Here is a 47348-nt window from a genome sequence, read left to right as displayed (position 1 = left end):
CTGAGGGTGTCTTCTCCATGGGAGGAATTGAAGGCCCAGTCCATCCTTGGCAGCAAGGAGTTCATTGAAAAATTAAAGCCTGTGTTAGAAGATAAGTCAAAGGTCACCGAGATAACCAAGGAGCAGCGCTTGGCTTTCAGGCCCTCATTGGAGGAACTTTTGCCACCGGGGAAACAGGCAAACAAGCAAAAGAGGAACCAAGCCATTCAGAAAGCCTATCTCGACTATGGTTATACTCTGACAGAAATAGCCAGGCACTTGGGCCTTCATTATGCAACGATCAGCAGAATAATCAAGGCTGCAGTGTAATGACGCCACATCGATGTCATGTAATAATACAAGACCTGACCCCATGATTTCCCCATGACCCCATGATTTCCCCATGATTTGATCATGCTAGGGCCTCTTTTCTTTTGAATCCAGCTTCTCCATATGCCGAGCAAACACAACCGGCTGCCATTTCTTCATGTTGCGTCTGATCTCAAGGACATCGGTTTTTCCGGTAAGTCTCATCACGTGGGCATTGTCCGACAAGACCATGGCATGATAGAAGAGCCTGGGAATCAATGACATGTCCCCAGACTGGGTTTGGCTCTCAAGCAACTCCAGGTAGCGAGCAAGCCAGCGGTCAAGGTCTGCCTGATCTCTCAAGACACGGCGTTCAAAAAACCCCTCGAGCTGCCCCGCCACCGGAAGCCATGCAACGGGGTCCCTCTCAAATGCTTCATCCTCCGAGATGGTCTCCAGAAACAGTCTTAGTTCTCCATCCTGGAGCCGCTTGAGATCAACCTGAGCTGGCTCTATGGTAAAGGCCTCCCGGTAGCAGAGCCTAGCCCTATCCACGTCACCGAGCAGGAGGTATGCATCGCCGAGATACCCACAGGCAGCCGCACTCCGGTGCTTCTCCTGGATCAGCGCCTCAAGCGATTTCGCGGCTTCCCTGATACGGCCGGCCAGCAGATAGATGAGCCCCACCGGGGTCCCCCCCGGCAGCTCAATTCCTCCTCCACAACCACCGGATACCAAACCATTTACAAGGACGGAGAAGTAATTGGTCTGAAGCCTCTCCTGAAAGGAGCCAGCCTGCCATGGATAGCCGAACGCCGTCTCAAACTCCTGCCACACCTGGTAGCGTCCCTCCACCTCCTCTGGGCCCATGGCTCCCCGGCTCTCCTTTGCCAATCTCACACTCAAGAAGGAGGCTATCTCGATTATGGGGCCGACATCACGCCCCCACGGAAAGCGCTTCTGGTACAGGACAAGGCTCTCCAGGCACCCGGAAAAATCCATATCCAGGATCTGCTGTGTGGCAGTATTGAAAAGCGTATTTTCTTCGGTAAACAGGCCGAGTTGCTCCGGCATCTTCGCCTCACCGTTCCATATCCACGAGAGCCCCTTTGTGGGATCGGGCCGCCTTCGGCGCTTCTGATCAGCCTAGACCTGCGCCTCGGCTAGCGGGAAATCTTCAGGTAGCGGAACACCTCTGCATAGGCCATTCCCTTTTCAGCCCCCAGCCGGCTGTGCCGTTCCCTGATCCGCGCCTCGAGATTCTCAAAGTCTCCCATCTGGCTCTTGTGGCATCGAAGGGCCTCGAGCTTGGCCTCCATGGTGTCGGTGATGTCTATCCAGGTGTTGGGCCGGTCGGTCCCGAAAAAATAGATCCTGTCAACCGGATGGGGAGCGAGCCCCTGCTCGAGCTGCTCTGGGAAGAAATTCCGGTTCCTCGCAGCAGGGTAGACCGCGTCGAATACGGCAAGCGCAGTTGCCCTGTGGTCTGAATGGCTCACGTAAGGATTATCAAAACTCGTGTTTGCAGGGTCCATGGTCAGCAGTATGTCCGGCCGGTACGTCCGGATCACCCTCACCAGGATCTCCCTGAAGGCCTGGTTGTTCTCGAGCCCGCCGTCCTCGAGACGGAGGAACGAAACCCGCCTGACACCCACCACCTCGGCCGCCCTGAGCTGCTCCTCCTCCCTCACAGCGGCGAGCCTCTCGGGGTCCATTTGAGAGTCATCCGTGCCCCTCTCGCCGCTCGTACAGATAACGTAGCCGACCTCCATCCCCATCCGGCTCCATCTGGCAATGGTCCCGCTGCATCCGAAGTCCACGTCGTCGGGATGAGGACTGATCACCAGAACGCTTTCTGAACCATCGAGTTCGTAGTCGCTCATTCCCCTCTCCCCGCTGCACTTTCTCCCATGGGATATGCGGCCGACACTCGAAACCGCGCCCTCCCTTTGACCCGTCAAATAAACGAAAAGCCCGCGGGTTTGTCAAGGGATGTCAGCCTGAGAGCACCCCGGCCCTCAAGGCTCATACCCAAATCGGCCTTGATTCTTACAGGGCCGGACTCGCCTCGGTCATTCTACATGAGAATGGCTTTAAGATACCTTCTTGCTTTCTCCGAGGCCACGCAGTGCTCTCACAGACACGGTCAGGAGAGACCGGCGCATCTCTCCACCCACCGGCCGAAAAGGACATCATCGAAAACATAGCCTTCCGGTTCTTTTCTCAAGATACCTTTTGAGCAAAGCCCCTTGAGGCTTCTTGCCACGTTGGAGGCGGACTCGAGGCCGAAACGAAGTATCGTCTCTTTGGCAGTAACGAGGCGACCCTTGAGAGCGGAGACGGCCTGGAGAGTCTTTCGCTGATGCGAAGTAAGACCTTCCCAAAGGGCGAGAAAGGCGGGCTCCTGGCTCCGGAGCGTGATGGTCAGTGCTTCCTCTACATGCTTCTTTTCCAGGCGGGAGGTGTTCTGATAATGGTCCCAGAGGTTGAAGGAGAGAAGCTGAACGTAGTGGGGAACGTTCTGGGCGACTTCAAACATGTAGACCAGCGCCTCGGATGAAATTTCTTTGCCGCTCTTTGAGAATTTTGCCCGGACGAACGCCCGGAATTCCTCTTCCGGGATCTTGTCTATGGTCATCACCGTCCCGATCTGGTAGAAGGGCCGCCTCTGGTCCGAGACCATGTCGCCGAGCATGTGGGTCTTGCTTCCCGCAAAGAGGTAGCTCACCTTTGTGTGGTTCTGGATCGCAGCTCTCATCTGCCTTTCCAAGGCTTCGCCGTCCAGCCTGAGGATCTCCTGGAATTCGTCGAGGACTACCACGAAGTGCCTTTTCTCCGCTCGGGCGATTTTTTCGGGGAGATCGAAAAGCTCTTCCACTGCCTGCTCGAGAAGGTGTTCGGAGATATCCACGGATATCTCCGGGTCCCCATCCGAGTCAAAGCCGAGCTTGGGCCTGAGCCGGGGCAGAAAGTCCTTCATGAAACGCGCCGCTTTTCTTGCTATGGATCTGGATCCCCGCATGACCCTCGAGCCCCAGAGCTCCAGGAATTCCCTGGAGGAGTTGGCCCAGTAGAGGTCCAGGTATGCCGTGGCCATGCCTTCTTTCCGGAGATCTTCGAGAACTTTCTTGATCAACGATGTCTTGCCATACCTTCTTGGGGCGACGAGAAAGATCCTCACGGTCTCCTTGAGCCTTCGCGTAAGTTTACCGAACCTGAATGGATTGGGCATGGGACGCTCCGCGCGGGGTATTATACTACTTGGTAATATACCTTTTTGTATTATACATATCTTTCAACGGATGTCAATGGTGAAGAATAATCCCTGACCCTCTGTCTATTCTCACTTGGTCAGACCCAAACTATCGGGCCATTGTTCATTCCTTGGCTTTGCTCGAGAGCCTGCCGTGAACCGAGTGAAGGGACAAGTCTTGAGCCACCTCGGAGTGTGAAGAATCTCTGCTACTGGGCTGAGCGACCGAAACAAAGCGAGATTCTTCGTCGCTCCGCTCCTCGGAATGACAGGCTGGTTGAGCAATAAGAGTCGATTCATCACGTAGCATTAAACCACATCACCACCTTAAGGGTGAATTCATAAATTGAGCCTTCCTTCTATTTTCGGCAGTTCTCAATTCAGCCGGCGGATTTTGGATAATCCGGGCGAACCGATAGGGGTGTATCCCAAAAGTCAGGGAATCCGGTCCCCTTTCTATTGACCCTCCCCGCAAAATATGGTTCTTAAAGGGAACACGGGAGCGCGATCGGATGACAGGGGAAGAACGAAGGATCATCGGAGTCGTGACAGCCGCCCACGGGTTGAACCACGGGTTCATCCTGATCTTTTCCGCCGTCCTCCCCATGCTTCAGAGGGATTTTGCCACGGACTACTTCCACCTCGGACTGATCGGGAATGTCTGCTTTTTCGCCTTCGGCCTCGGATCCCTGCCGGCCGGCATTCTGGCTGACCGCTTCGGTTCGAAGCGGCTGATCAGCGTGTACCTCTTCGGGGCGGCTCTCTCCTCCTTCCTCGTGGCCCTCTCAGGCTCCCTGGTGGCGTTGGGTGCACTCATCGGCATGCTGGGACTCTTTTGCAGCACCTATCATCCTGCCAGCAACGCTCTGATTTCGAAGGGGATCAACAAGGCGGGCAAGGGCTTTGGAATCCACGGGATATCCGGAAGCCTCGGCGTGGCTCTCACCCCCGTTGTCGCCGGGTTTCTTGCGTCTGCTCTCGGCTGGAAGGCCACTTACGCCATCTTCGGTGTCGCCGGGCTCGCCGTGGGAGTGGCTTCCCTCACGCTTCGTGAGAGACCGCAGAACGATCCTGGGAATGAGACAGAGGGCGAGCGCCCGCAGGAGGAAGGGGAGGTTCTGTTTCTCCCCCTCATCGTCTTCTTTGCCTCATCCGTGATGGTAGGTCTGTGCTACAGGGGGGTCATGACATTCCTTCCTACTTATATGGCTCAGAAGGTGCAAATAGAGTCCCTCCCCATCGGAAGCGTGGCCCTGGGAGGCATGATGTCGACGATCGCCCTGCTCTTTGGGACGATCGGCCAGTATATGGGGGGCAACCTCTCTGATCGGTATCTCCCGGAGACAGTCTACTTCGCCGCCTTTCTCTTCGGAGCCCCCTTTCTTTTTCTCATGGGTTTCCTGACCAATCTCTTCCTCGTCCTCTCTGCCTTGGCCTATGCTTTCTTCTACTTTTCCACACAGCCCACGGGGGTCCACATCCTGGCGCGATACACGAGCGTGCGGTTCCGCGGAACAGGGTACGGAATCCAGTTCTTCTCGGTTTTTGGAGTCGGCTCCTTTGCATCGACCCTGTCAGGGTACATCGCAGATCGATTGGGTCTGGAATGGGTCTTCTATGCCATGGGCATCCTGTCCGTCGCAGCGGGGGTGTTGGCCCTTGTGCTGATTCTTCTCTCTCGCCAATCAAAGCCTCGCAAAGCAAGAGCAAATGCTATCAGCGGGCTCTGAGCCCGATCAAGAAAGATGCGAGCAGGACCTCCCCCAGAGAGATCGTAGAGCAGACCGAGTGTCCGAAGGATCAAAGACTTTTGTAACCCCCCTACCTCGCTTCACGGTGATACGGTATGGCCAGGGCAGCCGGCAGATAGGCTCCCCTGGCAAAGGCAACGAGTGCTATCATCACCGCTACGAAGGGGATCATGTTGACAACGTCCTGGGCCACTTCGACTCCTATCAGTTGCAACGATGTAGTGAGTGAGACCGACATCCCGAACAGGAGCGAGCCTATGAGCACCCATACGGCCCTTCCTCTGGCCAACATCGCCACCACGATCGCGATGAAGCCGGCGCCTTTCGTCATGAAGGGCACAAAGATACCCGCACCCACGATAGCCATGTACCCGCCACCAAGGCCGGCCAGTCCACCGGTAACCAGAACGGCTACGGCGCGTATGGCCACCACGCTGATACCGGCTGCATCCACCGCCTCAGGCTTCTCTCCGGCGGCTCGCAGATTGAGACCTATGTAGGTCGATTTCAGAAGCCAGTGCAGCACCCCGATCATGGCAAACCCGATGTACACGACCAGAGGCTGGGTGAAGAGGCTGGATCCCAGTACCGGGATGGATGAGAGCAGAGGTATCTTGACAATCGCCACCTGTTCCAGCCGCGGATAGGTGGTTCCGAACTGGGCTCGCTGCAGAACGCTGGTAACCCCTTCTGCAAGAATAAGGACAGCGATCCCCACCACGATCTGATCCATCCTGAGGCCGACACAGCACCAGGCCACAATCACCCCAATGAGGGCACCTGCGCCCACACTTGCAGCCAAGCCCAGCCAGTGCTGTTCGGAGTACAGCGCCGCCACGAATCCTGCGTAACCACCGGCCAGCATCATCCCTTCGAGCCCTATGTTCAGCACGCCGGCTCGTTCGGAGATCGTCTCTCCAAGGCTTGCGAACAGCACGGGCATTCCCGCGAGAATGCCGCCCGAAACCAGTGCGGACAGAAAGGAGACACTCAAGAGATCATTCATCGGTCCTTAACTCCCGCAGACTGCGAAGGACACGCAACAGGAGGCCAGACGACCCGGACCGCCGCTCCTTGAGATACTCGCTGAGCGCCATGAAGAGCAGCACCAATCCTATGATTATCAGCATGAAGTCGTCCGGAAGTCCGGCCGCCCTGGCCGCGGAATGCCCCCCGATCGAAAAGGCCGCATAGAATCCAACCAGTGGTATGGTCGCCAACGCGTTCAACCGGGCCAAGAAGACCAGCGCAAACAGCGCAAGCCCGAAATTCGGATTCCAATCCGCCCTCATATAACCCCATACACCGAGAATTTCCACGCTCCCTGCAAGCCCCATGAACGCGCCGCTTACCATGAACGCACCCACTATGAGCCGCGAGTTGTTGAGCCCGGCATGCCGGGCGGCCCTCGGATTCGCGCCGAGAAGCCGCAGCTTGAGCCCCAGGGAGGTTCTTTTCATCACATCGTAGACAAGGAAGATCAATATGAGCGCCACAACGATCCCCACGTGGATGCGAGTTCCCGGAATCGGCGGCAGCAATTTCGCAAAAGGGACGACGTCGGTCTGGGGCACAAGCGTCTTGGTGCTGCGAAACGGCCCCTTGATGAGCAGGTTCGCCAGGTTGATGCCTATGAAGCTCATCATCAAAGAGCTGATGATCTCGTTGACCCCGTACCTCGCCTTGAGCACGGCAGGTATGATCGTCAAGAGGCCTCCGGCGATAGTGCCTATGACGCACAAGAGGAAAAGGCTCGACCATACGGGCATTGCCGCCATGAATGCGGGACCGAACCCAGCCGCCAGAGCCGCCCCCATTAAGAACTGGCCGTCTCCGCCGATATTCCAGATGCCTCCCTGGAAGGCGACTATCAGGCCCCCGGCCATCAAGAGCAAGGGAGCCATCCTGATCACCGTATCCTGCAGCCCGCTCTTGTTGACCAGCCCCGCCCGGACGATATGGCCGTAAAAGGAGATGGGATCCCTCCCCAACACAAGAAGCAACAAACCGCCCGCAATCAGGGCGAGTACCACAGGTCCAATGCCCTCAACCGCGCCCTTCCACACCCTGCCGAGGACTCCGCCGCCGGGACCACGAGCCCCCTTCGGATCGTCCCCCAATGCCCCTTCGTTGACCTCTATCGTGCCAGCCACCTACAGACTCCCGCCCACCATGAGTTCACCCACGACCTTCTCGATTCCTTCCCGATTCTCCACGATCCCGGATATGCGGCCCCGATACATGACAGCGATCCGGTCCGCCAGATCGAGAACCTCGTCCAGGTCCGTGGAGATGAGAAGCGCGGCAACGCCCTCCTCGTCGGCCAGCCTCCTGATCCTTTCCCGTACCATACCGGTTGTCTTGAGATCCAACCCGTGGGTGGGTTTGCTGAATACGACCACCTTGGGGTCGAACAGCAGTTCTCTGGCCAGCAAAACCTTCTGAATATTCCCGCCGGACAGCGCACCGCACCTGCTTTCCACACCCGGGGTGTGAATGTCGTATTCCTTGATCAGCCTCTCCGCAGTCTCCCTGATCGCCCCTTCGTCGGCCCTTCCGCAATTCCAGAACGGCTTTTGACCTATCCTCTTGAGAAACAGGTTCCTGCCCACGCTGAGGGGGGCACATATCCCTTCCCCCATCCGGTCGTCGGTCACATAGCGCAGTCCCATCCTCTGCCGCTCCGCCACACTACACCCTGAAAGGGAGATTCCATTCAACAGAATATCTCCGGCGGTTATTCTCCGCTGCCCGGCTATCGCCTCGGCCAGTTCCCGCTGTCCGTTCCCGTCGACACCGGCGACCCCCAGAATCTCACCGGCACGCAGGGAGAAAGAGATCCCCTCCACCTCGACCTCACCGTGTTCAGCCTCTACAGAGACGTCCACGAGTTCAAGAACCGCTCTCCCGGACAGATGCCTGGTCAATGACCTGCCGGTTGCCCGGGCCTTGACCTCGGCCACATCCGTGACACCGCTCGTCTCCTTGCCGAACATCATCTCGATCACCATGGACCGGATCTCTGACCTTTCCGTGCTATGCAGGAGAGAGGGCTCCAGCGACCCGACTAACCTGCCTCCCCTGAGAACCGATATCCTGTCGCCCGTATCCAGGGCCTCATGGAGCTTGTGGGTGATGAATATCACGGCAAGCCCGGACTGTTTGAGTTGGGCTACGACTTCCTTCAATTCTTCGATGCCCTTGGGCGTGAGCATGGAGGTGGGCTCGTCAAGGATCAGCACAGAGGATCCCTTCCAGAGGGCTCTTATGATCTCCACCTGCTGTTGCTGGCCGAGGGCAAGGCTGCCCACCAGGGACCCGGGATCGATGTCGATTCCAAGCAGGTCCGCGTATTCCCTGAACCGCTTCAACGCACCACTACGGTCCAGGGTGAGACGTCCCCGGCCGCCGAGAAGAAGATTCTCAAGAACCGTGAACACCGGAATAAGGGTCGGGTGCTGGTACACCATTCCCACCCCGAGCTCAAGGGCCTTGCGGGGAGAATCGATGCGGACCTCTCGGCCGAACACCCGAATCGTTCCCGAGTCGGGCTCGTACATGCCGGAGAGGATCTGCATGAGCGTCGATTTCCCTGCACCGTTCTCTCCAAGCAGGCAGTGCACCTCTCCGGGCCATATGGTTAGAGATATGTTGTTGTTGGCTATCACACCGGGGAAGGCCTTGGTGATGCCGATGAGTTCGGCAGCGGGCCCTTCCGCCGCCGAACCCGAACCACAGGCCGAAGCATCCTGCATCCTGGCGTTCTCTCTATTCATGAATCGTTGCGGCCCCCTGTTTGCTGACCAACATCCCGCCGACTTTCAATCGAAACTACTTGATCAGACTCTGGACTTCCTTCTTCCTCCGCAACACCGGCACCTCGATCTTCCCGGCGACGATGTCGGCCCTCATGGCCTGCACCTCCGACCAAACCTCGTCTGGAATATGCTTGGTCTTGAGCAGCTTGATGCAGCCGTTGCGCACGTCGATCCAGAGGATCTTCCGGCCGTAGGTACCGTTCTTCAGATTCTGGGCTGCCTTCTTGAACATGGGCAGATAGTCCCATACCACGGATGTCAGGTAGATGCCCTTCTTGTCCAGTGACGTCTTGTCGCCGATGACATCGATGAACCAGACCTTTTCCGCTCCTTTGGGAGGCGTGGCCGTCTCAACGGCCTGGATCATACCGAAGGTGGAACCATCCCCCATACCGAAGATGATGTCCGCTCCTCCGGAGATGAGGTTCTTCGTGACCCGGCTGCCGCCTGCCGCGTCCGCGTAGCCCGCCTGTCCTATCTGCGCCATCAGAATCTTGATTCCCGGATCGGCACGTTTGGCACCGGCGGCAAAGCCCCCGGCCATCTTGACCCAGTTCTCGTCGTCAGCAGAAATGCAGATACCGAGGGTACCCGAATGCGTCATCTTGGCTGCCAGGACGCCTGCCAGAAACGAGCCCTGCTCGGCCCTGGTCTCGATGTCCGTACTGAGGCCGGGGATCAAGCCCTGCTCAAAGGCACCTATTACCAGGACCGGAACACCCGTCTGCTGGGCGATTTGAGGGGCAACCGTGTTGTACCCGCTCGCCCATGCTATGATCCACTGAGCTCCACCCTCTGCGAGGTCGCGGAGGATCGGGCCTATGTCGCCGTAACCGGCTCCGTCCGCCACTTCGATCTCCGCACCCAGCCACTTGGCAACGTCCTTGGCAGACTCGACACCTTCCTGGTTCCAGCCGTAGTCGTTACCCTCTTCAGGGGCGACGACGGCTATCTTGGTGATGGCCTTTTCCGCTTGAGCTTCAAAAACCAGTCCCTGACCGAGCCCTATGACAAACAGAACCAACAAACCTATCAGAATGCTCGCCCGTCTTCGATTTTTCTTCAAACTCATGATTCTTATCCTCCTTTCATCATAAAATGCCGAAAACCACCACTAGAACGTTAGAAACCATTCAGGACTTACCACCCGCTTCGGCCCAGTCCTATCCTCCTTTCACGCCATTCACCCCGTTTTCTCACCTCCTTTCCCGGCATTTGAAGAACAAATCCTCGCTGATCTCACGAGACAATCTCCCCCGGTCGGGCCGGTATCCGGGAGAAACCCCTCTCAGAGCTCTATCCCGAGCTCTGCGAGTTTCTCGGGGGTGGGCATTCCACTGGAATCCCACCCCCGCTCCTGATAGTACTCCGGCAGCATCTCTCCCAGCCGGTTGTGCTGGCCTCTGGTCGGCCCCCTTGGAATTGCCCCTTCTGGGGTCATCTGCCTCAGAGGCAGAACATCATCCGCCGGGTTCATGCCGGCCCGAATATTGAAAAGCCTCTCCAGGTTCCAGATCCGTTCCCCCACCTTCAAGAGATCATCCCAACCGAAGGATTCTCCCGTCGTCCTCGAAAACATCTCGGCCATCTCCTCGCCCCCGAATGCCTGGAGGACAAAGTTACAAAAACCGAGAGCGTCAGTGAAGGCGCTGGTGTCCTGGAATATCTTGAGCCAGTGGGCCTTTTCCGCTGTGGCTGAGGGCTCGAGTTTGACAGGTGCTCCGAAAACCTCCACACCGATCATGAAGGCCCTCACGTGGCAGGCGCCCCTGTTTGAAGTGGCATAGGCGAGCCCCATACCCTGTGACGCACGTGGATCATACCCGGCAGGTTCCTGCCTCTTCACCCCCTGGAAGTATTCCGGCCTCCCGTATTTCACGGCGAGCAGGTACGAGCCCTCGGCAAGCACATCGCCGAACCCCTCGCGATAGCCGATCATCTCCGTCAGCTTCACCATGGCATCAGCGTCTCCGAACCCTAGCTTGAAGCCGATGTCAGCCTCTGGGATAACCCCGTCCTCGGCCATCTCCATGGCGCACGCTATGGTACCGCCCACGCTCATGGTGTCCAGGCCGAGGTCGTTACAAAGGCAGTTGGCCTTGGCCACGGCGTGGAGGTTGTCCACCCCGCAGAGCGCCCCCAGTGCCCAAACCGTCTCGTACTCAGGCCCTTCCCCCTTGCAGGCGTACTTGGGGTCATCCACCTCGCTCCAGCGGGTACACGCAATGGTGCAGCCGTAGCATGCCTTTTTTCTCTTGACGATCGTCCCCTTCATGGTCTCGGCACTGATCTTCTCAGCCGCATCGAAGGTGGCCTCCCGGAAATTAAGGGTCGGAAACATGCCTAGGTTGTTCATCGGGTTGACCAGGACCGCCGTGCCGAGCTCAGGGAAGAGCTCGGAGGTCGTTGGAGAGGTCCTGATCTTTTCCCGGGCAGCCTTCACGGCGGCTCGAAACCCTCCAGGGTCGCCGATCGGCACGTCCGACGTGCCTCGTGCAACCACAGCCTTGAGGTTCTTTGACCCCATCACCGCACCCACGCCTGACCGGCCCGCCGCCCGGTAGCGGTCGTTCATTACACCGGAGATGCGGCTCAACCTCTCGCCCCCCGGTCCGATGCATGCGACCCGCACCCTCGCCTCACCCAGTTCCTGAGCAAGGGCCTCTTCGGTCTGGGAGACGGTCTTGCCCCAGAGGTGGGTGGCATCTCTCAGTTCGGCCCGGCCCTCATGAACGTAGAGATAGACGGGCTCTGGAGACTTTCCCTTAAAGACAATCCCATCGAAACCGGCTCTTTTCAACTCGGCCGGGAAGAACCCTCCGGAATTGGAAGAGGCAACGAGTCCTGTGAGGGGTGACTTTGTCACGACCATATAACGGCATGCCGATGGGGCGCCCGAGGCAGTCAATGGGCCGGTCATCATGATCAGGACATTCTCAGGACCCAGGGGCTCAACCCTTGGATCTATCATGTCGAAAAGCATCTTGGTGGCCAGCCCCCGTCCGCCCACGAACCTCCGGGCGTCTTCCATATTGAGCGGACTCTCCTTGACAGTCCCACGGGAGAGGTCAACGACCAGGCACTTCCCTTGATATCCCTTCATCCACGGTTCTCCTTCCCACAGAAGCCTAACACACAACTTGCAAGGCAATTCACCATACTACCCTATCCCTGCCCGCAGAAAAGGCGGCCTGGTAGATACTGAGCACCTGGCTCGTCTCTGCCTTGCGTAGATTGAATTTTGACAGGGGTGAGTCTGCCACCTGCCCTGCCATCCCGGCCAGGGCCGATTCTTCCACCCCCAGCGTTTGAAGGCAGCAGGGGAAATCCAGGTCGTCCAGGAGTGAAACGATTTCCTGGAGGATGCATTCCGGATCCACGTCAGGCTCGTATCCCATGGCCCTCATCAATGGGAGGAGCCGTCTCCCAGCGACCGGGAGGTTGAATCTCACCACGTGAGGCAGAAGGAGACCGGCCGCCACCCCGTGGGGAATATCAAAACGGGCCGAAAGGGGCAGGGTCATGGCGTGGCCGAGAGAGAGCCGGGAGTTTCCGCAGGCCATATTCGCCATGGTGCTGGCAACCAGGCACCGGGCTTTCGGTTCCGATTCTGCTGTGAGGGCCGCATTCGGCAACTCCTTGAAAATCGTGGCGCACGCATGAACCGCCAGGGCCTCGGACAGGGGGTTGGGCGTGGTCGTCATGAGGGCTTCAAGGCCGTGAGCGAGGGCGTCCATACCCGAGATTGCCGCCTGACGGGCGGGTAGGTCGGCAAGTGCATCCGGATCGAGGATGGCCAGTTTGGGAAAACAGTGGGGGCTTCCAATCGTCACGATTGAACCGCTCTCCCGGTCAGAAAGCACGATCACCCCTGAAACCTCGCTGCCGCTGCCCGCGGTTGTCGGGACGGCGATCATGGGCAGGGGATCGTTCCCGACCTTGTCGACCCCCACCAGTTCTCTCGCGCTTCCCCCACTGGGCAGTGTCACCGCCGCCCCCCTGCCGGCACAGAGCACACTCCCTCCCCCGATTGCCACAACCGAATCGCAGCCCTTCTGTCTGACCAAGGCCACCAGGCTGTCCACATCCCTGAGGTCAGGATCCCTGGGAACCCTATCAAACACCTCGTATTCCAGGTTCGCACCGGTTATGGAGTCTCTCAACCTGGCAAAAAACCGAAGGGAACCTACGCCCTCGTCCGTGACCAGAATGGGCCTGTGGCATTCCAGGGACCTCAACTCTTCTCCGGTCCGGGCAACCGTTCCCGGACCGAAGACGATCCGCGTGGGCATGGCGTAGGAAAACGGCTGAAGCATGCTCACTCCTTTTGCCATCCATTGATGGCATAGTAGTCTTCCAGCATCTCTTCCAGTTCGACCGTCTGGCCCTGGGAAGGCCCTGAAGGCATGGGCTCTCTCAGGAATCTCTCGGGAAGGGTGTCGCGGGAAGGGCCGATTCCGAACCTCTGATTGATCTCCCGCTCCGTATTGAAGATCCGGTCCCCTGTCTTCTTGAGCTCCTCCTCTGAGAGGTCCGTGCCTATCGCGGCAGACAAGAGCCTCCCGGCCAGATACCACCCGAGGGCCCCTGTGTTGAATGTACAGAGAATAGCACTGTCATAGATCACCCTTGAGTTCCGGCACTCCTTTACCAGTTGGGCCTTACCCTCTGTGGCAAACCGGTCCACCGCGCTGGTCAGCACCTCCGGACCGACAATATATCCTCCGGCATGATGGCACCCTCCCCTCGTACTCGTGGCAAAAGAGAGTCCCTGGCCCTTGGCCCCTCTCGGATCATAACCGCCCATCTCCAGGCCCTTGACGTGCATGGCATACCCCTGTGAACCCCTGATCTTCTTGGAGGCCCGTGCCACCCCATCGGCGAGCACGGCTCCGAAGCCCCTTCGCTGGACTATCAGATCGGCCAGATCCTTGAGAACCCGATGGTTTCCCCAGGAAAGATCGAGGCCGCCGGTCTCCCGTTCCGAGATCAGTCCCCTCTCAAAACACTCCATGGCAAAGGAGATGGTCACGCCGAGGGACATGGTGTCAAGTCCCATCATGTCGCAATACATATCCATAAAAATAATGGATTCCAGGTTGGCATTGCCGCAGTTTGAACCGAGGGCGAACAGTGTTTCGTATTCCAGGCCCCGGGTGCTGGCACCGGCATACTCGCCCCTGTCCACCCTCACCTCGCTCTCGCAGGTGACCGGGCACCTGTAGCACGAGGCTGTCCTCCGTACCCTGAACTCGTCCTTGAGCCTCTGCCCCGAAATCCTCTTGGCATGCTCAAACACACCTTCCTGGAAATTGCGGGTGGGGAGGATACCGGCTTCGTTCACCACATCGACGGTAAACGACGAGCCCAGGGTCTTCATGATCTTTCCGACCGGATGCTCTACCAGGGCACGGTAGGCCTCTTTCGCCACCCTGTCGAATTCACCAGACCGGGCCACCTGATAGTCACCCTTAGGGATACGGCTGAGGGCAATCGCCTTCAGCTTTTTTGACCCCATTACGGCTCCCACACCGCACCGGGCTGCGGCACGCCGGCCGGAAATCACGGCAGAAAATCGGACCAGGTTTTCTCCTGCCGGCCCGATACAGGAAATCTGGGCCTTGGGGTCCTGGAGTTCCTGCTTCAGGATATCCTGCGTCTCAAAGGTGTCTCTGCCCCAGAGGCGAGAGGCGTCCCTGAAGGTGACCCTGTCGTCCTGGATAGACACGGCAACGGGTTCTCCGGATGTTCCCGAGATGACGATTGCATGCAGGCCGCACCATCGCATTGCAGGACCGAATTCCGAACCTGACACCGACATGCCGTACCCGCCTGTCAGGGGAGACCTGGCTCCGGCAACGAACCGCCCTGCCACAGGGGCCTTTGTCCCTGTCAGGGGACCGATGGCGAAGACTATGGGATTTTCAGGAGCATAGTAGCCTGTTTCGGGTTTGAGCCGGTCAGAGAGGATCCTCGCCACGAACCCCCGTCCGCCCAGCCAGCGGAGCACCTCCTCTTCATCAAGAGCCGTGAAGTGGAACTCCCTCCTGCTCAGATCTATCCACAACACCCTGCCCAATGGCCAAACCAATGTCATGGCCCTTCCCCTCAACCCTCTGCAGAAGCGCGCCTAGTAGGCTGCCTCCAGGACGCCTACCAGTTTCTCGGGGTCTGCCTCACAGGGATTAGTCGATGTGCACACGTCCTTCATGGCCATTTCGGCCAGCAAGCGAAACTTGCTCCTTTCCACACCGAGGTCCGCCAGTCCTCTCGGAATCCCGATGTCGCGGGAAAGCCTCACCACAGCGTCGACGGCGGCCTCTGCTGCATCATCTTCGCTCAGGCGTGAGACGTCTTCTCCCATGAACAGGGCAACCCACCGCAACTTGGCCTTTGCAGTGGGGCTCGCCATGTTGAACCGCATGGCATGGGGGATCATCACCGCGTTGCCCACCCCGTGGGGGGTGTCGTAGATCGCCGAGATCTGATGGGAGAGGGAGTGGGCTATGCCTAGGAGGTTGAAGTCCGGGGCCAGTCCTCCCAGGTACGAGCCGTAGGCCATCTTCGTGCGGGCTTCCAGGTTCGAGCCGTCGGAGACCGCCTGGCGAAGGCTCTCTCCGACGTACCTGATTCCCCAGGCTGCCGTCGCCTCACCCAGGGGGTCATTCCCCTTTGCCACAAAGGCCTCGATGTTGTGAACCAGGGCATCCATGCCCGTGGCTGCGGTGAGTGCCGGGGGACAGGTCAGCGTCATTTCAGGATCGATGATTGCGAGGTTCGGATAGAGATAGAAGCTGAACAGGGCCAGTTTCGTCTTCTTGTGGACGTTGGTGATGAGGCTTGCAGGGGAGACCTCGCTTCCCGTCCCGGAGGTGGTGGGAATCGCCGCAATGTAGGGCATGTCCGGAGTGATCCTTTCGATACCCCCATAGGCGGCGTAGTAGTCTTCGAGCCTGCCGGGATGCGAGGCCATCACCCGGACCGCCTTGGCCACATCGATGGAGCTGCCGCCTCCTAGCCCTACCAGACAATCGCATTTGTTGTCACGATAGGCGGCCAATGCGCCCTGGACGTTTTCCTCTGTAGGGTTACTCCGAACGTCCGAATAGACGGCGTATTCGATTCCCGCCCCATCGAGCGCGCCTCTTACCTTACCGGCCAGACCCGCTTCGATCACCCCTGGATCGGTGACCAGAAGTGCCCGCCTTACCCCCGCATCTTTGAGAATCTCCCCGACTTTCGATACGGTCCCGTTGCCCAGTTCGATACGCCCTGGGAAATGATGTGAGAACTGCGCTCTGAGGTCCATCACTCCCTCCCGTAGAATCGATTGTACCCGGCCTTTCTCCTGCTGATTCCTGTTTTGGCTAAGCTCCCGCGGCCCTCGACCCCCCTCTTTTTTCCCTGAGTCTCTTCAACAGGTCGTCACGATCGACCGGCAGCCTTCGGACCCGAACCCCACAGGCGTCATAGATCGCATTGACGATGGCCGCCGCCGTGGGAACCAGCCCGGGCTCCCCGATACCCTTGGCCCCAAAGGGACCATGGGGATCGTTTGTCTCGATCAGAATCGTCTTGATTTCAGGGATGTCTCCGATGGTGGGGATCTTGTAGTCGAGGAACCCGTCGTTCACCACCTTTCCCTCTTCTAAAACCAGCCTCTCCATGAGGGCATAACCGATGCCCTGCACCACAGACCCCTCGATCTGCCCTTCGGCCATGGTGGTATTGATGGTCGTGCCGGTTTCGTGGGCCGCCACAACCCTCAGGACCTTCACCTCGCCTGTCTCCGGGTCGATCTCCACCTCTGCCACCTGGGTACCAAAGGAGAAAGCGGGGATGTTCTTGGCAAAGGCCTCGGCGATCGTATAGCCAGGAGGCAGCCTGTCGACAAAGCGGCCTCTCCCAGAAATCGGGGTTCCCCTCTTGTTGACGGCATAATCGGCAAGTTCCCGAAAGCTGTACCTCTCCCCTGACCCTTTGACAGAGACCTTCCCATCCTCGAGAACGATCTCCTCGGGATCTGCCTCCATCATCTCGGCGGCGACCTGGACGATCTCCTGCCTGGCCTGTCTGGCAGCGTCCAGGGCGGCATTGCCGTTCATGAAGGTCGCCCGGCTCCCCCAAGCCCCAAGGTCATAAGGGGTCAGATCCGTGTCATTGGAGACGACATTGACATCCCCGAGATTCACCCCCAGCTCCTCGGCCACAATCTGGGCCATGGCCGTGTGGGCTCCCTGCCCCATGTCGAGGGCCGAGGTGATGAGGGTCACCGTGCCGTCGTCAGAGAGCTTGACAAAGGCGTCTGCTGCATTGTAGCCGTAGAAACGTCCACCCGCTCCTGTGTGAACCATGTTTGCCAAGCCGATCCCGCGAAGCCCTTTCTGGTTGCGCTTCTCCTTCCACCGGGCCGTTCGGGCCGCGGCCTCCATGCACTCGGTCATCCCGCAACTGGTGATCTCTGCGCCGCAGGAGGTCACCTGCCCGGGTTGGTTGGCGTTTTTCAGCCGGAGTTCCAGAGGATCCATGCCCATCTTCTCGGCAAGCAGGTCAAGCTGCGTCTCACAGGCAAAGGTGATCTGAGGGTTTCCGAACCCCCGGAAAGCGGTGCCCATCTGTTTGTTTGTATAGACAAGGGTCCCCTCGTACCGGATATTGGGGATGTTGTACATGGTACCGAACATCATGCTCGAGAAATTGAGCGTAGCAGGGCCCTTGTCGTTGTAAGCCCCGTTGTCACCGACCACCTTCATCTCCCTGGCCCAGAGCCTTCCGTCCCTTTTCGCCCCGGTCTTGACATAGATAGTGTAACCGTAGCGGGTCTTGGCGGTGCTGAATTCCTCCTGCCTCGAGTTCTCGATCTTTACCGGCCTTCCTGTCCTCCTGGAAAGAAGGGAAGCGATGGGGAGTTTCATATCCATGACCAGCTTGGATCCGAAACCACCTCCCATGGCGGAGCTTATGATCCGGACGTTACGTGCCGGAATCCCCAGAATCCGGGCTACCTCCTGCCTCTGGGTATGGGGAGCCTGGGTGTTGACCCAGATAGTCAGCCTGCCTGCCGGATCCCACCTGGCCACGCAGTTCGATACCTCCATACAGCAGTGGGCCACCTGCTCCGTCACGTAGCGATCCTCACAGACAAAGTCGCACTCTTCAAAGGCCCTGTCCGGGTCGCCGAAGAGACGCTCCACATGGAAGGCAATGTTTTTGTCTTTCTCATGGATCAGAGGAGCCCCGGGTTTGACTGCCTCCTCTGCATCGAATACCGCGGGAAGGGTCTCGTACTCGACATCGATGAGATCGAGCGCACTCGTCGCGGTCTCTTCGTCCACGGCCGCCACGGCCGCCACTTCATCACCCACGTACCGGACCCTGTCGGTGCAGAGAATCGTCTTGTCGGCCTGCCATTGAAAGAAGCTGAATCTGTTTTGGGGGACGTCCTTTGCAGTGATGACCGCATGGACACCCTCGAGTCGCTCCGCCCGGGACGGATCAATGGATTTGATCTTGCCGTGAGCAATAGGGCTCCTCAGGATCTTCCCGCAGAGCATCCCGGGCAGCTTGAGGTCCACCGTGTACCGGGCCTCCCCTGTGGCCTTGGCGATAGAATCGATCTTTGGAAGCCCCTTTCCAATCACCTTCCCTCTCATCGGCGCCCCCCCTCTTCCATCATGTCCTCGGCCGCCTCCACGGCCTCCGTGATCTTGATATACCCCGTGCACCGGCAGAGGTTACCCTTGAGCGCATTTCGGATCTCTCTCCTGCCCGCCTTCGGGTCCCTGTCGAGAAGAGCCTTTGTGCTGATGATCATACCGGGAGTGCAAAAGCCGCACTGAATGGCCCCGTGTTCAACAAAGGCCCTCTGGATGGGATGGAGGTCCCCGCCCCTGGATATGCCTTCGATCGTGGTGATCTCCCGGCCGTCGGCCTCGTGGGCGAGAACCAGGCATGAGTTTACCGGCCTGCCGTCGAGCAGAACCGTGCAGGCCCCGCATTCGCCGAGTTCACATCCCTTCTTGGTTCCCGTGAGGCCGATCTCCTCCCGGATCACCTCGAGAAGGGTGCGATGAGGTTCCACAAAAAGATGGTATAGATCGCCGTTGACCCTTATCCTGAGCTCTCGTTTCACCGGCGGCCTCCTTTCTCTGCCCAGTCGCGGGCTGCAAGAAGCACCCTCCGCGTCAACACGGTAACCAGGCTCTTCCGATAGCCGGCAGTCGATCGAACATCCGATATGGGACGAGCCTCCTCAGAGGCCATCCGGCTGATCTCCTCGATCAAGACGTCATCGAGCTCGCGACCCGCCGCCATCCGCTCCGAGCCCCTGGCCCGCATCGGCGTCGGAGCAACCGCGCCCAGCACCAGTCTCAGGTCCTGGCAGACCGTGGTTTCCCTCCGGAAGGTCACCCGTATCCCCACCCCCACGACCGCGATGTCCATGCTCGACCGGAAGGCCTTCAGATAGGTCCCGAAGCTCCACTCCGGCGCCCTGGGGATCCGGACCGCTTTCATCACCTCTCCGGTCTCGAGCACGGTCTGGCCTGGACCGGTAAAGAAATCTTCAAGGGGAATCGACCGGTCCCTCCGGCCGTCGCCGAGATCCACGGTAGCCTCGTAGGCTATCAGAATCGGCGCCATGTCCGCCGACGGTGCGGCATTGCACAGGTTACCCCCGAGGGTGGCCCGGCTCCTCACCTGGACCGAGCCCACCATGGAGGCCGCCTCTGCCACAGGGGGGAGATGCTCGAGCATCTCCTTTGAGGTCTCGATCGCCCCAAGGGATGTCATGGCGCCGATCGCAACACTCCCGTCAGGTTCAACGCGGATAAAGGAAAGCCCTGGGACGTCTCTCAGACTGACTACCAGGTCGGGATGGAGTCTCTTCTGCTTGACCTGAACCAGCAGATCCGTCCCCCCGGCCAGAACCCTCGACTCGCCCTCAGACCGGCCCAGCAGCCGGCAGGCCTCCTCAAGAGATGATGGACGAACGTATTCAAACCCTCTCATGACATGATCCCCTCCAAAAAAGCCGCGGCCCTCTCCAACCTTCAACCAGGCAGAGGGGTCCATACTCCAGGTTCACCCCTTTTCGGTGGGAGGATAGTCCGGCCAGGAAAAGGCAAATACCATCTCCACATCCTCGTCCCCGTCGTTCACAACGCTGTGAGGTGTTCCCGGGGAGATGTAGATGCCGTCCCCTTGCTCATAGGAGACCTCCCCGTCCCTGAGCCGGATCTTACCCTTCCCCTTGAGCACGTAAGCCAACTCCTCTTCCTGGTGGGTCAGCATGGAGGTCACCGTCCCAGGGGTGAATCTGGAAACCCCCAGCATGCATTTTCCGGCCCCGACCGTCTCCCCTGTCAAGAGTTTCTTGGACCAACTCTCCCGTGGAAGGGAGATGGCCTCTGTCTCCGAAATCCTGGCAATCTTGACTGTCATCTCTTCCCTCTCTTGTAGGTGAGCCTCCAAGAAGCCGCCTCGGCTAATCCCAGTCTCGCTCGAAACTCCTACCGGAACCAGCACGAACCACAACCACGAACACGAACACGGTCCACGAACACGAACCACGAACACGCCGGCGCCTCCCCGTCCAGCTTCCTCCGGCCCTCCCTAAATGATGATCTTGCCGTCCTCCATGATCCGCTTGCCGTCCACCTCGAGGGTGATGTCCCGGACGCTCCCGTCAAGATGGACCTTGCTCCAACTCTGCCCCCCGGGGTAGCAGTGGGCGTTGTCGCCGAGGCCGAAGTGGGCGGTCCCCAGCATCCCCTTTTCGGAGGGAGAGCCGAACTTCTCCTTGTCGCTCGTGCCGATGGCGAACTCGGCCACCACGTTTGCCTGGCTGTCGGCCCCCTCTATGGCCGCTCTCAGCTTCTCGGCCTCCTCACCACCTGTAATCTCGACAGCCCTGCCGTTTTTGATCGTGAGCCTGATGGGCGTCGGAAGGGTCCCGGACACGCCGACCCCCAGCATGATCCCATCAAAGACGATCTGCCCCTCGGTCTTGTCCTCCACCGCAGCATAGGCAACCTCTCCCCAGAGGGGGATCGGGCCCATCATGACGCCGGGTTCCTTGACCGGAACGACCTTCAGGGGAGGCCTCCCCTCGATACAGATCTTCACGTCCGTTCCCCCGGGGCCCGTGACCCTGGCCCATTTGGCCCCTTCCATGGCCTTGATGATCTTCTCCGCCCGCTCGGTGATCCTGTTGATATCCTCGATCTCGAGATCCCACTCCCCCAGTCCCTCTTCGATCGAGGCGATCTTCGCACCCTTCTCCACACTCCCCTTGACCGGGTCGACGTGGGCGAACCGGTTGGCCCATTCCAGATTGGTCGTGATGATAATCTCGTCCGAATGGAGCATGGCCTCGGCCAGATGCGCGGGAGGTTCCATCGGAACAGCCATGGAGGCTAGAGCAGAGGTAACGTGATGGGTCACGTTGGCGACAACCGGGTACGCCCCGAGGGAAAAAGCCACCCCTGCTACGGCCTCGGCTATCGGCATGTGGTCGTCATCGGCAATGACCAAGACATTGTCCTTGGCCTTGACGGTCATGCAGTGCTCCACTATCAGCCTGGCCCCTTTGATTAGTGTGATCGGTGTCTTCATGATCTCCTCCTTTGCCTTGTGCTTTCAATCTTGTGAAAACGGGCCTCATCCGTAGCCCAGATCCTTGAGCAGAAGCAGAAGCTTCTTGATCCGCTCGCCCATAAGCCCGCCTGCATCCACCCCTGAATAGTCGTAAAACCCCTTGCCTGTTTTCAGACCGAGCTCGTTGTTTCTGACCTTGCTCCCCACCACGGGAGGAGGCTCCTTGGAGCTGTCCAGGCTCTTGTACAGATACTGAGAGACCCGGTGATAGATGTCGAGACCAGCCATGTCGATGGTTTCCAGGGGGCCCATGACCGGGTATTTGAAACCGATTCCCGCCTTGATCATCGTATCGATATCTTCGGCACTCGCCACCCCCTGGTCGAGAAGGGCGATGGCCTCCCGCATCAGGGCGTATTGGAGCCGGTTACCGAGAAACCCTGGAACGTCCTTTTTCACGAGAACAGGAACCTTGTGAATCCTCCTCACCAGATGCTCCACCGCGTCAACAGCCGCCTGATCGGTGGTCTCACCCCGAATCACCTCGATGACCGGTATGATGATGGGGGGATTCCACCAGTGCATGCCCACCACCTTTCCCGGCCGCTTGGTCGCCCTGGCCAGGGCCGTGATGCTGAGCCCGGAGGTGTTGCTTGCCAGAATCGTGGCTTCGGCGCAGAGAGCATCGAGATCGGCAAAGACTTTTGTCTTGAGGTCGAGAACCTCCGGGACAGCCTCGATGACAAGGTCCACCCCCTCAACAGCGGCTTTGAGCTCGCTGGTCTCCTCGATCAGAGACAGGACGCGCTCGCCGGCGTCCCCCGGGATAAAGCCGGCCTCCCTCATGAGCTCCAGATTCCGATTCAGGGTCTCTCTCGCCTTCTTGAGCTGTGCCGGTTCGATGTCGTAGACCCGGACCCAGATCCCGTGTTGAGCAAGCACCTGAGCGATTCCAGGTCCCATGGTCCCCGTACCGATCACCGCGGCCCTTTGGATTTCTCCTTTTGTCTGGTTTGCTGCCATAACGAAGAGTCTCCTTCCTGAGAGCCCCTACTCGAGCCCGTATCTGGTCCAATCCCGCGAAACCCGGTCGAGATACTTCTGAGGGGGGAGGGCCACCTCGGGGTATTTCCACTTCCTGGTGGCGTCGATGCAGATCTTCGAAGACCTCCTCTCCCAGAGGGGCACCTCCGGAGGGGCGGCTGACGGATCGAGCAGGACCGAGGAGGTGTTGGGAATAAAGAATATGTCCCTGGCAGGCTCCACCCTGAAACTCAGGGCCCATTCCCTGGCAAAGGGATCCCGGATGTCGATATCCTCGTCTGTCACCACGATCCACTTGGCAAAGGCTGGATAATGAGTCCATGAGGCACAGAGAACCTGCTGGGCATGGCCCGGGTAGGAATTCTCCATGCTGATCCAGCAGATCGCATAGCTTCCGCCCGTCTCCGGAAGATGAACGTCCCTGATCCCGGGGATCTTGAGATACCCAGCCAGGTGCTGGTAGATGTTCGCCTCCTCAGGCAACTGCCTCATCAGGCTGCTCTCACTCGGAGGCATCTGGCTGAAAAGGGCGTGGTAGAGGGGATCCCTCCTGTGGGTGATGCACTTCACATGGAAGCGCGGCATCTGGTATGGTCCCCCCATGTATCCGGTGTATTCGCCGAAGGGCCCCTCACTCACCCTCTCGCCGGGCAGAACCTCCCCTTCAAGAACGATCTCGGCCGAGGCAGGCACTCGAAGATCGACGGTTTCGCAGCCCACCACCTCCACCGGCTTCCGCCGCAGCCCTCCGGCCACGGCCATCTCATCCATGTCCAGGGGAACCTTGGTGACCGATGCCATGATGATGGTGGGGTCCACACCGATGGCCACGGCCATGGGCATGGGCCGGTTCATCCTCTCGTACTTCGCATAATGGACCGCTCCATGCTGGCTGGGAAGATCCCACAGCACACCGGTCCGGTCTCTGCCCTTGATCTCCATGCGGTAGGTGCCGATATTCCCGATCCCGGTCTCCGGATCCCTCGTGATGAGACACGGCGCCGTGAAAAACGGACCCGGATCCTTTCCCGGCGTCCAGACAGGAACCGGAAACCGGTTGAGATCCACATCCTCGCCTTTCAGTATCACCTCCTTGCAGGGGCCGGTCTCCACGGTGACGGGTGGGATCGGATCGGACAGGGCCTCCTGCCAGGCCGCCTTGATCTTCTCGAAAGTCGGCTCGGTTTCAATGGCAGTGCTGTAGATTCTCCGGGATCCGCCGATGACCCCCAAAATCACCGGAATGTCATACCCTTTTACATGCCGGAACCCCAGGGCACACCGTTCACTCTCCGGAGTGCGGCGGAAGTAGGTCCTGGCCACGCTCGTGATCTCCCAGTCCTTGTCGACTTCGACGTCGATCCATCGAATCAACCCCCTGGATTCCAGTACTCCCACGTACTCCCTGAAACTCTCGTAGGGCATCTTGCTCCTCCTGCCGCGGATTGCCCGGACCCTATCCTTCGGCCGCCGGAACCATGCTGATGGCCTTTGTCGGGCAGAGCCAGTAGCAAACCCCGCAGTAGTAGCATTTCTCCGGTGCCACTACCTTGGCCTTCTTGTTCTCATAACCCATTACCTCGCAGTGACCGAGGTTGACGCAGATCCTGCAGCCGTTGCACAATTGCTCGTCGATCTTGGGAAGCATTACCCGATAGTCCACCTTTTGGGGCGTCACGATGTGCTTGAGAGCCAACCCCCTGAAATCGTCGAGCCTCTCGTACCCCTTCTCTTCCATGAAACGGAGAAGCCCTTTCTCGATCTTGGGAAGGGCCTTGTGCCCCTTGAGATAGAGAAGAGTGCAATAGGTGAGCGCGGTGGCACCGTACATGATCATCTCTACCGAGTGCCGCCACCCCATGAGTCCTCCCCCTCCTGCAATGGGAAGATCCGGGCACCGCATGGCGATCTGGGCAACGTGCCTGTAAGCGAGGGGACGGATCCAGGGCCCGCATATCCCGGCAAAGGACTGGTTCGTCGTACTCGGGTAGAGGGGCCGCCCGTCGTTGTAGATGTCCACGCCGGGCAGAGACATGGGGCAGTTGATGGCCGACACCGCCGCCGCACCGCCGCGATAACAGGCCTCTGCCACGAGGTCCGTCTGGGCCTCCGGCGTCATCTTGGCCATGACCGGGATTGCAAGGTTCTCGCTGATGGCCCTGCATACCTCCTGGGCAAGAGCCGGGTTCTTGCCCAGTACGGCCCCGAGCTCGTCGGTGACATCGACCCCAACCTGCTTGGCCATGAGTCCCACATTGGGACAGGACATGTTGAGCTCCACCATGTCCGCACCGGCCTCCTGGAGCATCTGGGCCAGCTTGACCCACCCTTCCAGATTCTCCCCAGGGCCCATCATGTTGGCGATCACCTTGAGCTCGGTCTCTTCCTTGGTCCTGCGGATCAGTTCCTGGGCCTCATCCACGTTGAGCCGGTGGCCCGACGGGGAATAGAAGCCCTGGCCGTTCTCGAATATATGGTAGGGCCGGGCAAAGAAGGGGACCTGCAAGAAGGCGAGCTTGGTGCTCACGGCGCTGGCCCCGTGGTCCTCCGCCCACTTGACCTTCTCAAAGGCATCGGTAAGCTCCGAGGAAGCCACGATCAGGGGATTTTTCAACTCAAGCCCCGCAAAATTCACAGCTAAGGTCGGCATGATCTCTCTCCTTTTTCCTCCTTGTCGCCAGACTTACGGCTCGATTCCCAGTTCCCTCAAACGTTCCGGTGTCGGGACACCCTTCTCATCCCAGCCCCGAAGGGCATAGTATTCGGGGAGCATCTTCGACACGTCTACGGTGTGGCCGTCAGGGTCGGATCCAGGTTCTCTGGCAAAGCGATCGGGAAGTCCGTCCTCGGTACCGCCGACTCCCTCCCTGATGTTGAACATCCTCTCCAGGTTGTTGACCCTCTCCCCGATGGTATAGACGTCCCTGGCACCTATGTCCATCCCTGTTGCCAGATTCACGGCCCTTGCGTAAAGATCGACGCTGATCCCCAGGTCCACGGTGAACATGCACATGATGATGGAATCGATTATGACCGTGGAATCCTGCATATCCTTCACCAGCTTCGGCTTTCCCTCGTAAGCGAATCGATCAAAGTCACCCAGAACGCCCAGAAACTCAGCAGCAATGGTAAACGCCTTGTTGTGATCCGCCCCCCTGGAGGTCGTGGCCAGATTCAAGGCCATGCCGAAGAAAGCGCGGGGGTCGTACCCCGGCATCTCCAGGCCCTTCACGTGCATGGCGTATCGTTCCGAACCCCTGCCAAGTTCCCTGGCCGCTGCCCTGACACCTCTGGCCAAGAGCCCTCCGATGCCTTCCTTCCTGGCGATCTTCTCGACCATCGGTTTGAGCACCTCGCCGTTTCCGAATCGCAGCTCCAGGCCGTCGCAATCTCCCCGTGTCAGGATTCCATTCTCGAAACACTCCATGGCAAAGGCGATGCTCACGCCCGTGGAGATCGTGTCCATACCAAACCGGTCACAGAGATCGTGGGCCTGGAAGACCCTGGCCAGGTCGCTGACGCCGCAATTCGTGGCAAAGGCGCCGACGCTCTGGTGCTCGATCCTTTCGGTTACGATCTCCGCGCCTTCCACCCTGAACCTTGTCACCGAGCCGCAAGCCACCGGGCAGCCCGAACACGACTCGAACCTGATGAACCAAGGCTTCATCCGGTCACTGGAAACCTCGGAAGCGGCCGGGAAGTAGGTCTGCTGAAAATTGCGGGTGGGCTGTCCCTTGATGTCGTTGACAGGTATGAGCATCCCCGTTGTGCCCACGTCGCGAAAGGCGGCCTTGACCGGGTTCTTCCGGATCGTGTCGTGGAGCTCGAAGCAGGCCTCGATCCCGGCCCTGCCGTCCACACCCATCCGGACGCCGCCCGTCCCCCGGACAGCCACGGCCTTGAGGTTCATCCATCCCATGACCGCCCCTTCGCCACCGCGGCCGACGAGGTGCTGCTCGCTCGCTATGGAAGCGTAGCTCACCCCTTTTTCCCCTGCCTGGCCGATGGAGGCGATCTCAAAATCTCCCTTGAGCTCCTTCTTCAGGGCCTCCTCGGTCTCGAAGGTATCCTTTCCCCAGAGGTGACCGGCCTCCCTAATCTCCACACGGCCGTCATCAATGACGAGATAGACGGGCTTCGGGCTCTTTCCCTTGAACAAGATGCCGTCGTACCCCGCATACTTGAGCACCGGCGCCAGGTGCCCCCCTGCATACCCCACCGAAAGCGTTCCGGTCAGGGGCGACTTGGCCCCCACGGCGAATCTGGCAGAGGTCGGAACGAGGGTACCCGCGGCAGGCCCGGTGATGAAGAGGAGCCGGTTGTCAGGCGAGTAGGGCTCCGCCCCTGCCTTGATCTCGTCGTAGAGGATCCTAGCCGCCAGCCCCCTTCCACCGATATACTTCTCCACCATGGCCTCATCGAGGCTTCGCCGGCCTATCTCTCCTCTGGAAAGATCGACGGTCAGTATCTGATCCTTGTAACCCTTGTACTTCATGGTTCGCTCCTTTCAACCTCTTCTCACGCGGAGATCACCTGTTCCGGGCACCACTCGATGCAAAGCGGCTTGCCCCCGCACAGGTCGCAGAGGATGATCCGGTCGCTATCCGTGTCATAGGCCACGGCCTTGTTTGGACAGACATCGACACAGACCTCGCACCGAGTGCACTTCTCATCGTCCCAGGCAATAACTCCCCCGTCGCTCACACCCAGGGCATCCTCCGGGCAGGCTGCCACGCACTTGGGGCCCTCCTCCAGATCCTTGCAGAGGTCACAGATCCTGGCAGAGGGAAGGCCCCACTTGCCCTCCCTTCCTATCCGGATGGCGGCCACACTCGGGCGCACCTGCTGGGTGAAACGGAATGAACAGACATTCTCGCAGAGCTTACAGTAGACGCATTTTTCTCGATTGAAACTCAGCATCTTCGCCTCCTTTGACCCGCTTCACATGGCCTCAAGGGCAGCCCCCACACCGGCCCCGGGTTTCACCGGGTACCCCAGGTCCATGAGGGATCTCTCCAGCATGGCCAAGGCGCCTGCCACGTAGACAGGCTGGGCCGTCTTGCCCATATGGCCAATCCGAAAGAGTTTTCCTATTAGATCGCCGAACCCCCCTGAGATGAGAACCCTGTAGTTGTCGTACATGTGGCGTCTCAGTTTGGCATCGTCCACCCCATCTGGCGTTTTGATGGCCGTCACGCAGGTGGCACAGATTTCTTCGGAATCGGCCCACAGTTCGAGACCCATCCCCTTTACCCCGGCGCGACACATCCTGGCAGCCCTCTTGTGTCTTTCGATCACTCGATCAAGCCCCTCCTCGAACAACTGGGCCAGTGCCTCGTTGAGGGCGACCACCTCTGAGGTAAAGATGGTAAGGGGGAATCTCCGCTTTTCTTTCTCTACCAGCCACTGCTCCTTCATATCGAGCATGCTCATGTAGGTGTAACGAACCGGATTCTTCTTTTTCCGCATCTTCTCCCATGCCGCTTCGCTCACCGAAACCAAAGCCAGTCCCGGGGATGATGCGAGGCACTTCTGCGGTCCCACCACGCAGATATCGAGGCCCCACCGGTCGACCTCGAGCTCCACCCCTCCCGTGGAGGAGACCGCATCCACGACGGTCAGGGCGCCGTGCCTCTTGGCGATCTGGCAGATCTCTTTTATCGGGTTGAGCGTCCCCGATGGCGTCTCGCAGTGGACCACGGACATGAACTTGATGTCGGGATGTTGCTTGAAGGCCCTCTCGACGTCCGAAGGGTCGATAGCCCGATTGAAGTCGGTCCGGACCTCCACGAGCTCTCCGCCAAAGGATTTGATGTACCAGGCATAGAGATGCCCGTAGACCCCCGAGACCAGGTTGAGGCACTTGTCCCCCTCATCTATGGTACAGAAGGCAGCCGCCTCGAGGCCGAGCAGTGCCTCACCCTGCATTATGATCACATCGTTTTCGGTCTTCATCAGCCTCTTCAGTTTCTCCGTGGTATCTTCGAAGATACCTGCAAACTCCGGATCATAGTGATACATGATCTGCCGCGAGAGGGCTCGGAGCGTTCTCGGGGTGGCCTCGACAGGCCCGGCAGACATGTTGAAAAGTGCGTGCTCTCCCATTTTCTCACCTCCCTGGCTGAAAGCGGTCAGACCTCTTCCCCTTTGCTACTCGATCCCCAGGAGCTTTGCGGCGTTATCGTAGAAGACCTTCCTGAGGTTCGCCTCGCTCAGTCCTGAGACCCTCACCCTCTGCATCTCGACGGAGTGATGGTGAAAGGGTGCATCCGATCCGTACATGACCCGGTCAGAGCCCACCTGCTCGAAGGCTTCCCTGATCTTGGTGTGCATCGGCATCCCCGATGTCTCCAGGTAGAGATTCGGGTACTTCTTGGCGGTCATGATCGTTCCGTGGATATAGCACCCGTGGCCGTGCCCCATGTGGCCCATGATGATCGGAACGTCGGGAAAGATCTCGGCCACTTCTCCGATCTGCCACGGCAGGGAAAACGGTGGATGCCCGGTGTGGAAAAGCACGGGGATCTTGAACTGCCGCGCTAGTTCCATGATGGGCAGCACCACCTCGTCACTGGGAATGAAGGCATGGAACAAGGGGTGGAGCTTTATTCCCTGGAATCCCCAGTCGTTGATCGCCCGTCTCACCTGGTCCAAGGCCTTTTCCCCCTCGTAGGGGTTGACCCATACGAACCCGATGAGTCGGTCCGGATACCGTTTGACGGCCTCCCTCACGATATCGTTGGGAATCATGAAGACCACGGTCTTTGAGATATTGAAGGCTTCCATGTCCTCAATCATCTGCTCGGCCGTCAGGCTCACATTGGCCCAGCCCCCGAACTCGCCAAGATGGGCATGAGCATCGATGACCTTCATCTCATTCATGTCCTTGCTCCTTTCTCTTCTGGATTGTCACGCGACCAGACCGTAGAGGTGACTAGAAACGAATGAAAATCCCCATGCCTCCAAACAGATTGACCAGAATACCCGCGCAGAGAATGCCGGTGTTGGCGATCAAGAAATACCAGTCCCCGTTCTTGAACCTTCTCTCCACCAGTGTGGTCCGCTCGGCCCTGGCCCCAAAAGCCCTTGCGTTCATCGAGTCGGCGATATTGCCGGCCCTGATATAGGCACAGTTGATGGCCGGGAGGAGGAGAGAGACGCTCGCCCTCAACCTCGACAGGGTCCCTCCTTTGTCCAGGCGATGTCCGCGGGCTTTCTGAGCCTCGGCGATGGTCGAAAGGTCGTTGAAGAGTACCGGAATATAGTTCACGGCAAGACCGCAGGTGAAAGCCAGCTTGTAGGGAACCCTCAAAAGCATCATGCCCTCGATCATCTCGGTTACCTCGATGAGGAGGATAAACAGGGAGGCAACCGCGCTGAAGGTGAGAAGCACCATTCCGCGGGTGACTCCCATATAGAGGCTCTCCCTGGTTATGACTACGGGGGAAGGGGAGAATCGATGGGGCGAGAGATAGTACCACGGGTACTTGAAAGGGAATTCTACAATAACCTTCTGTTCCAAACCCCGGACAATGGGCAGGAGGAAGATATTGAAAAAGACCACGATCACGAAAAGGGGGAGGACGATCTTTATCATGGTCATCTGTTTTTGGGTCACACCGGCCAGTCGGCCGAGAATCAATATATAGAGGAAAAGCAGAAACAGGGCGGCTACGTTGTCCAGAATGATAAAACCAGTGGCGAACATAAGGCCGAACCAGATGATCTTGACCCTCGGGTCCAACATGTGGAGCCAGGTCTCCCCCTTCTTGCCAAGTATCTCTCGGATGACCTTGTCACTCGGCAGCGGCACTGGACGCGCTCCTCGCGAGTCTGCTGATCTCCTGGACCAGCGTGTCTGTCCTGTAGTGGGTAGGCGCCACTCCTCTGTCGCCCAGGGACCGGGCGATCCGGGTGACCGGGAGGAGGTTGCCGTAGAGGTAGTCCATGGTCTCAGGACTACACAGGATATCCTCCGGAGCGCCATCGTCCACGACGGCTCCGTCCCTCATGATTACGACCCGATTCAGCTTGTCTGAATCCGCCCACATCCTGATGTCATGGGAGATGGATATGATAATCCTGGTCTCATCGAAGTATTTCTCGATTATCTCGATGATACTCCGGGTCTGATTTCTGTCCAGGTTCGCCGTGGCTTCATCGAACACCACGACCCTGGGTTCATAGATCAGGACCGAGGCCACTGTGACCCGCTTCTTTTCACTACCGCTCAGTTCCTGGGGTGCCCGATCGAGAAGCGGACCGAGGCCGAATCTTTCTGAAACCTCGCTCAGCTTCTCTCCCATTTCCTGCTCGGATACATCGAAGTTCTTCAGGGAGAAGAGGAGTTCCTCTCTCACGGTCGGCTTGTGAAGCTGGTGGTCTGGGTTCTGAAAAAGAAAACCCACTTCCCTGGCAAGATCGGAAGTGGGTTTACCCGAAATGTCCTCGCCACCGACAAGCACCGTCCCCTCGGTGGGCCTCAGCAGCCCGTTGACATGCTTTGCCAGGGTGGTCTTGCCTGAGCCGTTCCAGCCGGAAAGCAGAACGAAGTCGCCTTCATGGAGGTCCAGGTTGATATCCTTCAGGGCCTGGAAACCATTCGGATAGCTGAAGCTCACATGGTCGAACCGAATGAGGGGGGCCGATCCCTGCCTCCCTCCTACCGGCTTGTCCCCTTTCCTTTCCGAGGCACGCCCGCGGGGCGGCATGAGCGCCTTCAGCTTTTCAACGGTCTTCTCAAGGTCGGGGGAGACGAGTCCGTCCGCGAAACCGGCTTTGACAAGGGCGTGGGAGAATTCCACGTACTGGGGAGCTATGACGGGGCTCTTGCCGAAGTCGATCTCGTCACACATCGCCTCGGGTGATCCGGTGAAAGCGATTCTTCCGCTCTCCAAGAGCACCACGCGATCGGCGTATCCGAACATCTCGGACATGTTCTGGGATATCCAGAGGATGGTGGTCCCCTTTGCCTTCAGTTCCCTCACTATCTCGATGACCTTGTCAGAGGTGTTCTGGTTGAGATGTGAGAGGGGATCGTCCAGGATCAGTACCCTCGGCTCCATCACCAGGCAGGATGCAATGGCGATCATCTGCTGCTGCCCGGTGGAGAGGTTAAAGGTCGACTCCTTCCTGAGCTGGGTGATGGCCAGCCGATCCAGGACCGTATCCACCCTCTCGAAGATGGTCTCCCGCGGGATACCGAGATTGCTCAGGCCAAAGGCGATCTCTGTCTCCACCTGGGGTGTGGCAAGCTGATCTTCGGGGTTGGGGAAGACAAATCCCGCGTAGAGGGCAAGCTCGCTGACGTCCTTATCCAGGGTGCCTACTCCGCAGACCTCGACCCTCCCCTTGAAGACCCCCCCCGTGGAATACGGAACCAGACCGTTGATGCACTTTCCCAGGGTTGTCTTTCCGCTTCCATTGGCGCCCGTGATAATTACAAGTTCCCCCTCGTAAATCTTGAGGTTGATGTCGCGGAGGAGCGGCTCTATCACCCTGGGATAGCTGAAGCTCAGATTCTCAATGCTTACGATGGTCCTGCCGGACATTCCTGATCAGCGCCCTCTTCTCTCTTTTCCCCTGCGGGGAGCCACCCAGCCCGGCAGGCTCCCCTCGGGTTTGTCAAGGCTCCTTTATTCGGCTGCCTTTTCAGGCGCCTGCGCCGTCCTCTGGAAATAGATCGCCAGAGTCGATTTCACGGATTCCCTGTAATCGAAGATCCGGGGGAACCCCTTGCGCAGGGCCAGCCAGACGACCAGGGGAGCGCCGATAGTGTACGCAATCACCAGGACATCGGCCGAAAGCCACTGGAGCGTCGCCGGCCACCCCAAAAGCACCGCATAGGCAATCGCATACAGAATGAAGTTGGCGAACCATCCGAGGCAGATGCCCAGGACGGTCCGAGGCACCGACTTTCCGTCTGAAACGATGCCTGGCAGGAACCCTACGAAAAACTTTATCCAAACGGTCCAGGGCGCCCACATGCCGTACCCGAGGACCAGGTCGGCCAGAGTGGCACCGATTGAACCGCAGAGCCCGCCAACCAGCCCCCCGAACATCAAACCCGCAAGAATTATCATCGCATTGCCGAAGTGCCAGAAACCTCCGGCGGGCATGGGAATGGCAAACATGGTGAGAACGAATACCAGACCGCTAAACACGGCGATGAGCGCGATGTCCTTGGCACCGAGGGTCTTCAGCCGAGCCTTAGCCGTACTCCAACCTGCCATAACGAATCACCTCCTTTCTTGTGGAATTCTTCACCTGCCCTTCACATACCCCGGGGACAGAGAACCCCGAGGCCCGTGGCCCCTCCTCGTCCGCCGTTCTATCGTGTCAAACGGCGGAAAGGCGGAGGCGTGCATATCGAAAGAATCTTCGCCCGGCCCTGGCCGACGTTCTTCCAGAAGTGGGGCTTATCGGACTTGAAGTGGATGCAGTCACCCGGCCCGAGAAGGTACTCGTTACCATCGATGTAATAGGCGATCCTCCCCTCCAGACAGTACTTCACCTCCTCACCTGCGTGGATCAACGGATCTTTTCCACTTCTCCCTCCCTGCTCGATAGTCAGGAGCGTGGCCTCGAGCTTGGCGTCGAGAATATCGGATCCAAGGTCCTCCACTTTCAGTCTCGACGCTGGAACATAGGCCACATTCCGCCCATCCCGTGGGACCAGAACCACCTCCTTTGACTCGCCATCCTCGCCCAGGAAGAAACTCACGTTCTTTCTCAATCCCTGGGCGATTCTCATGAGAATCGCAATCGAAGGGACCATCCCGTTCGACTCGATCTTCTGAATAGTGGCCGGGGAAGTACCGGTCAGACGCGCCGCTTCCCGTATGGAGAGACCCATCTCCTTTCTCAGGTGTTTGATTCTCTGCCCGATCCGGACAATCTGTTCTTCAACCATGCGGGTCACTCCAAATCAGGGCTTCAAACCATCTGCCCCGGAAAGCCTGCATCGTCCTCGAAAATCTCCAGCCGGAACCCGGCCGACCGGTCTCAAGCCCACAGGGCGCTCTTCCTCTCGGATCAGGTCGATGTGACCGTGTCGGGAATGAATGTCTCTTCCTTGGACGGAACCGCCAGGGTGACGACCACAAAAATAATCAGAGCCACCAGGAGACTCCAGAACCCGGAATAGAGGCCCATGGGGTTTTTGTGAGTGAGCACATAGATGGCCGCCAGAGATCCCCCCACGATGCTTGCGATGGCCGCTGGTGTACTCGCCCTTCTCCAATACATACCCAGGATCGTTGCAGGGACTATTGCAACCAACCCGGGATAGGTGAAATCGATCAGTGAGGAAAAGAGCAGGCCAGGGGGGTAGAAGGCGAGGATCGCCATGAAAAGAATCAGGACGACACTTATCACTCTGCCCATCATGGCCTCTTTTTCGGGTGTCATGGAAGGATTGAACTGCTTGACATATAGATCCACGGTCAGGATGGAGCTGATCGCCAATACCACCGAATCCACGGTGGACATCGTGGCTGCCACCGCGCCGGTCAGCAGGGTGGCGGCGAGCCAGGGATGCATGTTCTTAAACATCAGCTTCATGACTATCTTTGCAGGGATGATCTTTTCTCCCTCGGCAAAGAGGGCCTTTATGATAGGTGCCGCCGCTACGGCCAGAAAGAAGGCTATAAAAAAGATCACAGTGGTCCAGCCGATGAAGTAGGTTACGATCTTGCTCAGGCCTTCCTCGCTCTTCACCGCATAAATCCTCACCCAGAGTTGGGGCATGAATACAAAGGCAAGGCCGATCACAAAGAGCTCGCTCAACCACATCTTCATGGAAAAGACCGGGACCGGGCCAGGAGCCCTGAACAGGGCAGGCCGAACCTGCTGGACCTTATTGAAGATATCACCCCATTCAAACCGCCAGCTCAGAATCAGGAAAGTCCCGACCACACAGACCCCGAGAATGATCACCTGGATCGCATCGGTCCACACGACGGCCCTGAACCCGCCGAGGGCGATGTACACGGCCAGGACCACCGAGATGAGGATCACCGCCCAGGTGTAACTCAGGAATCCACCCGTGATGGTCTGCATAATATAGGAAATCCCCACGATCTGGGCGGCCATGAAAAAGAGCATAAACCCGATGGTATTGACGGCCACGATGGCCCTTACGGCCCTGCTGTTGCCGTAGCGATGGGCCACCAGATCGGCCGGTGTGACGTACTCGTATTTGTGGGCCAGGTTCCAGAAGATATAGCCCACCGTGGGTACGAAGACGGCCACAAGAAGCATCTCGCTCAGAAGAAATACGTTGAACCCTATTCCCAGGACAAAATAGATCCCCACAGCTCCCAGAAAGACCAGGGCGCTGAACACCGTCGAGATATAGGTCATGGCCCCGAGGATCGGGCCTATGGTCCGCTGGCCGATGAAGTACTCGCTCGCGTCCCATGCGGTTCCTCGCTTCCGCTCCTCTCCGAAGACGAGGTATCCGACAAGCAGGCAGACAAACATATAGGCGCCGATAATGACAACCGGAATGATGGTCTCTCCCATCTTGCCCCTCCTTTCACGGATCGTCGAACCCCTTGGTCAGGCGTCTTCAAAGACTCTTCCCTTGGCCGGGTTATGACTTAAACCGCTGCTTGCAGAAGATCTTGCCCAGCACAAAAGCGACAACCATCAACCCGAAAGTGGTCACCAGCGAGCTGGGCAGCCATCCGCCCCATATCGAGGGATTCCTGGGGTAAGCCAGAATCACCAAAAGGTACATGATGGCCCAGATGATCAACCACGTAACCGACCACTTCCTGGTTTTCCTGATGTACCCTGCCACTCTTCTCACCTCCTCTCTGGTGTGAGTCCCGCCATAGCCGGAAGAGGGGAGAAAACTCCCCATCCCTCATGATCCACGATCACCAGGGCCTGGCTGATCGGGAAGGTACCTCTTCACCCAGCCGATGCCGAGCTCCTTGAGCTTCCGGCCTGTGGGGGCTCCGGTCTTAAGATCCCAGCCACAAAAACCGTAGAACTCGTCCTTCATGGCTTCCAGGTCATCGATCCTGTGGCCATGGCTGGGACCGCGGCTGACAACATCCTCGGTCAGACGGCCGGGCAATACGTCGTCCTCCCTTCTCAGGCCTTCGCGGAAATTGAAGGCCCGCTCCGTGCAACTGATTCTGTCACCGATGGTAAAGAGGTCGCCCGGCTCATACCCCACGCCCGTGACGGCTCTCAGAAGGCCGGTCGCCGTGGCGTCGCTCAAACCGACCGCTACAAAAGCACAGACAAGTCCGGAGTCACACAGGGATGCCCTCCGGTTCCTCGTTCCGGCAACCAGAGGCGCCTTTCCCCGCTCGGCGAACCGGTCTATGCCGGGGCTCCGGATCTCGGGAAAGACCGTGAATCCCCCGGAATGGTGACACCCTCCTCTCGGGCCGCAGGCATAGACCAGGCCCATCCCCTTCAGCCCTCTGGGATCGTAACCTCCGAGTTCCATTCCCTTGGCATGCATGGCGAATCGCTCGGACCCCTGGCCGAGGATCTCGGCCATACGGCGAGTCCCCCGGGCAACGACATCCCCGAAGCCCCTCCTCATGGCGATGTCCCTGATCAGCTCGACTACCGATTCAGAGTTTCCGAACCGCAGTTCCCCTGTCCGGTATCTCTGCGGATCCAGGATCCCCCTCTCAATACATTCCATGGCAAAGGCGATACTCACTCCCGTGGAGATCGTATCCAGCCCCCACCTGTCACAGAGCGAATCGGCCTGGATGATCGTGGCAAGATCGTAGATGCCGCAACAGGAGCCAAGAGCGTAGAGGGTTTCGTAATCCGGTCCCTCGCTCAAGGCACCGGCCCACCTGCCCTCCCTCACCATGAATATCTTGGAACACCTGATAGGGCAACCGCTCGAACAGTCGGTATCCATCACGAGGAAGCGGTCTCTCAGCTCCTCGGCGGTGATCGCCTCGGCCTCCTCCAGGGCCGCCCCGCTCCAGTTTCTACCCGGCAGGACACCGACCCCCATCAGGGTCGCCAGGGTGCTCGCGCTTCCGTATCTCTTCAGCACCTGAGAGGTCATCGGGTTGGTTCCGAGTTCTTCCATTGCCCGGCGAAAGGAATCTTTGAGACGTCTCTGATCGGCAACGGGCGTTCTCTTGCGGCCTTCAACCACGAGGGCCTTCAGGTTCTTGGACCCCATGACGGCCCCTGCTCCTCCCCTCCCGAGAGCCCTCCTCTCGGTGATGATACAGGCGTAAGGGACACGGTTCTCCCCAGCCGGTCCTATGCACGCAATCCCCGGATCAGCCTTCCTGAGTTCTCGGCGGATGAACTCCTGGGTCCTCTCCGTGTCAACCCCCCAGAGGTGACCCGCTTCCCTGAACCGCACCCGGTCCTCGTCGATGAAAAGATAGACCGGCTTCTCGGATCTCCCCTGGATTAGAATCACGTCAAAGCCGGTCTTTTTCAGCTTCCTCCCGAAATGCCCGCCTGCCACACAAAACAGATAGAGACCGGTCTGGGGGGATTTCGTATGGAGGACGAAGCGGTTGCTTCCCGGCACCCCCGTACCTACCAGGGGACCGGTCGAAAAGATCAGGGGGTTCTCCTCGCTCAGCGGATCCATCCCCCCGGAAGTCTCTCTCAGGAGCAGGGCAGCGCCGAGTCCCCTCCCCCCGAGAAAGAGCCGGAGGTCTTCCGGATCGAGGAGCTCTGACTCTGAGGTCTTCCGGGAGAGGTCGATTCGGAGGAGGTTTCCATGATAGCCGTAGATGGGGTTCTCTTTCATGGCTTCTCAACCGATCGAAGGGGCAGTGGACCGGTGTGATCTGATCATAAACAAAGAAGCTACGATACGATACAGCTCTTATAAGGCAGGAGAAATCCAATGTCAAGGAAAAATTTGGCTGGAGCCCATGACGGCAGTGCCAGGGATCAGGGCCTGCCTCCGGGTCGACCGGGAGTTTTTCCGGCTCGGGGCAAACTCTCACTGGGAAAAAGACCGAGTCTACTCCCGGACGGCTTGATCGGATTAGACAAAAAGCCCCCCTCCTGGTTCCCGGGCCCAGCCCTTTGAGAACCACCCGGACAAAGAGCCGGACTATCCGCAACCCAAGACCCCGACACGCCGTGGATTTTTTTCTTGATTCACCGGCCTGTCACGTGTTAGCCTCATCCCATCCGAAAGCGGGTTCTCATCACTGGGAAGCAGGCAAACCACCTTGGGGGGTTAAGTCCTCTCTTTGTTTTCGGAACTCCAACCAGATAGCTGGACCCTTGAGTGTCACTCGGGTTTGTCGTAGCACCATAGCCCTTTGTTTTGACAGAAGAGGTTCGCCGGCATCTACTATGAGGTATCTCCGATCAAGGTGTTCTCTCAAGAAGTGGAACTAGGACCGTGCAATTCAGATCATAGTCCAGGGAGGAATCGACAATGCCGAGGAGGGTGGATTGTTCAAGGAGGAGGAGTGGCAGCGAAGCGGCACGTGAACAAGAAGAGCTGCGCCGCGAGATTATCACCAAGGCCCTGCTTGATGAGACTTTCCGTAAGAAACTGTTCAGAAACCCAAAGAGAGTGCTGGGCTTCTCCCTGACGGCACGGGATCGCAGATCGCTTAAGAAGCTGGAGGCCTCGCTGCCGCTGCTCGAAGCCCAGCTCGCACATCTTGCGGGCACGGTCTTGTGCATCACAAACGATCTGTGATAAAGGCCGTCGAGCACCATCACTTCAAGGCTCGTGGGCGTTGGTACCTCTTCGATGTCAACGCCTTCACGGTCCTGCGGTCCGACCCCCTTGACCGCCTCCTACTCTGCCTGGCGAACCGTGATCTCACCGTCGAGGCTCTTGTGGAGCGTGCCGTTTCCAAAGGAGCCAGTCCTAAAGGGATCACCGAAAGATTGGCGCTCCTCGTCGAGAGGCGCTTCCTCCTGCCCCCTGGAGAAAGCCCACAGCAGGCCGTGCTTCGAGAGTCACACGCTCAGGTGACGTGCATGATCAACGTCGCACAGCGGTGCAATCTGAGCTGCCCTTACTGTTACGTAAACAAGGGATATTTTGACTACGAGGAGAAGCCTATCGGCAGGATGACGTCGCAGACGGCTAATAGGCTTGTCACCGGGTCCATGCCCTTTTCCCAGGCTTTCTCGGCTACGGTTATCACTTCTATGGCGGCGAGCCGCTCCTCAACTTCGGCGTAATTCGAGAAATCGTCGCTCGTGCCAAGAAGAAGGCTGGCCAGACCGGCACCCTGGCTCGGTTTCACATCACGACCAATGGTACCCTCCTCGACCGTGAGAAAGCCGATTTCATGGACGAGAACCTCTTCTCTGTCATCGTGTCCATCGACGGCGACAAAGAACGACACGACCTTCTCCGCAAGTATCGGGACGGCGGGGATAGCTATGACAGCATCGCCGGCAATCTCGCCTACCTGCTCACCAAGAAGCGGATTCGGCTGGTCTGTAGCATGGTCATCCGGGATGGACTCACGCTGAGCGATGCCTTCAAGATGGCCAAACACTTTGGTGCTGATTCTATCAAGGCCGAGCATGTCCGACTGACGGCGGATGACCCCTTGTCGCTGGACCCGGCGGGGATGAAAACCTATCTGGAAGACCTCACCGGTACACTTGTAGATCACTATATCGGGGAGCTCCGGAACGGCCGCCAGCCTCTCGACATCCGGCTCTACTCGAAGATCCTCGGACTCCTCACAAGGACGCGACGCGCCTTCTTCTGTACCGCAGGCGAGCTCATCTTCGGCATTGCGGCAAACGGCGAAATCTACCCCTGCGCGCTCCACGTCGGCCGCCGGCAAAGCAAGCTCGGGCACATTGATACCGGGATCGACGCAACGCGGAGGCGCGATTTCCGCGAGGAGTTCGGCTGGAAAAACCAACAAAGCTGCAGGAGGTGCTGGACCCGCCACCTGTGCGGCGGAGGGTGTTCAGCGATGGTCGATCGCTTTGGGCATGAAGATTGTGCGATCCTTCAGACCGAAACCGAGGCGGCCATTGCGGTATACCTGGAGCTGATGGAAAGTGACCCCCCGGCCTTATACGGTCTCCTATCGCCTCGGCTCGTCAGCTTCATCCGCGGGCAAGAGGTCTAAATCCGGAGAGAATCCTGAAGCGATTCTGGTTATGGGCGAAATCGATGGAGACCTGTTCTCTCGAGGCATGTCGTCAGAACCCGAAGGAGACAAGGAGAAGGTACGTCAAGAAACATGGAGGCCCTTCTTCTGAAGGAGCAAAGAGAGTGCGAGGCCGGCAATAGACCGGGCTATGAGTTGCGATTTGGGCTGTTCGGTCGAGGCGCCCGGGCCGTTCGAGCCGGATTTTTCCCCCTTAACGACAGGTCGTCATTCTCATTGAGGAGCGATCTTTTCCTGGGATCCATCGGCTTTTGTGAGATCGAAGGTCGGCCTGACTTCCCCGACAATCTCCCCCCGGTGGTTTGTCACCCTGGGGTGATGGTATTGCTCAAGCTCGTTCAGTTCCTCCTGGCCGAGAACACCTAGCTTCGCCAGAGTCTCCACCACGACGGGCGGCATAGCTCGAAGGCTCCCGTCTTCTATCTTGATGGCGACCCCCCATCCCTTCTCAAACAGGCTGATGCCGTAAACCGCCTCGCCACCGACCTTGCCGAAGACCCTGCCCCGGGAAACCCTGATCAGGTCCGTGCAGATCCGATTCTCACCGGCGATCATCTCGGGGTATCTCCGGGCACACTCCATGATGCGGAGAACCGCCGGATCCTCGGTGCCGGTCAACCTCGCGAATGCCCAGGCCAGATTCCTCAGGGGAACCTGAAAGGTGGGAAGACCGCATCCGTCGATACTCACCGGAATCCTCTCTTCTGGGACCCCTGCAAAAAAGGAAACCCTCTCCAGAACCCATTGCTGGAGGGGGTGGCCGAGTTCCATATATGTCTCCAAAGGCCATCCGTTGAAAACACATGTACCCAGCATCCCCGCATGTTTTCCCGCACAGCTGTTGCGAAGAGGACCCGCCTTCTTCCCCTCTCTGTCCAGCCTCTTCGCCGTGGGAACATGGAAAGGCCTGTGGGTTCCGCACTGCAATGAGGATTCATCGAGGCCGATCTTGCCCAGGATGGCTCGGACCGTCTCCTCTTGGAAGTCCTGGCCGCTGATCGATCCCGTGGTGATGGCGATCTCCCTGTCCGTCAGGCCGAACCTGTCTGCAGCACCCGATAAGACCATGGGGAGCGCCTGAAAAGGTTTTGCGCAGGATCGCATAATGGCGGCAAAATCCGGATCCCCGTGGAAAAAACGAAGCCTACCCTCTCTATCGACTACAGCCACCGAGCCCCTGTGGACGCTCTCGACCAGCCCGCCGCGGAGCACCTCTGCTACCGGCCGGGGATTTCTCTGCATCCCTTTCTAGCTCCTAAGCAAGGGTTCGACAGGGGAGAAGGTGAACGATCCTGTCCGACCCACTCTCCACCGTCCCATCCTGGTTCAATCGCTCCGCACAGAGGAAACGTCCCTCTATCCTTGGAGGCGATATTCCTACCATATAGGTCCGGTGCGGGCGTTGTCAAGGTGGACGCCGGGGCGAGTAAATGAGGACGGCGTCAGGGGCTTTGAAAAGCGGGGCAGATCTGTTAGATTCTATTGACTCCTTGACGTGTGGAGGGGCGCTTGTAAATCGGCGGCAGAAGGATTTCAGGAGCTGCATGGATAAGGCCAAAATAGTCAGATGGAGCATCGTGGGCGTCTCGGCAGCCGTGGTCCTGGTGGTCTCTCTCTGGATCTGGATCGCAAGAGAGCGTTCCGAGCAACCTCGTGCAGGCAAGACAGAACCACGGGTTGCCCCGCGTTTCTTTGAAAAGAAAAGCCTTGAGGGTATGGACACGAACCAGCTCAGGGCATATATCCTGGCCTGCGAGAAGGCGGGGGACCTGCAGGCATGCGAGGAGGCTTACAAGAGGGCAATCAGGCTGACCCGGGGGCAGAAGTCACGATTCCAGGAGTTCATCGATTTTCAATTCGGTCTTGCAGACCTCTATCTGAACTCTCTCTGGGAGTATGGCCAGTTCGGTGGAGGAGAGGAGATCCCCCCGGCCCTCACGCGGGCTCTGAAGATCTACGATGAAATAATAGCCTCTTATCCCGGCTCCGAGCTGGCGGCAGAGGCTCAGTTCAGGAAGGGAGAGGTCTTCCACAACGAATTCTCAGGTTACTGGAACAACCTGCACAGGAAGGATGCCATCCGGGAATTCCAGAAGGTGATCGAGCATTACCCGGACACCGATCAGGCTCAAAAGGCCACCCACAGGCTGGCAGCCCTGCTGGAAGAGGAATGAACGAGGCGAGCATCCGGAATTCCTGCAAGAAAGGCGAGCCATGGCCGACAAAACTGACATCGAACACTGGAGGATGTCCAAGGCTGGGACAGTTGCCAACAAATTCGAGGAGGACATGGTCTCCCAAGTCCTGGAAAAGGAGGGGATTCCCTTTCTGATCCGGAGATATTCGGATACTGCGTATGATGGGCTGTACATCCCTCAAAAGGGTTGGGCCTCAGTCATGGTGCCCGATGAATTCGTGGAAAGGGCTAGGGGGATCATCGAAACCCTGGAAAAGGATTTTGGAACCGAGGATCCAGAACCCGGTGGGCCGAAGCCGGGAATCAAAAAACAAGGAGCAGACTGAGCGCCACCGGTTCATTTTACCTTCAACCCCAAGGTCTCGGGCATCCCTGCCAGCAGCGGGATGCGGACAAGTACGTCGAGCACGATAACAGAGAGAAAAACGAACTGGGGGCCAAGAACGTCCCAGATCACCCCTCCTAGATAGACTCCCCCTGCACCCAGCAACAGCCTGCAGAGGCGTACGATCCCGAGCCATCTGCCCATTCGCTCTGCAGGAACTAGTTCGAAGGTCATGGCACCAGTGATGACCGAATTCGTGTACATGAAGCCTTGCAAGACGCCGGCCGTCACCAAAAGGAGAGAATTCGGAGCATAGATGAGCAACAGGCTCGAAGCCCATATAAACGGGATCATAAGATAGATCACCTTCTTGCGCCCGATCCTGTCGGCCAACCTGCCGGCCGGAATCCCGACTATAAGAGGGATCACCGCAAAACCGGTGACCATCGCACCGAGTATGTACTGGTCCGCTCCTTTGATCTCATGGGCGAAGGGCTGAGTAAAGGGAACCACCATAAACCACGGCAAGTCGCTAACAGAGCTGATGACGAGCCATTTCTTCAGGTTGTGTCCCTTTTTGAATACTTCGGAAAAATCCTTGAGAAAACCCGACCCGGTTTCGCCCTCGGCCGTCCATCTGCTATTTGAGAGGCGGGTGAGTATGAGAAAAAACGTCGCCACGACGCCTGCAAAACTGACGAAGAACAGAGGCCTGATTCCGCTGACATTCACTCCCCCAAAGACCGTCACCAGCCAGGCTCCGATCATGGGGGCTGTAATTCCCAGTATGCCTGCGGCAAAAGTTTCACAGAGACTCATTGCCGTGGCACGGTCCTCACTTGCCAGAGAGTTGCCGCAAATCACGGCACAGGTGTGGCCGCTGACCCCGAATCCGACCCAGTACGCTATCATGGCGACAATAATAATGCGCCAACCTTGGGCTGCGCCGTAGACGAGATACGACATAGCAAGGATAAGGATACCCACTAGGTAGATCTTCTTGACACCGATCTTGTCAATCATCCATCCTGTAAACGGTCCCACCAAACCGCCGGTTGCCATTCCCACGCTATTGACAATCCCCAACTCCGTCCCGGTGGCACCCAATGCCCTGGTATAGACGGACATATACGGAAGAACCATCCGGTAGAAGAAAAGACTCAAGGACGTTCGCGCCATAGAGACTTTCCAATCCCGCTTCTGCCTTAAGAAAAACCCGATTCCTCTTGATAGTGTGTTTATCATATCTATCCCACGTAACATGATCGACTTGCCGTAAAGGCAGTTTTAGGGTTGAGCCTCAGCCACAATTCGACAAACGGTTGAAAGTAAGAAAGCAGGAGACCCAACCCCACGGAAGAAATACCACATCGGCACACTCCAGGCAAGTGGACTTCCCCAAAAAAGAAACAAAAACAAAGGGACGACTCTGGTCTTGATCGTTGTCTCGGTTTACCTTGTAACTGCAGTTACTTAAGTTCCATCCCTCTTTGTCAAAGGTGCTTTGTCTCAAAAACAGAGATTTATTCTTCGAGTCTCGAGTCCAATTGTCCCGGAGGAGCTTGCCGATGCAACGTTACCCACTATCTCGCCTACGACCGGGTCGGTTCGCTGAGGGTCGGTGCGGATGCCTCTGGAAACGTCGTCAAGCGGGTTGACTATGACTCCTTCGGGCGGGTTGACTATGACTCCTTCGGGAACATAATCAATGATACAAATCCGCCGTTCGAAATACCATTTGGCTTTGCTGGAGGGCTGTGCGATCCAGAGACCGCCCTTGTGCGGTTCGGCTTCCGTGACTATGACCCCGACATCGGAAGATGGACCGCAAAAGATCCTATAGCGTTTAGAGGTGGCGATAGCGATCTATATGGCTATGCCCAAAGTGATCCAATTAATTTGATCGATCCCTTTGGGCTAAAAGAATTCGAGATGCGGAGTTAAGATCGGCGGAGGCATCAAGATACCACACGTCCCGTTTATCCCCGGGCCTATGACTGGCTGGGAGCGAGGGGGCGTTGACATAGGGGTGTCCCATAACATTACCTACTGGTCACACTAATCTTGACGAGCGAAACCATGATTGACAAAAACCTCTTACGTCTGGCTAGCATCTTAATCTCTTGTGTCGGAGCATACGTATGTTTGCGGCCCACATCTGTTGCCGAAAGGATTAGATTGTTCTACAGCGAATATCCGATTATCAGATATGCCTGGAGAGAAGCAGCTGACGAGTAGATCCGGTTTGGTGAGACTCGTCGGTGTCGTGCTTGCCATCCTCGGAATCATGTGTCTTTTTTCAATTAAAACGGGGGGACGAGCGAGACGTCCATTTGTAAAACTTGTAGATAACTTTTTCAGATGATCAGGAGGCGGTTGAAATCCATTCCTAACCGCCTTTTCTATTTATCAAAGTTCGCAAAAGTTGGGGTCACCCATCAAGAGGCCCCTGTCAAAAGCAAAGACTTCCCCTGTACAAGAGGATTGTTTCTTCTCACGGGGTCAAGGGCTGAATCAACAACACCTCCACTTTTGCCGGAGTTTCTTTAGCTCTTTTCGGTGTCAGCCTTGCTCGACCAGTCACCCATCAGGATTAAGGTCTTGTCGGGCAAACCCGTCTTTCGACTCGACCCTTTCCGGTTGGAGTGGGCCAGAAAACCTTCGGTTCCAGGCGGTGTTCAATTCGTAACCTCTAAACGTCGTAATCTCTTCATCGGGTTGGGCCTCCTTTGCTTTTTCCCCTGCGGGGGCTTGTCGCATTCCGGCTAAGGCGCAACCCGCAAAAGCATTTCCACGGCAATTTCAGGTCAGCACCTCTTAAATCAACGTTCATGGTGAACTGATAATTCAAGACCTGACCTCAAGTCTGCCAAGTCTGTTCGATAGCCAAGGAGACCAAGTTGTCCCGACCCACCGTCCATCGCATCTGGAGAGCCTTTGGCCTCCAGCCCCATCGTCAACGTCATTTCAAACTCTCCACCGATCCTTTTTTCGTGGAGAAGGTGCGAGATATCGTCGGGTTGTATCTAAACCCTCCAGATAAGGCTATGGTCTTATGTGTGGACGAAAAGAGCCAAATCCAAGCCCTCGATCGTACTCAGCCTCTTCTGCCGATGGGTCTCGGCTATGTCGAGGGAGTCACCCACGACTATGTTCGCCATGGCACCACGACGCTGTTCGCCGCCTTGGACATTGCAACCGGCCAAGTTCTCACCCGTTGCAAACGCCGTCACCGCCATCAAGAATACCTGCAGTTCCTCAAACACATCGATGGCAACGTTCCTAAGGACTTAGACATTCACCTGGTGGTTGACAACTACGCTACCCATAAGCATCCCAAAGTCAAGCGTTGGCTGGCGGCTAATCCCCGTTACCAGGTTCACTATACGCCAACCTATGCCTCTTGGCTTAATCAGGTGGAAATCTGGTTCAACCTCATCACCCAAAGGGCCATCCGTCGAGGAACTTTCAAAAGCGTCAGAGAGCTGGTGTCTAAGCTTGACCAATTTGTTCAACACTACAATCTCAACAGTCGACCCTTTGTTTGGACGGCAACCGCTGATTCAATTCTGGAAAAGATCCAAAGACTTTGTCAATGTATTTCCGAGACGGCACACTAGGCGAGAGATGAGGATCGATTGTAGTACCTATTGGAAAAAGCATTTCAACCACAGCGAGCCCAAAGGTGTGGCACTTTGCCTGAGGAGGCGCTCGAGAAAAAGAACCTCTTGAGACTCCAGCAGATAGGCGATCGGTTTCGAATAGAGTACAGCTCACCCCTTCGGCCATTATCTCCTGCCAGCTCCTCCTCTCTGGTAGTCGAACAAACAACGCGGTTAGTGCTAAGGGTGTGATGTGCTGGGCTGGGATCGGGGAGTTGAGTCATTCAGGTGCTGAAGTTGCAAGGTAAGTTGGTGAGACCAACCCGTCCGTGACGCGCTTCGCCGCACCGGGGAAAAAGCGGGATATGGAACACCTGATCGCTGGGTTTTGAACGTCCTGCACGAACGTCCCCTCAATCTCTAACCCAGTCCGGTCCGCAAAATGGGGGTTGACACATGTCCGCCCCGACGAACGCCTTTTGCAGGATTACGGAATTGCTCTTTGTCGTCATGGTATTTTTCTCTCCTTTTTTTCTGGCCTTTCTTCCTTCTGTCGGGTCTTGCTAAATTCTGTTCCGTCCAGGTTTACTTGGTACAAGAAAGCGTTTGTTCTGAATTGAACGAAATCCACCTGATCAACATCTGGAGCATAATAAAAATATATAGTGCCACTCAAATCCCTCGAAAAACTCTGCAACTCGAAATAATCGCTACCGTTTGGATATGCTTTGCTTATGTTTCTTGGCCCGACAATTGTCTTGGTTTCCAATGAACGGCAATCAAGCAGGAAGATCCCCGGCTGGCCATAGATAGGGCTCACACTATATATTAGATAATGTTTACTAATCCAGGCTATTCCAGTTATGTCACGAACTAGATACATACGGGTTTTGGCCGCTCTTGAGCTAATAGACAACGTCAGGAAACCTCCCACTGGATCCACAGAAAGTGACGCTTCACACCGACCCTTTGGTGATGGATATATTCCAATTCGCTTGACTACTTGGCCGCAACGTAAGGAATGAGGAATAGATGAGTTAGATAATAAGGGTTGATAGCCAAGCAATAATGTCACCAACACAAAGGAAAGTGTCCTACAGACTGAATCTATCATTAGCGCCCCATAATAGTAATCGTTGTCAGGGGATCGTTGCGTGTTCCCTCATACAAGCAAGCACTTGCATAATCGCTGATTCGAATACATCCATGCGTCCTCGATCGGGGGCCTGAGCGGCCACTATGTATTCCTATCCCTCGCTGGCGAGCAATATCAAGTTTTTCTCCGTTCGGTCCAGTCGCCCCGATAGGCCAAAAATACATACCGAATTCAGGGAGTCCCCCCGTATA

The 47348-nt window shown here is 57.7% G+C and carries 41 protein-coding genes and 1 pseudogene; 9 read left to right on the top strand and 33 right to left on the bottom strand.

Going from position 1 to position 47348, the window contains the following annotated elements:
- On the top strand, window positions 1–309 hold a 309-nt coding region (locus tag JRJ26_11255; GenBank protein ID MBW2058062.1), incomplete at its 5' end, for a helix-turn-helix domain-containing protein.
- 87 nt (window positions 310–396) lie between these two features.
- Here JRJ26_11255 and JRJ26_11250 read toward each other — a convergent pair.
- From JRJ26_11250 to JRJ26_11240, 3 genes are all read right to left on the bottom strand, one after another.
- Window positions 397–1362, bottom strand: a complete 966-nt coding sequence (locus tag JRJ26_11250) for a tetratricopeptide repeat protein (protein MBW2058061.1) — start codon at window positions 1360–1362, stop codon at window positions 397–399.
- Window positions 1363–1451: 89 nt separating this feature from the next.
- Window positions 1452–2171 carry a PIG-L family deacetylase gene (locus JRJ26_11245; protein MBW2058060.1) on the bottom strand — a complete coding sequence of 240 codons (720 nt, stop codon included), beginning with the start codon at window positions 2169–2171 and terminating at the stop codon, window positions 1452–1454.
- Window positions 2172–2434: 263 nt separating this feature from the next.
- Window positions 2435–3520: an ATP-binding protein gene (locus JRJ26_11240; GenBank protein ID MBW2058059.1), complete on the bottom strand. Its 1086-nt coding sequence runs from the start codon at window positions 3518–3520 to the stop codon at window positions 2435–2437.
- Window positions 3521–4053: 533 nt separating this feature from the next.
- Between JRJ26_11240 and JRJ26_11235 the strand changes: the two genes are divergently transcribed.
- Entirely contained in the window at window positions 4054–5271 is a 1218-nt protein-coding gene (locus JRJ26_11235; GenBank protein ID MBW2058058.1) for an MFS transporter, read from the top strand.
- Between the two features lie 91 nt (window positions 5272–5362).
- Here JRJ26_11235 and JRJ26_11230 read toward each other — a convergent pair whose 3' ends face one another.
- The 27 genes from JRJ26_11230 to JRJ26_11100 all read right to left on the bottom strand — a co-directional run bounded on the left by JRJ26_11230 (window position 5363) and on the right by JRJ26_11100 (window position 37512).
- A complete protein-coding gene (locus JRJ26_11230) occupies window positions 5363–6298 on the bottom strand; it encodes an ABC transporter permease (GenBank protein ID MBW2058057.1) in 936 nt (311 codons plus the stop codon).
- Window positions 6291–7445, bottom strand: a complete 1155-nt coding sequence (locus JRJ26_11225) for an ABC transporter permease (GenBank protein ID MBW2058056.1) — start codon at window positions 7443–7445, stop codon at window positions 6291–6293. The genes JRJ26_11230 and JRJ26_11225 overlap by 8 nt, the downstream gene beginning before the upstream one ends.
- Entirely contained in the window at window positions 7446–9047 is a 1602-nt protein-coding gene (locus JRJ26_11220) for an ABC transporter ATP-binding protein (protein ID MBW2058055.1), read from the bottom strand. It abuts the gene before it with no gap.
- 76 nt (window positions 9048–9123) lie between these two features.
- Window positions 9124–10182 (bottom strand): BMP family ABC transporter substrate-binding protein, encoded by a 1059-nt coding sequence (locus JRJ26_11215; GenBank protein MBW2058054.1) that lies wholly within the window; start codon window positions 10180–10182, stop codon window positions 9124–9126.
- A 216-nt stretch (window positions 10183–10398) separates the two neighbouring features.
- Complete coding sequence (locus JRJ26_11210; protein ID MBW2058053.1) at window positions 10399–12213, bottom strand: aldehyde ferredoxin oxidoreductase family protein; 1815 nt, start codon at window positions 12211–12213, stop codon at window positions 10399–10401.
- 49 nt (window positions 12214–12262) lie between these two features.
- Window positions 12263–13426 carry an iron-containing alcohol dehydrogenase gene (locus JRJ26_11205; GenBank protein ID MBW2058052.1) on the bottom strand — a complete coding sequence of 388 codons (1164 nt, stop codon included), beginning with the start codon at window positions 13424–13426 and terminating at the stop codon, window positions 12263–12265.
- A 2-nt stretch (window positions 13427–13428) separates the two neighbouring features.
- Window positions 13429–15207 (bottom strand): aldehyde ferredoxin oxidoreductase family protein, encoded by a 1779-nt coding sequence (locus JRJ26_11200; protein MBW2058051.1) that lies wholly within the window; start codon window positions 15205–15207, stop codon window positions 13429–13431.
- Between the two features lie 33 nt (window positions 15208–15240).
- Window positions 15241–16419: an iron-containing alcohol dehydrogenase gene (locus JRJ26_11195; GenBank protein MBW2058050.1), complete on the bottom strand. Its 1179-nt coding sequence runs from the start codon at window positions 16417–16419 to the stop codon at window positions 15241–15243.
- Window positions 16420–16477: 58 nt separating this feature from the next.
- On the bottom strand, window positions 16478–18763 hold the full coding sequence (locus JRJ26_11190) for a xanthine dehydrogenase family protein molybdopterin-binding subunit (GenBank protein MBW2058049.1): 2286 nt from the start codon (window positions 18761–18763) through the stop codon (window positions 16478–16480).
- The gene (locus JRJ26_11185; protein ID MBW2058048.1) at window positions 18760–19242 is read right to left on the bottom strand and encodes a (2Fe-2S)-binding protein; all 483 of its coding nucleotides are present in this window, start codon (window positions 19240–19242) and stop codon (window positions 18760–18762) included. The genes JRJ26_11190 and JRJ26_11185 overlap by 4 nt, the downstream gene beginning before the upstream one ends.
- The gene (locus tag JRJ26_11180; protein MBW2058047.1) at window positions 19239–20120 is read right to left on the bottom strand and encodes a xanthine dehydrogenase family protein subunit M; all 882 of its coding nucleotides are present in this window, start codon (window positions 20118–20120) and stop codon (window positions 19239–19241) included. Before JRJ26_11180 ends, JRJ26_11185 begins: the two co-directional genes overlap by 4 nt.
- Before the next feature lie 72 nt (window positions 20121–20192).
- A complete protein-coding gene (locus JRJ26_11175) occupies window positions 20193–20552 on the bottom strand; it encodes a cupin domain-containing protein (protein ID MBW2058046.1) in 360 nt (119 codons plus the stop codon).
- 171 nt (window positions 20553–20723) lie between these two features.
- Window positions 20724–21725 (bottom strand): aminopeptidase, encoded by a 1002-nt coding sequence (locus JRJ26_11170; GenBank protein MBW2058045.1) that lies wholly within the window; start codon window positions 21723–21725, stop codon window positions 20724–20726.
- 45 nt (window positions 21726–21770) lie between these two features.
- Window positions 21771–22730 (bottom strand): 3-hydroxyacyl-CoA dehydrogenase family protein, encoded by a 960-nt coding sequence (locus tag JRJ26_11165; GenBank protein MBW2058044.1) that lies wholly within the window; start codon window positions 22728–22730, stop codon window positions 21771–21773.
- A 27-nt stretch (window positions 22731–22757) separates the two neighbouring features.
- The gene (locus JRJ26_11160; GenBank protein ID MBW2058043.1) at window positions 22758–24176 is read right to left on the bottom strand and encodes a UbiD family decarboxylase; all 1419 of its coding nucleotides are present in this window, start codon (window positions 24174–24176) and stop codon (window positions 22758–22760) included.
- A gap of 31 nt (window positions 24177–24207) precedes the next feature.
- The gene (locus JRJ26_11155; GenBank protein MBW2058042.1) at window positions 24208–25401 is read right to left on the bottom strand and encodes a 4Fe-4S binding protein; all 1194 of its coding nucleotides are present in this window, start codon (window positions 25399–25401) and stop codon (window positions 24208–24210) included.
- 33 nt (window positions 25402–25434) lie between these two features.
- On the bottom strand, window positions 25435–27246 hold the full coding sequence (locus JRJ26_11150) for an aldehyde ferredoxin oxidoreductase family protein (protein ID MBW2058041.1): 1812 nt from the start codon (window positions 27244–27246) through the stop codon (window positions 25435–25437).
- Between the two features lie 23 nt (window positions 27247–27269).
- Window positions 27270–27671, bottom strand: coding sequence for a 4Fe-4S binding protein (locus tag JRJ26_11145; protein ID MBW2058040.1), 402 nt, complete (start codon window positions 27669–27671; stop codon window positions 27270–27272).
- A gap of 21 nt (window positions 27672–27692) precedes the next feature.
- Window positions 27693–28856: an alanine--glyoxylate aminotransferase family protein gene (locus JRJ26_11140; protein MBW2058039.1), complete on the bottom strand. Its 1164-nt coding sequence runs from the start codon at window positions 28854–28856 to the stop codon at window positions 27693–27695.
- 45 nt (window positions 28857–28901) lie between these two features.
- The gene (locus tag JRJ26_11135) at window positions 28902–29624 is read right to left on the bottom strand and encodes an amidohydrolase (protein ID MBW2058038.1); all 723 of its coding nucleotides are present in this window, start codon (window positions 29622–29624) and stop codon (window positions 28902–28904) included.
- 61 nt (window positions 29625–29685) lie between these two features.
- A complete protein-coding gene (locus tag JRJ26_11130; GenBank protein ID MBW2058037.1) occupies window positions 29686–30564 on the bottom strand; it encodes an energy-coupling factor transporter transmembrane protein EcfT in 879 nt (292 codons plus the stop codon).
- Window positions 30548–32302 (bottom strand): ABC transporter ATP-binding protein, encoded by a 1755-nt coding sequence (locus JRJ26_11125; protein MBW2058036.1) that lies wholly within the window; start codon window positions 32300–32302, stop codon window positions 30548–30550. The genes JRJ26_11130 and JRJ26_11125 overlap by 17 nt, the downstream gene beginning before the upstream one ends.
- An 84-nt stretch (window positions 32303–32386) precedes the next feature.
- A complete protein-coding gene (locus JRJ26_11120) occupies window positions 32387–32983 on the bottom strand; it encodes an ECF transporter S component (protein MBW2058035.1) in 597 nt (198 codons plus the stop codon).
- A 98-nt stretch (window positions 32984–33081) separates the two neighbouring features.
- Entirely contained in the window at window positions 33082–33663 is a 582-nt protein-coding gene (locus tag JRJ26_11115; protein MBW2058034.1) for a cupin domain-containing protein, read from the bottom strand.
- Window positions 33664–33785: 122 nt separating this feature from the next.
- Window positions 33786–35276, bottom strand: coding sequence for a sodium:solute symporter family protein (locus tag JRJ26_11110; protein ID MBW2058033.1), 1491 nt, complete (start codon window positions 35274–35276; stop codon window positions 33786–33788).
- A gap of 70 nt (window positions 35277–35346) precedes the next feature.
- Complete coding sequence (locus tag JRJ26_11105; GenBank protein MBW2058032.1) at window positions 35347–35556, bottom strand: hypothetical protein; 210 nt, start codon at window positions 35554–35556, stop codon at window positions 35347–35349.
- Window positions 35557–35622: 66 nt separating this feature from the next.
- Complete coding sequence (locus tag JRJ26_11100; GenBank protein ID MBW2058031.1) at window positions 35623–37512, bottom strand: aldehyde ferredoxin oxidoreductase family protein; 1890 nt, start codon at window positions 37510–37512, stop codon at window positions 35623–35625.
- A gap of 645 nt (window positions 37513–38157) precedes the next feature.
- On the opposite strand from JRJ26_11100, the gene JRJ26_11095 reads away from it, so the two are divergent.
- The 3 genes from JRJ26_11095 to JRJ26_11085 all read left to right on the top strand — a co-directional run bounded on the left by JRJ26_11095 (window position 38158) and on the right by JRJ26_11085 (window position 39835).
- Window positions 38158–38427, top strand: a complete 270-nt coding sequence (locus JRJ26_11095; protein MBW2058030.1) for a hypothetical protein — start codon at window positions 38158–38160, stop codon at window positions 38425–38427.
- Window positions 38406–38921, top strand: coding sequence for a hypothetical protein (locus JRJ26_11090; protein ID MBW2058029.1), 516 nt, complete (start codon window positions 38406–38408; stop codon window positions 38919–38921). The genes JRJ26_11095 and JRJ26_11090 overlap by 22 nt, the downstream gene beginning before the upstream one ends.
- Window positions 38922–39031: 110 nt before the next feature.
- Window positions 39032–39835, top strand: a complete 804-nt coding sequence (locus JRJ26_11085; protein MBW2058028.1) for an SPASM domain-containing protein — start codon at window positions 39032–39034, stop codon at window positions 39833–39835.
- A 255-nt stretch (window positions 39836–40090) separates the two neighbouring features.
- Here the strand turns inward: JRJ26_11085 and JRJ26_11080 are convergent, their stop codons facing one another.
- Window positions 40091–41119, bottom strand: coding sequence for an asparaginase (locus tag JRJ26_11080; GenBank protein MBW2058027.1), 1029 nt, complete (start codon window positions 41117–41119; stop codon window positions 40091–40093).
- 302 nt (window positions 41120–41421) lie between these two features.
- Between JRJ26_11080 and JRJ26_11075 the strand changes: the two genes are divergently transcribed.
- Both JRJ26_11075 and JRJ26_11070 read left to right on the top strand, forming a co-directional pair.
- Window positions 41422–42051, top strand: coding sequence for a hypothetical protein (locus tag JRJ26_11075; protein ID MBW2058026.1), 630 nt, complete (start codon window positions 41422–41424; stop codon window positions 42049–42051).
- A 40-nt stretch (window positions 42052–42091) separates the two neighbouring features.
- Window positions 42092–42400: a DUF2007 domain-containing protein gene (locus JRJ26_11070; GenBank protein MBW2058025.1), complete on the top strand. Its 309-nt coding sequence runs from the start codon at window positions 42092–42094 to the stop codon at window positions 42398–42400.
- Between the two features lie 11 nt (window positions 42401–42411).
- On the opposite strand, the gene JRJ26_11065 is transcribed toward JRJ26_11070, so the two are convergent.
- The gene (locus JRJ26_11065) at window positions 42412–43578 is read right to left on the bottom strand and encodes an MFS transporter (GenBank protein MBW2058024.1); all 1167 of its coding nucleotides are present in this window, start codon (window positions 43576–43578) and stop codon (window positions 42412–42414) included.
- Between the two features lie 183 nt (window positions 43579–43761).
- On the opposite strand from JRJ26_11065, the gene JRJ26_11060 reads away from it, so the two are divergent.
- Window positions 43762–44343 (top strand): RHS repeat-associated core domain-containing protein, encoded by a 582-nt coding sequence (locus JRJ26_11060; GenBank protein ID MBW2058023.1) that lies wholly within the window; start codon window positions 43762–43764, stop codon window positions 44341–44343.
- A 935-nt stretch (window positions 44344–45278) separates the two neighbouring features.
- A pseudogene (locus JRJ26_11055) lies at window positions 45279–46019 on the top strand (IS630 family transposase).
- Between the two features lie 490 nt (window positions 46020–46509).
- Here JRJ26_11055 and JRJ26_11050 read toward each other — a convergent pair.
- Window positions 46510–46917: a hypothetical protein gene (locus JRJ26_11050; GenBank protein ID MBW2058022.1), complete on the bottom strand. Its 408-nt coding sequence runs from the start codon at window positions 46915–46917 to the stop codon at window positions 46510–46512.
- Window positions 46918–47348: the final 431 nt, after the last annotated feature.

The organism is Deltaproteobacteria bacterium, from assembly GCA_019308905.1.
GTDB lineage: Bacteria > Desulfobacterota > BSN033 > WVXP01 > WVXP01 > JAFDHF01.
This window is presented reverse-complemented; position numbering and strand designations above follow the sequence as displayed.

What these genes read in the sequence shown, in the direction of transcription:
- JRJ26_11250 (MBW2058061.1), bottom strand. Translation starts at nt 1,362, where the DNA reads ATGCCGGAGCAACTCGGCCTGTTTACCGAAGAAAATACGCTTTTCAAT.
- JRJ26_11245 (MBW2058060.1), bottom strand. Translation starts at nt 2,171, where the DNA reads ATGAGCGACTACGAACTCGATGGTTCAGAAAGCGTTCTGGTGATCAGT.
- JRJ26_11240 (MBW2058059.1), bottom strand. Translation starts at nt 3,520, where the DNA reads ATGCCCAATCCATTCAGGTTCGGTAAACTTACGCGAAGGCTCAAGGAG.
- JRJ26_11235 (MBW2058058.1), top strand. Translation starts at nt 4,054, where the DNA reads ATGACAGGGGAAGAACGAAGGATCATCGGAGTCGTGACAGCCGCCCAC.
- JRJ26_11230 (MBW2058057.1), bottom strand. Translation starts at nt 6,298, where the DNA reads ATGAATGATCTCTTGAGTGTCTCCTTTCTGTCCGCACTGGTTTCGGGC.
- JRJ26_11220 (MBW2058055.1), bottom strand. Translation starts at nt 9,047, where the DNA reads ATGCAGGATGCTTCGGCCTGTGGTTCGGGTTCGGCGGCGGAAGGGCCC.
- JRJ26_11215 (MBW2058054.1), bottom strand. Translation starts at nt 10,182, where the DNA reads ATGAGTTTGAAGAAAAATCGAAGACGGGCGAGCATTCTGATAGGTTTG.
- JRJ26_11210 (MBW2058053.1), bottom strand. Translation starts at nt 12,213, where the DNA reads ATGAAGGGATATCAAGGGAAGTGCCTGGTCGTTGACCTCTCCCGTGGG.
- JRJ26_11205 (MBW2058052.1), bottom strand. Translation starts at nt 13,426, where the DNA reads ATGCTTCAGCCGTTTTCCTACGCCATGCCCACGCGGATCGTCTTCGGT.
- JRJ26_11200 (MBW2058051.1), bottom strand. Translation starts at nt 15,207, where the DNA reads ATGACATTGGTTTGGCCATTGGGCAGGGTGTTGTGGATAGATCTGAGC.
- JRJ26_11195 (MBW2058050.1), bottom strand. Translation starts at nt 16,419, where the DNA reads ATGGACCTCAGAGCGCAGTTCTCACATCATTTCCCAGGGCGTATCGAA.
- JRJ26_11190 (MBW2058049.1), bottom strand. Translation starts at nt 18,763, where the DNA reads ATGAGAGGGAAGGTGATTGGAAAGGGGCTTCCAAAGATCGATTCTATC.
- JRJ26_11180 (MBW2058047.1), bottom strand. Translation starts at nt 20,120, where the DNA reads ATGAGAGGGTTTGAATACGTTCGTCCATCATCTCTTGAGGAGGCCTGC.
- JRJ26_11175 (MBW2058046.1), bottom strand. Translation starts at nt 20,552, where the DNA reads ATGACAGTCAAGATTGCCAGGATTTCGGAGACAGAGGCCATCTCCCTT.
- JRJ26_11170 (MBW2058045.1), bottom strand. Translation starts at nt 21,725, where the DNA reads ATGAAGACACCGATCACACTAATCAAAGGGGCCAGGCTGATAGTGGAG.
- JRJ26_11165 (MBW2058044.1), bottom strand. Translation starts at nt 22,730, where the DNA reads ATGGCAGCAAACCAGACAAAAGGAGAAATCCAAAGGGCCGCGGTGATC.
- JRJ26_11160 (MBW2058043.1), bottom strand. Translation starts at nt 24,176, where the DNA reads ATGCCCTACGAGAGTTTCAGGGAGTACGTGGGAGTACTGGAATCCAGG.
- JRJ26_11155 (MBW2058042.1), bottom strand. Translation starts at nt 25,401, where the DNA reads ATGCCGACCTTAGCTGTGAATTTTGCGGGGCTTGAGTTGAAAAATCCC.
- JRJ26_11150 (MBW2058041.1), bottom strand. Translation starts at nt 27,246, where the DNA reads ATGAAGTACAAGGGTTACAAGGATCAGATACTGACCGTCGATCTTTCC.
- JRJ26_11145 (MBW2058040.1), bottom strand. Translation starts at nt 27,671, where the DNA reads ATGCTGAGTTTCAATCGAGAAAAATGCGTCTACTGTAAGCTCTGCGAG.
- JRJ26_11140 (MBW2058039.1), bottom strand. Translation starts at nt 28,856, where the DNA reads ATGGGAGAGCACGCACTTTTCAACATGTCTGCCGGGCCTGTCGAGGCC.
- JRJ26_11135 (MBW2058038.1), bottom strand. Translation starts at nt 29,624, where the DNA reads ATGAAGGTCATCGATGCTCATGCCCATCTTGGCGAGTTCGGGGGCTGG.
- JRJ26_11125 (MBW2058036.1), bottom strand. Translation starts at nt 32,302, where the DNA reads ATGTCCGGCAGGACCATCGTAAGCATTGAGAATCTGAGCTTCAGCTAT.
- JRJ26_11120 (MBW2058035.1), bottom strand. Translation starts at nt 32,983, where the DNA reads ATGGCAGGTTGGAGTACGGCTAAGGCTCGGCTGAAGACCCTCGGTGCC.
- JRJ26_11115 (MBW2058034.1), bottom strand. Translation starts at nt 33,663, where the DNA reads ATGGTTGAAGAACAGATTGTCCGGATCGGGCAGAGAATCAAACACCTG.
- JRJ26_11110 (MBW2058033.1), bottom strand. Translation starts at nt 35,276, where the DNA reads ATGGGAGAGACCATCATTCCGGTTGTCATTATCGGCGCCTATATGTTT.
- JRJ26_11100 (MBW2058031.1), bottom strand. Translation starts at nt 37,512, where the DNA reads ATGAAAGAGAACCCCATCTACGGCTATCATGGAAACCTCCTCCGAATC.
- JRJ26_11095 (MBW2058030.1), top strand. Translation starts at nt 38,158, where the DNA reads ATGCCGAGGAGGGTGGATTGTTCAAGGAGGAGGAGTGGCAGCGAAGCG.
- JRJ26_11085 (MBW2058028.1), top strand. Translation starts at nt 39,032, where the DNA reads ATGGACGAGAACCTCTTCTCTGTCATCGTGTCCATCGACGGCGACAAA.
- JRJ26_11080 (MBW2058027.1), bottom strand. Translation starts at nt 41,119, where the DNA reads ATGCAGAGAAATCCCCGGCCGGTAGCAGAGGTGCTCCGCGGCGGGCTG.
- JRJ26_11075 (MBW2058026.1), top strand. Translation starts at nt 41,422, where the DNA reads ATGGATAAGGCCAAAATAGTCAGATGGAGCATCGTGGGCGTCTCGGCA.
- JRJ26_11070 (MBW2058025.1), top strand. Translation starts at nt 42,092, where the DNA reads ATGGCCGACAAAACTGACATCGAACACTGGAGGATGTCCAAGGCTGGG.
- JRJ26_11065 (MBW2058024.1), bottom strand. Translation starts at nt 43,578, where the DNA reads ATGGCGCGAACGTCCTTGAGTCTTTTCTTCTACCGGATGGTTCTTCCG.